At 45.6% G+C, this 55,180-nt stretch carries 69 protein-coding genes; 46 read left to right on the top strand and 23 right to left on the bottom strand.

Annotation, left to right across the window (positions count from 1 at the left end; all coding sequences use genetic code 11):
* Window positions 1–15 precede the first annotated feature (15 nt).
* Window positions 16–630, top strand: a complete 615-nt coding sequence (locus tag ACU1JV_RS13000; protein ID WP_013373502.1) for a TetR/AcrR family transcriptional regulator — start codon at window positions 16–18, stop codon at window positions 628–630.
* A gap of 65 nt (window positions 631–695) precedes the next feature.
* On the opposite strand, the gene ACU1JV_RS12995 is transcribed toward ACU1JV_RS13000, so the two are convergent.
* On the bottom strand, window positions 696–2,114 hold the full coding sequence (locus ACU1JV_RS12995) for an SMI1/KNR4 family protein (RefSeq protein WP_413987127.1): 1,419 nt from the start codon (window positions 2,112–2,114) through the stop codon (window positions 696–698).
* A gap of 17 nt (window positions 2,115–2,131) precedes the next feature.
* On the bottom strand, window positions 2,132–2,908 hold the full coding sequence (locus ACU1JV_RS12990; RefSeq protein WP_413987126.1) for an SMI1/KNR4 family protein: 777 nt from the start codon (window positions 2,906–2,908) through the stop codon (window positions 2,132–2,134).
* A gap of 158 nt (window positions 2,909–3,066) precedes the next feature.
* Between ACU1JV_RS12990 and ACU1JV_RS12985 the strand changes: the two genes are divergently transcribed.
* Window positions 3,067–4,701 carry a DUF6138 family protein gene (locus tag ACU1JV_RS12985; protein WP_413987125.1) on the top strand — a complete coding sequence of 545 codons (1,635 nt, stop codon included), beginning with the start codon at window positions 3,067–3,069 and terminating at the stop codon, window positions 4,699–4,701.
* A 165-nt stretch (window positions 4,702–4,866) separates the two neighbouring features.
* On the opposite strand, the gene ACU1JV_RS12980 is transcribed toward ACU1JV_RS12985, so the two are convergent.
* Window positions 4,867–5,526 carry a hypothetical protein gene (locus ACU1JV_RS12980; RefSeq protein ID WP_413987124.1) on the bottom strand — a complete coding sequence of 220 codons (660 nt, stop codon included), beginning with the start codon at window positions 5,524–5,526 and terminating at the stop codon, window positions 4,867–4,869.
* A 368-nt stretch (window positions 5,527–5,894) separates the two neighbouring features.
* Between ACU1JV_RS12980 and ACU1JV_RS12975 the strand changes: the two genes are divergently transcribed.
* Window positions 5,895–6,434: a hypothetical protein gene (locus tag ACU1JV_RS12975; RefSeq protein ID WP_165079776.1), complete on the top strand. Its 540-nt coding sequence runs from the start codon at window positions 5,895–5,897 to the stop codon at window positions 6,432–6,434.
* Between the two features lie 68 nt (window positions 6,435–6,502).
* Here ACU1JV_RS12975 and ACU1JV_RS12970 read toward each other — a convergent pair whose 3' ends face one another.
* The 7 genes from ACU1JV_RS12970 to ACU1JV_RS12940 all read right to left on the bottom strand — a co-directional run bounded on the left by ACU1JV_RS12970 (window position 6,503) and on the right by ACU1JV_RS12940 (window position 10,445).
* On the bottom strand, window positions 6,503–6,937 hold the full coding sequence (locus ACU1JV_RS12970; protein ID WP_013373496.1) for an immunity 26/phosphotriesterase HocA family protein: 435 nt from the start codon (window positions 6,935–6,937) through the stop codon (window positions 6,503–6,505).
* 2 nt (window positions 6,938–6,939) lie between these two features.
* Window positions 6,940–7,500: a hypothetical protein gene (locus ACU1JV_RS12965; protein WP_013373495.1), complete on the bottom strand. Its 561-nt coding sequence runs from the start codon at window positions 7,498–7,500 to the stop codon at window positions 6,940–6,942.
* Window positions 7,501–7,529: 29 nt separating this feature from the next.
* On the bottom strand, window positions 7,530–8,159 hold the full coding sequence (locus ACU1JV_RS12960) for a hypothetical protein (RefSeq protein ID WP_064961643.1): 630 nt from the start codon (window positions 8,157–8,159) through the stop codon (window positions 7,530–7,532).
* A 29-nt stretch (window positions 8,160–8,188) separates the two neighbouring features.
* On the bottom strand, window positions 8,189–8,584 hold the full coding sequence (locus ACU1JV_RS12955) for a HEAT repeat domain-containing protein (RefSeq protein ID WP_238790999.1): 396 nt from the start codon (window positions 8,582–8,584) through the stop codon (window positions 8,189–8,191).
* A 159-nt stretch (window positions 8,585–8,743) separates the two neighbouring features.
* Window positions 8,744–9,151, bottom strand: a complete 408-nt coding sequence (locus ACU1JV_RS12950) for a hypothetical protein (RefSeq protein WP_013373492.1) — start codon at window positions 9,149–9,151, stop codon at window positions 8,744–8,746.
* Window positions 9,144–9,788 (bottom strand): immunity 50 family protein, encoded by a 645-nt coding sequence (locus ACU1JV_RS12945; protein ID WP_064961644.1) that lies wholly within the window; start codon window positions 9,786–9,788, stop codon window positions 9,144–9,146. Before ACU1JV_RS12945 ends, ACU1JV_RS12950 begins: the two co-directional genes overlap by 8 nt.
* A 39-nt stretch (window positions 9,789–9,827) precedes the next feature.
* A complete protein-coding gene (locus ACU1JV_RS12940) occupies window positions 9,828–10,445 on the bottom strand; it encodes a hypothetical protein (protein ID WP_090737918.1) in 618 nt (205 codons plus the stop codon).
* A gap of 323 nt (window positions 10,446–10,768) precedes the next feature.
* On the opposite strand from ACU1JV_RS12940, the gene ACU1JV_RS12935 reads away from it, so the two are divergent.
* The 12 genes from ACU1JV_RS12935 to ACU1JV_RS12880 all read left to right on the top strand — a co-directional run bounded on the left by ACU1JV_RS12935 (window position 10,769) and on the right by ACU1JV_RS12880 (window position 26,159).
* Complete coding sequence (locus ACU1JV_RS12935) at window positions 10,769–12,346, top strand: DEAD/DEAH box helicase (RefSeq protein WP_165079774.1); 1,578 nt, start codon at window positions 10,769–10,771, stop codon at window positions 12,344–12,346.
* A gap of 203 nt (window positions 12,347–12,549) precedes the next feature.
* Window positions 12,550–13,494, top strand: a complete 945-nt coding sequence (locus ACU1JV_RS12930) for a cation diffusion facilitator family transporter (protein ID WP_025677554.1) — start codon at window positions 12,550–12,552, stop codon at window positions 13,492–13,494.
* A gap of 113 nt (window positions 13,495–13,607) precedes the next feature.
* Window positions 13,608–14,621, top strand: a complete 1,014-nt coding sequence (locus ACU1JV_RS12925) for an LCP family protein (protein ID WP_013373487.1) — start codon at window positions 13,608–13,610, stop codon at window positions 14,619–14,621.
* Window positions 14,622–14,771: 150 nt separating this feature from the next.
* Window positions 14,772–15,917: an AI-2E family transporter gene (locus ACU1JV_RS12920; protein ID WP_013373486.1), complete on the top strand. Its 1,146-nt coding sequence runs from the start codon at window positions 14,772–14,774 to the stop codon at window positions 15,915–15,917.
* A gap of 138 nt (window positions 15,918–16,055) precedes the next feature.
* Window positions 16,056–17,075 carry an LLM class flavin-dependent oxidoreductase gene (locus ACU1JV_RS12915; RefSeq protein WP_165079773.1) on the top strand — a complete coding sequence of 340 codons (1,020 nt, stop codon included), beginning with the start codon at window positions 16,056–16,058 and terminating at the stop codon, window positions 17,073–17,075.
* A 228-nt stretch (window positions 17,076–17,303) separates the two neighbouring features.
* On the top strand, window positions 17,304–18,197 hold the full coding sequence (locus ACU1JV_RS12910) for an ABC transporter ATP-binding protein (protein WP_165079772.1): 894 nt from the start codon (window positions 17,304–17,306) through the stop codon (window positions 18,195–18,197).
* A gap of 115 nt (window positions 18,198–18,312) precedes the next feature.
* On the top strand, window positions 18,313–18,789 hold the full coding sequence (locus ACU1JV_RS12905) for a glutathione peroxidase (protein WP_129550131.1): 477 nt from the start codon (window positions 18,313–18,315) through the stop codon (window positions 18,787–18,789).
* A gap of 391 nt (window positions 18,790–19,180) precedes the next feature.
* Window positions 19,181–20,542, top strand: a complete 1,362-nt coding sequence (locus tag ACU1JV_RS12900; RefSeq protein ID WP_016822845.1) for an FAD-dependent oxidoreductase — start codon at window positions 19,181–19,183, stop codon at window positions 20,540–20,542.
* 386 nt (window positions 20,543–20,928) lie between these two features.
* Window positions 20,929–21,774, top strand: a complete 846-nt coding sequence (locus ACU1JV_RS12895; RefSeq protein WP_013373481.1) for a formate/nitrite transporter family protein — start codon at window positions 20,929–20,931, stop codon at window positions 21,772–21,774.
* Between the two features lie 356 nt (window positions 21,775–22,130).
* Window positions 22,131–24,263 (top strand): molybdopterin-containing oxidoreductase family protein, encoded by a 2,133-nt coding sequence (locus ACU1JV_RS12890; RefSeq protein WP_413987122.1) that lies wholly within the window; start codon window positions 22,131–22,133, stop codon window positions 24,261–24,263.
* A 46-nt stretch (window positions 24,264–24,309) separates the two neighbouring features.
* Window positions 24,310–25,539, top strand: coding sequence for an MFS transporter (locus tag ACU1JV_RS12885; protein WP_413987121.1), 1,230 nt, complete (start codon window positions 24,310–24,312; stop codon window positions 25,537–25,539).
* A gap of 125 nt (window positions 25,540–25,664) precedes the next feature.
* Window positions 25,665–26,159: a GNAT family N-acetyltransferase gene (locus tag ACU1JV_RS12880; RefSeq protein WP_025677558.1), complete on the top strand. Its 495-nt coding sequence runs from the start codon at window positions 25,665–25,667 to the stop codon at window positions 26,157–26,159.
* Window positions 26,160–26,264: 105 nt separating this feature from the next.
* On the opposite strand, the gene ACU1JV_RS12875 is transcribed toward ACU1JV_RS12880, so the two are convergent.
* Both ACU1JV_RS12875 and ACU1JV_RS12870 read right to left on the bottom strand, forming a co-directional pair.
* Window positions 26,265–26,813 (bottom strand): GNAT family N-acetyltransferase, encoded by a 549-nt coding sequence (locus ACU1JV_RS12875; protein WP_013373475.1) that lies wholly within the window; start codon window positions 26,811–26,813, stop codon window positions 26,265–26,267.
* 84 nt (window positions 26,814–26,897) lie between these two features.
* Window positions 26,898–27,623, bottom strand: coding sequence for a hypothetical protein (locus ACU1JV_RS12870; protein WP_064961654.1), 726 nt, complete (start codon window positions 27,621–27,623; stop codon window positions 26,898–26,900).
* A 206-nt stretch (window positions 27,624–27,829) separates the two neighbouring features.
* Between ACU1JV_RS12870 and ACU1JV_RS12865 the strand changes: the two genes are divergently transcribed.
* The gene (locus ACU1JV_RS12865; RefSeq protein ID WP_013373473.1) at window positions 27,830–29,509 is read left to right on the top strand and encodes a glutamine--tRNA ligase/YqeY domain fusion protein; all 1,680 of its coding nucleotides are present in this window, start codon (window positions 27,830–27,832) and stop codon (window positions 29,507–29,509) included.
* Window positions 29,510–29,635: 126 nt separating this feature from the next.
* On the opposite strand, the gene ACU1JV_RS12860 is transcribed toward ACU1JV_RS12865, so the two are convergent.
* On the bottom strand, window positions 29,636–30,868 hold the full coding sequence (locus ACU1JV_RS12860; RefSeq protein WP_137079407.1) for an MFS transporter: 1,233 nt from the start codon (window positions 30,866–30,868) through the stop codon (window positions 29,636–29,638).
* A 194-nt stretch (window positions 30,869–31,062) separates the two neighbouring features.
* Here ACU1JV_RS12860 and mobA point away from each other — a divergent pair, with 194 nt between their 5' ends.
* Window positions 31,063–31,692 carry a molybdenum cofactor guanylyltransferase gene (gene mobA / locus ACU1JV_RS12855; RefSeq protein WP_013373471.1) on the top strand — a complete coding sequence of 210 codons (630 nt, stop codon included), beginning with the start codon at window positions 31,063–31,065 and terminating at the stop codon, window positions 31,690–31,692.
* Window positions 31,693–31,738: 46 nt separating this feature from the next.
* Window positions 31,739–32,353, top strand: a complete 615-nt coding sequence (locus ACU1JV_RS12850; protein WP_013373470.1) for a LysE/ArgO family amino acid transporter — start codon at window positions 31,739–31,741, stop codon at window positions 32,351–32,353.
* Between the two features lie 11 nt (window positions 32,354–32,364).
* On the opposite strand, the gene ACU1JV_RS12845 is transcribed toward ACU1JV_RS12850, so the two are convergent.
* Window positions 32,365–32,829 carry a DUF3592 domain-containing protein gene (locus tag ACU1JV_RS12845; protein ID WP_013373469.1) on the bottom strand — a complete coding sequence of 155 codons (465 nt, stop codon included), beginning with the start codon at window positions 32,827–32,829 and terminating at the stop codon, window positions 32,365–32,367.
* A 168-nt stretch (window positions 32,830–32,997) separates the two neighbouring features.
* Entirely contained in the window at window positions 32,998–33,459 is a 462-nt protein-coding gene (locus tag ACU1JV_RS12840) for a VOC family protein (protein ID WP_413987120.1), read from the bottom strand.
* A gap of 157 nt (window positions 33,460–33,616) precedes the next feature.
* Here ACU1JV_RS12840 and ACU1JV_RS12835 point away from each other — a divergent pair, with 157 nt between their 5' ends.
* Window positions 33,617–34,051 (top strand): Lrp/AsnC family transcriptional regulator, encoded by a 435-nt coding sequence (locus tag ACU1JV_RS12835; protein WP_013373467.1) that lies wholly within the window; start codon window positions 33,617–33,619, stop codon window positions 34,049–34,051.
* A gap of 99 nt (window positions 34,052–34,150) precedes the next feature.
* Here the strand turns inward: ACU1JV_RS12835 and ACU1JV_RS12830 are convergent, their stop codons facing one another.
* Genes ACU1JV_RS12830 through ACU1JV_RS12815 form a run of 4 tightly spaced genes read right to left on the bottom strand, consistent with a single transcriptional unit; the run spans window position 34,151 to window position 36,392 of the window.
* A complete protein-coding gene (locus ACU1JV_RS12830) occupies window positions 34,151–35,083 on the bottom strand; it encodes a 1-phosphofructokinase family hexose kinase (protein ID WP_064961660.1) in 933 nt (310 codons plus the stop codon).
* A 13-nt stretch (window positions 35,084–35,096) separates the two neighbouring features.
* Window positions 35,097–35,411, bottom strand: coding sequence for a DMT family transporter (locus tag ACU1JV_RS12825; protein WP_013373465.1), 315 nt, complete (start codon window positions 35,409–35,411; stop codon window positions 35,097–35,099).
* The gene (locus ACU1JV_RS12820; RefSeq protein WP_013373464.1) at window positions 35,411–35,752 is read right to left on the bottom strand and encodes a DMT family transporter; all 342 of its coding nucleotides are present in this window, start codon (window positions 35,750–35,752) and stop codon (window positions 35,411–35,413) included. The genes ACU1JV_RS12825 and ACU1JV_RS12820 overlap by 1 nt, the downstream gene beginning before the upstream one ends.
* 46 nt (window positions 35,753–35,798) lie before the next feature.
* The gene (locus ACU1JV_RS12815) at window positions 35,799–36,392 is read right to left on the bottom strand and encodes a TetR/AcrR family transcriptional regulator (protein WP_058830232.1); all 594 of its coding nucleotides are present in this window, start codon (window positions 36,390–36,392) and stop codon (window positions 35,799–35,801) included.
* A 195-nt stretch (window positions 36,393–36,587) separates the two neighbouring features.
* Here ACU1JV_RS12815 and cls point away from each other — a divergent pair, with 195 nt between their 5' ends.
* On the top strand, window positions 36,588–38,099 hold the full coding sequence (gene cls, locus ACU1JV_RS12810; protein ID WP_013373462.1) for a cardiolipin synthase: 1,512 nt from the start codon (window positions 36,588–36,590) through the stop codon (window positions 38,097–38,099).
* Between the two features lie 42 nt (window positions 38,100–38,141).
* Here cls and ACU1JV_RS12805 read toward each other — a convergent pair whose 3' ends face one another.
* A complete protein-coding gene (locus ACU1JV_RS12805; protein WP_413987119.1) occupies window positions 38,142–39,638 on the bottom strand; it encodes a phospholipase D family protein in 1,497 nt (498 codons plus the stop codon).
* A gap of 237 nt (window positions 39,639–39,875) precedes the next feature.
* On the opposite strand from ACU1JV_RS12805, the gene ACU1JV_RS12800 reads away from it, so the two are divergent.
* The 5 genes from ACU1JV_RS12800 (at window position 39,876) to ACU1JV_RS12780 (ending at window position 43,507) form a co-directional block, all read left to right on the top strand.
* On the top strand, window positions 39,876–40,301 hold the full coding sequence (locus ACU1JV_RS12800; RefSeq protein WP_013373460.1) for a DMT family transporter: 426 nt from the start codon (window positions 39,876–39,878) through the stop codon (window positions 40,299–40,301).
* A gap of 56 nt (window positions 40,302–40,357) precedes the next feature.
* Window positions 40,358–41,068 (top strand): Crp/Fnr family transcriptional regulator, encoded by a 711-nt coding sequence (locus tag ACU1JV_RS12795; protein ID WP_129550125.1) that lies wholly within the window; start codon window positions 40,358–40,360, stop codon window positions 41,066–41,068.
* 51 nt (window positions 41,069–41,119) lie between these two features.
* On the top strand, window positions 41,120–41,611 hold the full coding sequence (locus ACU1JV_RS12790; protein ID WP_103042606.1) for a DMT family transporter: 492 nt from the start codon (window positions 41,120–41,122) through the stop codon (window positions 41,609–41,611).
* Window positions 41,612–41,918: 307 nt separating this feature from the next.
* Window positions 41,919–43,019 carry a type 2 isopentenyl-diphosphate Delta-isomerase gene (gene fni / locus ACU1JV_RS12785; protein WP_413987118.1) on the top strand — a complete coding sequence of 367 codons (1,101 nt, stop codon included), beginning with the start codon at window positions 41,919–41,921 and terminating at the stop codon, window positions 43,017–43,019.
* Window positions 43,016–43,507, top strand: coding sequence for a GNAT family N-acetyltransferase (locus ACU1JV_RS12780; protein WP_025675607.1), 492 nt, complete (start codon window positions 43,016–43,018; stop codon window positions 43,505–43,507). Before fni ends, ACU1JV_RS12780 begins: the two co-directional genes overlap by 4 nt.
* Before the next feature lie 199 nt (window positions 43,508–43,706).
* Here ACU1JV_RS12780 and ACU1JV_RS12775 read toward each other — a convergent pair whose 3' ends face one another.
* Together ACU1JV_RS12775 and ACU1JV_RS12770 are read right to left on the bottom strand one after the other, a co-directional pair.
* A complete protein-coding gene (locus tag ACU1JV_RS12775) occupies window positions 43,707–45,173 on the bottom strand; it encodes a recombinase family protein (protein ID WP_446724571.1) in 1,467 nt (488 codons plus the stop codon).
* Window positions 45,167–45,835: a LexA family protein gene (locus ACU1JV_RS12770; RefSeq protein ID WP_446724570.1), complete on the bottom strand. Its 669-nt coding sequence runs from the start codon at window positions 45,833–45,835 to the stop codon at window positions 45,167–45,169. Before ACU1JV_RS12770 ends, ACU1JV_RS12775 begins: the two co-directional genes overlap by 7 nt.
* Window positions 45,836–45,999: 164 nt before the next feature.
* Here ACU1JV_RS12770 and ACU1JV_RS12765 point away from each other — a divergent pair, with 164 nt between their 5' ends.
* The 5 genes from ACU1JV_RS12765 to ACU1JV_RS12745 are packed head-to-tail and all read left to right on the top strand — an operon-like array spanning window position 46,000 to window position 47,548.
* Window positions 46,000–46,248, top strand: a complete 249-nt coding sequence (locus ACU1JV_RS12765; protein ID WP_446724569.1) for a helix-turn-helix domain-containing protein — start codon at window positions 46,000–46,002, stop codon at window positions 46,246–46,248.
* A gap of 16 nt (window positions 46,249–46,264) precedes the next feature.
* Window positions 46,265–46,423: a hypothetical protein gene (locus ACU1JV_RS12760; RefSeq protein WP_446724568.1), complete on the top strand. Its 159-nt coding sequence runs from the start codon at window positions 46,265–46,267 to the stop codon at window positions 46,421–46,423.
* Entirely contained in the window at window positions 46,420–47,097 is a 678-nt protein-coding gene (locus tag ACU1JV_RS12755) for a Rha family transcriptional regulator (RefSeq protein WP_446724567.1), read from the top strand. Before ACU1JV_RS12760 ends, ACU1JV_RS12755 begins: the two co-directional genes overlap by 4 nt.
* Before the next feature lie 2 nt (window positions 47,098–47,099).
* Window positions 47,100–47,366, top strand: a complete 267-nt coding sequence (locus ACU1JV_RS12750; protein ID WP_446724566.1) for a hypothetical protein — start codon at window positions 47,100–47,102, stop codon at window positions 47,364–47,366.
* A 2-nt stretch (window positions 47,367–47,368) separates the two neighbouring features.
* On the top strand, window positions 47,369–47,548 hold the full coding sequence (locus ACU1JV_RS12745) for a hypothetical protein (RefSeq protein ID WP_446724565.1): 180 nt from the start codon (window positions 47,369–47,371) through the stop codon (window positions 47,546–47,548).
* On the opposite strand, the gene ACU1JV_RS12740 is transcribed toward ACU1JV_RS12745, so the two are convergent.
* Window positions 47,522–47,776: a hypothetical protein gene (locus ACU1JV_RS12740; protein ID WP_446724564.1), complete on the bottom strand. Its 255-nt coding sequence runs from the start codon at window positions 47,774–47,776 to the stop codon at window positions 47,522–47,524. The genes ACU1JV_RS12745 and ACU1JV_RS12740 overlap by 27 nt on opposite strands.
* An 86-nt stretch (window positions 47,777–47,862) precedes the next feature.
* On the opposite strand from ACU1JV_RS12740, the gene ACU1JV_RS12735 reads away from it, so the two are divergent.
* From ACU1JV_RS12735 to ACU1JV_RS12660, 16 genes are all read left to right on the top strand, one after another.
* Window positions 47,863–48,027, top strand: a complete 165-nt coding sequence (locus tag ACU1JV_RS12735) for a hypothetical protein (RefSeq protein ID WP_446724563.1) — start codon at window positions 47,863–47,865, stop codon at window positions 48,025–48,027.
* Between the two features lie 133 nt (window positions 48,028–48,160).
* On the top strand, window positions 48,161–48,352 hold the full coding sequence (locus tag ACU1JV_RS12730) for a hypothetical protein (protein WP_446724562.1): 192 nt from the start codon (window positions 48,161–48,163) through the stop codon (window positions 48,350–48,352).
* A gap of 1 nt (window position 48,353) precedes the next feature.
* Entirely contained in the window at window positions 48,354–48,515 is a 162-nt protein-coding gene (locus ACU1JV_RS12725) for a hypothetical protein (RefSeq protein WP_446724561.1), read from the top strand.
* Between the two features lie 140 nt (window positions 48,516–48,655).
* Window positions 48,656–48,892 (top strand): hypothetical protein, encoded by a 237-nt coding sequence (locus ACU1JV_RS12720; RefSeq protein WP_446724560.1) that lies wholly within the window; start codon window positions 48,656–48,658, stop codon window positions 48,890–48,892.
* Between the two features lie 45 nt (window positions 48,893–48,937).
* Entirely contained in the window at window positions 48,938–49,549 is a 612-nt protein-coding gene (locus ACU1JV_RS12715) for an ERF family protein (RefSeq protein WP_446724559.1), read from the top strand.
* Window position 49,550: 1 nt separating this feature from the next.
* A complete protein-coding gene (ssb, locus tag ACU1JV_RS12710; RefSeq protein WP_446724558.1) occupies window positions 49,551–49,982 on the top strand; it encodes a single-stranded DNA-binding protein in 432 nt (143 codons plus the stop codon).
* Between the two features lie 9 nt (window positions 49,983–49,991).
* On the top strand, window positions 49,992–50,324 hold the full coding sequence (locus ACU1JV_RS12705; RefSeq protein ID WP_277511441.1) for a hypothetical protein: 333 nt from the start codon (window positions 49,992–49,994) through the stop codon (window positions 50,322–50,324).
* A 3-nt stretch (window positions 50,325–50,327) separates the two neighbouring features.
* Entirely contained in the window at window positions 50,328–50,648 is a 321-nt protein-coding gene (locus ACU1JV_RS12700) for a hypothetical protein (RefSeq protein ID WP_446724557.1), read from the top strand.
* An 11-nt stretch (window positions 50,649–50,659) separates the two neighbouring features.
* Window positions 50,660–51,583 (top strand): DUF4373 domain-containing protein, encoded by a 924-nt coding sequence (locus tag ACU1JV_RS12695; protein WP_446724556.1) that lies wholly within the window; start codon window positions 50,660–50,662, stop codon window positions 51,581–51,583.
* A 190-nt stretch (window positions 51,584–51,773) separates the two neighbouring features.
* Window positions 51,774–52,364 (top strand): ATP-binding protein, encoded by a 591-nt coding sequence (locus tag ACU1JV_RS12690; RefSeq protein ID WP_446724555.1) that lies wholly within the window; start codon window positions 51,774–51,776, stop codon window positions 52,362–52,364.
* Window positions 52,365–52,622: 258 nt separating this feature from the next.
* Complete coding sequence (locus ACU1JV_RS12685) at window positions 52,623–52,859, top strand: hypothetical protein (protein WP_446724554.1); 237 nt, start codon at window positions 52,623–52,625, stop codon at window positions 52,857–52,859.
* Window positions 52,852–53,145 (top strand): hypothetical protein, encoded by a 294-nt coding sequence (locus ACU1JV_RS12680; RefSeq protein WP_446724553.1) that lies wholly within the window; start codon window positions 52,852–52,854, stop codon window positions 53,143–53,145. Before ACU1JV_RS12685 ends, ACU1JV_RS12680 begins: the two co-directional genes overlap by 8 nt.
* Before the next feature lie 103 nt (window positions 53,146–53,248).
* Entirely contained in the window at window positions 53,249–53,959 is a 711-nt protein-coding gene (locus ACU1JV_RS12675) for a sigma factor (RefSeq protein WP_446724552.1), read from the top strand.
* Window positions 53,956–54,291: a hypothetical protein gene (locus ACU1JV_RS12670; RefSeq protein ID WP_446724551.1), complete on the top strand. Its 336-nt coding sequence runs from the start codon at window positions 53,956–53,958 to the stop codon at window positions 54,289–54,291. Before ACU1JV_RS12675 ends, ACU1JV_RS12670 begins: the two co-directional genes overlap by 4 nt.
* A gap of 263 nt (window positions 54,292–54,554) precedes the next feature.
* Window positions 54,555–54,758, top strand: coding sequence for a hypothetical protein (locus ACU1JV_RS12665; protein WP_446724550.1), 204 nt, complete (start codon window positions 54,555–54,557; stop codon window positions 54,756–54,758).
* A gap of 2 nt (window positions 54,759–54,760) precedes the next feature.
* Window positions 54,761–55,045: a hypothetical protein gene (locus ACU1JV_RS12660; RefSeq protein WP_446724549.1), complete on the top strand. Its 285-nt coding sequence runs from the start codon at window positions 54,761–54,763 to the stop codon at window positions 55,043–55,045.
* Window positions 55,046–55,180 lie beyond the last annotated feature (135 nt).

The raw sequence follows: 55,180 nt of genomic DNA, 5'->3' as shown, positions 1-55,180 counted from the left end.
CACGTATATCTATTCATGAAACATATCAAACGCCGAGAACGTGAAAGCAGTGAGATTCGCCGCAAAATCATTGAGGCCGCCCGATCGCTCTTCTTGAACCAAGGGTATGCCGAGGTCTCTATGCGTAAAATTGCGGATCAGATCGAATATTCACCAACGACTATTTATCATTATTTCTCCAATAAGGAAGCGGTTGTTCGTGAACTGCTGTTAGAAGGGAATGCTTTGTTCCTGAAGGCTCTTCAGCAGCGCGTGGATGAAGCACAGGCAGCCGGACTGAACGCTCTGGACACACTGAAAACAGTGTCCGATGCTTATGTCCGTTTTGGCATGGCTAATCCCGAATACTACAACATCCTGTTTATCAGCAACCTTGAATCTGTAAGCTCGGTTAGCCTTATAGACAGTGGGAGTTTTAAAGGGTTTGAGTTGCTTGAGGGCGGACTCAAAGTCGCTATGGAGGAAGGGGGCATCATTCAAGGGGATGAGCACCTGATGGCTAGATCCGTATGGAGTATGTTACACGGACTAACTTCTCTTCTCCTGAATTTTGAGCTTCCTATGGCCAAAGCAAATAATGAATTGATTTCATTTACTATAGATACTTTTTTTCGAGGATTAAGCCGCTGATGCAGCGGCTCATTTTTTTGTGCTCCCACCCCGTACAGGCAAGTCTGCATACGCCGGCTCCTGTGTTAACGAAGTTTCAAATCTGAAAGCTGCTCCAGCACGGCTTCAATGCGACGTTTATCTTTTTTGAGCATCACGAGTTGTAAAGAAGCATGAAGCAGGTTTGAGATGCTAGCCCAAACGTCTGCTTCTAGACCGGGCAGAAGATCGCGCTGAATCATGATATCCAGCGCCTCGGTTGCAATTTTCTGATGAAGCTCGTTACTGGATAGCCATTCAATCACCTGCTCAGCTGTAGGACGAGAGTAGGCGAAAAGTACTGCCCAGCCATCGACCGGATGATTGACCTTATCCCGCATCCAGTCAATGACCTGCGGTGAATGAAAATGCTGTAACTGCCCGCTAACGGTGTATCCTTCTAATTTGCCATCCTTTGCCGTATGCTGTATTAGATCATTGTAAACACTTGTCAATCCTTCTTGTTCGGGCAGGCAGCGGGCAGATAGATAAGCACGTGTCGAGACAAATGCTCTCTCAGCATGTATGTTATTTGAAGCGGATGAATTCCATGCTTGCGTGATATCCGTGTCCGGCTCCCATAAGGAGCGAACCCAGTCAGCAGCCCGAATACCTGCGGTCTCCCCAATAAAAAATGCCCATGTAGCGAATTGGGCCGGGTTACGCTGAATGCGCTGCTCCCAGGCAAGAAAAATATCCTTTGGATCATAGGCCTGAAAAGCCTGCAGTACAGCAGGATGATCTGCGCCATGCATGGTGGTGTAATGGATCAGTGTTTCCAGCGACCGGGCGGCATCCTCCAGCTTCATCGTACAGAACGTGTTCAACCAGCGCTGCCACAACTGCAGCGGTGGGCTGTCTAGTTGAATACCAAGCTCATCTGACACGTTAGACCAATCCCACAGCCATAACCCGTGTAAGGCAAGCATGGTTTCTATATAGGTAGGTAGACTTTCTGCGAGCAGCATGAACCGGTCCAACTCATGCTCATAACAGAACACTGCTGGCTCTGTTGCGGATGTCGCTCTATCAAGCAGGATCGGATCACCGGCACCGTTATAGTTTAAAATTAGATATCGTTGTTCGTCCGCTGCTGAGTCGGTGTTTTCTCCATAGGATGTAAAATAGCTTATATACTCATGATTCCAGCCAAATTCTCCTGTAATATCGTCAAGGATATTCGGTTTTTGTTTAAGGCCATTACTGCTTTCATATGAACAAGCCGGTTCATCGGCTACAATACAGTGTTGAGGGAGGCACCATAGCAAATGTAAGCTGCCACACCGCTTTATCAATTCAGACAGGGAGGCAGGCAAAGGGATTTGCAGCCGTTCCTCCAACTCAGTCAGTTCCTCTTCGGAAATCCCCTTCGTCCATTGGTATACCACGTCAGGCATCCCACCTTGTCTCAGGCGCTCAGCGATCCCTCCGAGCTTTTCTAAGATATGTGCAAAATGTACTGTCATTTGTATTCGTCCTCCTCTTACTCTACAACCTGGCAATGTTCTTTTTGCAGGAATGATAGAACTTCATCATGAAGTGCTATCGCTTTAGATTCATAAATGATCGCCACTTCGCGTCCATATGCATAATTGAAACGTACGTATCCGCCAAGAGACTGAAGAAAAGCCAAGCAGATATGCTCGTTTTCAATCCATAGATTTGAGTCAAAATGCTGTTTAAAACGCTGAGCCAATACCTGTATAGATGCTGGAGCTACTTGCAAGGCTTGATCGTTCGGATTGGCTGAACCGTAAGCTTCCGCCGTCTCCGGTGGATTAAATTGTAGAAATGTTGCAACTCTATCCAGACTGACAGGCTCGAAATAACGGGGGAATGGCTCTATTCTTCCGAATTCATCCCGTAGTATATGCTCTAGTGTATCTATAAATGGGGCTTGAACATCTAATGGCTTCATAGTAATGACCTCCGAATGTCGCGGTAGCCAAAGCAAGCCTTCGACCTGAGGATGCACCGCTAGAAAATCACCATCTATGGAGCTGCCGATGACCACGCACTCGCCCAGCTGTTGCGCGGTGATCGGACAGTTATCATCATGCGTCCACAGTTCGTAATCCGCATAGGATTGCAAAAGTTGAGGATCAGGTCGTTCAATCACCAGCAGGCCGCAATAGGTACCTGGCCCGTATTGGGTGAGAAATGAAGCATAGGGAATTGGTAAAGTTATGCCATAGGTATGTTGGAAATTTGTCAGTTCATCGGCAGCTACTGGCGTGTGTTGTGTGGAAACCCAATACATGTAGAATACACCTGCTTTCTGGCACTCTATCTATAGGGATGGAGTCCAAATGTAAATGAGAGATATGCTATAATCAGGAAATAAAATAGTTAAATATTAGTCTATCTCAATTATGTAAGAACTACAATTTGTGAGGGTATGAAAGGGGAGCACATCGTATGACATCGGGGGTACAGGCCTACATAGATTCAATTTTTGAGGAGATTGACCAGAGATACGCTTCTGAGCAAAAGCGCAACGCGGAATTCAAGACCAAAAGCGTCCTTCACGAAGGGATTCATGAATACTTAAAAGTTACCTGTAAGAGCGACGGGTTATGGGTGGATACCTACGAACCGTTTGATTGGGATCATCGTAGACCAGATATGGATATTTCTGGTTTTACGGAAGGGGTGACGCTCCAGCAGGTGCAGGATGAATGGATGCCTGTGTTCAAAGAACGGATAGCGGCCCTGTATAATTCAGAAGAATTTAGTCCTATGTTTTTTCGTTATCGGCTGGAATTTCATCTAGAGGTGGTCTTGGAGAATAAGGCCAGTCATTTTACATTCTCGCTGTTGAACGAAGATAAGCGGCAGCATCTGTTAGCCACTATCGAACAGTTTGTGGAGCAAAAGCTTGACCCTGCCAGTAAAGCTATCCCGAAGGAAGAGGACGATTTTTTCTTAGTAAGGCACTTGCTTGATCCTCATTTGTACCCTATAGACGCCCAGCGGGTGAATGAGCTGTTGAATCGAATGGATGCAAAAGTGCAGGTTAGCCGTAAGCGAGAAGAAGCATGGAGGCATCAGCTGAGCAGAGGCTTAATGCATTGGGCTGAAGATGAATTTTTGGCCAAATACGCAGATCGGGAAAAAAACTACGGGCTGGAGTATACGGTGAGGCCCGATATTCTTCCTTCAGATATTCCTGCCCCCGCCATGGAGATGTTCCTGCTCACCGCGATGCGTGTGGGTTCGACCGATGCCGATGCACGGCAGAGTTATTTGGAGATTGCTGCACAACTGGGTTCAAATCAGGCAGCCGAATGGCTTAAGAGTGGATCAGGCAGCATTCCAGCGTCATATACAAATGAGCGAGTCACCTGCCAAGCGAATGATATTTTGCAAACACTGGAGGTTCAGATTCGTTCTGAGGAAGAAGAGAGCTATAGAGAAGCACTCGTATATCTATGTGATATATTACGAAAAGGCTTTACTAAGGAATATGGGATGAAGTTCAAAAGCAAAGTGAAAAACTATCTACCCGTACCCAAGTTAGCCAAATCTGCATTACATCGTTTCTTTGCCAATGCACTTGAATACCCTTCGCTGTATCCGTTGCTGGCGGAATATGCCGAGACTGTGATGGAAGAATTCAAGTGGTACAACGATGTAGAGCCGGGGGAGAAGTCAGCAATGCCGGGAACCTATGCGGTGATGGGATTAGGACTTAAAGGAACGGAATATTTTCCGTTAGTGAGTCGTTATATGAAGCTAGTGGATAGTGAGCACCAGTCGGTGCAGGACGGTTACGCCGCTGTGTTTGTTGAGGCACATGGACTGACACCGGATACGATTCCCGTATGGGCGAGGATTCTTTTGGCAGGTAATGATTCTGCCAAACCTCTGAAATCGGCTGGCATTGAAAGTGCAGAACAGGCGAAGGCGCTAGTAGATGTACTTGAGAAGTTGGAAGACTACGAACAAGAGATGATCGTTTATCGTATATGGGGTGGTGCAAAGAAACTAAAAAACAGCCTGAAGCAGGCTGTCCCTGATGTAAAAGAGATACTGGAGACGCTTATTCCATAAAAGCATCGTATTCATGATCATATCGCAGTCCCTGCGCAATGCGTTGAACATCCGGCTCGCTTCCACTGCGGCGCAGTACTTCAATAACATCTGTACAGTCGCTATCTCTAGCCGAGATTGCACGTGGTGGTCTGACAGACGGCCTGGACCAGTGCTTCTAGGCTGTCAAAAGTTTGTATACTCATGTTTGGAATGCTCACCCTCAGACGCTTGTTTATGCTGTAGTTTTTGTAATATTTTCGAGATGGCCTGGCGATTTTTCGCATCCTTAATGTACTTTGGAATGGAATGGGAAGCCGTGCGCATCATACCGGATGTGGGTTTTTCCCGCAACTCGGCAGAGATATAGGAGAGCAAATAATTCAGGTGTATCCGGTTAAGAGCCCACACTGGTTTCCCACGATAGTAATCAAGGAAATACAGCTGGAGCTGGAAAATAGGATCTTTCCCATTTTGGATCACGTCCGTATGCCATTCACGTGACTGCATACGATGCACCGGAACTTGATTACGTGTCTCACAGTGCGGACAGTGTATATTCGTATTTTTATGAGTAACCGTTCGGTCATCATGGATTTCAATATTAAAATATCGCTCGCAATGGCTGCATACACCGCGTGCATAGAATTTATACGATTCTGGCTGCTGAAATGTGTAGTAACAATGAGAGCAGCGAACAACGTAATAACAGTCTTCTTTAGATCTGGAAATAAAAGCTTGGCCCTGACAGCGAGGACAGTGAACAGCTACCTGTTCTCCTCTCCGGATCACGGCGGCAAAGTCATATTTATATCCATATTCATCTTTGAAGCGTTTTTGCTCCATGTTCGTTCCTCCTTTGCGGAAAGAGCGTAAAAACGTACTTTTTATATATCATATGTTATAATATTCCTTAACAACAGAATGGCTTAGATGGGCGGTCGGCTAGTCTCCTGTAAAGGAGGTGAGGTCCTGATTCTTTCCTTCCATAAAAAGAAATAGACCGCCCGTGGTAGGAACCGGTCTATTTCGTATACCGTGAACTTGCAACCACCGCCCTTAAAAGCGGCTGTTGCCAAAGAGTGAGGATGTTGACGCATCTTCACTCTTTTTTAGAATATACATCTTATTCCCATTTTAACACTTGAAAATGGCCTTTTCAATGTGCCGAAGGGTGAAAAAGCGAATAGGATGTGCAAAAGGAGAGGGCGAGCATGAGCATTTTTACAGGGCTGCAACGTTCGCAGTTTCAGGCTTATTATGATGAAGAATTTCTTATAGAGCATCGTTTTGAAAATGGTAGGGGCTTTCCGCCTTCCTATATAGATTACGTCAAGACTCTTGGCTACGGGCGGTTATGTGGCGTATGGAACATCCATATTCCTCTCGGGGATCATCCGGATTCATGGCTTCATCGTTACCATGACTGGCGAGCCTGGTTTGATGATTTGCTGGAATCGGAGGAGGTCTTACAAGAAGCGGCGTTGGAGCCAGATGGTTTCCCGCAATTATTGGAGCATGCCGTTCCCTTCGCTTCCAGTGAAGAGGATGACCTGCTGGTCTGGGATATTCAATCGCCTGATAAACGGGGGGAATTCCCGATTTATGCTTTGAATCTGCGCACATGGGGCAACTTTCGGTATGCAGCCCCGGATTTGTATTGCTTCGTCGAAGCGCTGCTGGATAGAGAACGCGTAAAGTCGATTTTGGGAACACATCGTACACCATTCCCTTATACATTTGAACCCTTTTAAATCGTTAAAGAGCCACCCTGGTTTTCGAACTTTAAGGTGGCTCTTTAAGTTGCTATTCTTTTTGTTCTTTATGCTTGGGCTAAATATTGCTGTACCAGTTCATATCCAGCCACGCCCATTACAGGATATTGATTATATTCTTTTAGTTCCAGGTTGCGTACATATTCATCTCCGTAATACAGATGGCCCGCGCAATTAAAATATTTTAGCTGCTGTTGTTCCTCAGATAGAAGGCGATGATCGATAATGGGCCATACTCCCTTCGTCAGATTTTGGGTGGCGGTGAATATAACCTCGAACCTGCCCCGGTAATCTGTGAATGAGAGATATGTAGCTTCACCCTCGTACGCTTGATTCTGACCTATGGATAGAACACCAAAGGAGAACGCTTTTTTGAATCGACCATACAGTGCGCAGATCACCTGACATACCGCAAATCGGCCGTCATGCAGAGGGATAACAAAAATATCGCCTTCCTGATGTTTGATTCTCTTAAATACCATCGTCAGGCCAGCTCTTCCTGAAGGATCTCTGTTTTTAGACCTTTAGCGCTGGTAATTGTAATGCTAATCGCATCAAAACCGTTTCGCTTGGCCTCTTCAAAATCGCACCGTTCGCCGCTGATCAGCTCCAGCTGTCCGTTCTCGTCCACATCATCTGCAAACTCGTCATCCCAATCAACATTATAAAAAGCAGTCACGGTCACCTCAAAGGTATCCTCACCGTCATCGTCCAGATAAGGTAGCAGGGGAGTGCGATTGTTCTGCTGTTCTTCTGTATATACTTCACACAGTAGTGCATCGTAACCATGGCGAGTTCCATCAAAAATGACGATCTGCTCACCTGTGACTGCATCTTCTGCAATAATGAGCTGGGGCGCAAACTCTGTTACAGCGATCAACTCATCCATGAATTCTCCATAGTAAAAAATGTGGAATTTCGTATTTCCGGCCTGTGAACGGAGCTTACCTGTCCATTCTTGTTCAACCCATGCCTCCGGGTTTTCGGGTACAACCCAATCCTCCAAATAAGCAGGCCCTAATTTAGTATGCTGTGTTTCTGTCATTTATAGCGTCTTCCTTTCTTTTCGTTTTATTATGACATGGACAGGGTAACGATTTTGTTGTCCTCATCCACATCTACCTTCACATTTACTCCGAGCTTGTCCTTAAACAGCTTACTGATATTAATATAATCATCCTTCACCGGCCTACTTGAATTACCAGTGGTGCGAGTCATTCCAGCGGTGATGATAGAGCGCACGTAGGTTTTGTCGAGGCTGGCATCAGGATTGTAAGTATAAATAACCTGTTCCTGTTGGTTGTAATAATGGGTTAACTCCGTATAGTCGTTGGCGTTCTCATACTGTTTTTCCTCACGTACATACTCAGGATGGTCCATGGTATAGTGGATTCCCCCATCCAGAAAAGGATTTTCTTTGGAGGGCTTGAGTTCATACTGTCCATAGGCTAGCTGAAACAGATACTCTATGCCTGAGCCCTCTGCCTGATAGTAGAGCTGACGATGGTCCCCATTTTTATCTATTGCGGTATAGCTGCTGATTAAAGGCCAGGCATCATATTTTTTACCCTTTACCTCAAGGGCAAGCTTGTAATGTACAAGCACCTTCTCATTTTGGAATAATCCAAAGCTGCTCATAATGAAATAGGCAGGCACACAAATAATTCCGATAATTAATATGAAAATAAATATTCTTACACGCATAAGTAGAGTGATTCTCCTTTGGTTGTCGATTATGTGGACAGCTCACGCTGGGCAGATGCACCGAATTCCTCATGGTGCAATAATTGCTTCAGCGCCTGTTGTGCGAAAGGATGGGCTTTATGTGCACGGAGCAGTGCAAAAGCGGCCCCCTGGACTAAGATATATGTATCACTGCGGATTAAGTCCAAAGCTATACGTAGCTCTGCTTCTGAACAAGGCATCCACGCCAAAGCTTGTAAAGCTGCGTTCCGTACATCATCATCTTCATCAGGCTTGGACAGCAGCTCGCGAATTCCTCGCATGATCATCGGCTGCTGGCTTTGATCCGCATATAGCCCGATGACCTTCAGCGCTTCTATACGAAGCAGATCATCCTCAGATGATTGCTGCACAAGCTGCAAAAGGAATGCGATGGTGTCCCCCATGGGCTGGGGTATAGCTGTTAATTCGCGTAATGAGACCAATTATCTTCATACGATAGTGTAGGGAAAATAGATAAGAACGTCTTTCCGTCATCATCGGTTTGTATGGACATATACCCCCCTCATTTCTTAGCCAGATTACTTTTTGACATTGTGTATTACCTACTCTCGTTGTCTGTAGTTCGATAAAGCTTCTTCCGTTCCGCCACCCTCTAGCAGCACCATAACCGCATAGGAAATTGTATCAATCCAATCGTCAAGCGTACTAATCTGCTCTACGGTCAGCAGGTGATTTCGCTGCAGCATACCATCAGGATGCAACGCCCATGCCCGTGTATATTGGCAAATCCCCCACAGAGCGGATATAAGCTCCCGTTCTACGGACGGTTTCTCCAACTCATCTGCCAGAACTTCAATGATAGTCATGAGCTCATGAAAATTATCCTCGATCAGTTCTCCCTGGAAGGGACGAAGCATCCCTAGAAATCCGCTTCGCATTTTGGGATGCTCCAGATCATCATGAATAAAAGAATGACAGCGCAACAGCTCACGGGCTTCATGTTTATTCATGAAGTTCCGTAATTTCTGCACGGATGCCTCTGCACAGAAAGCTGCCTGACAGCCCTGACAAAGCATCGATGTCAACGACCATGTCTGCTTCTTCATAGCGGAAATCGAGCTGCAAGATGATATTTTCTGTTTCTACAGGGGTTAATACATGCTCTTTGGTTTCCAGAAATGTAAAAGTCACTGCATAGCGTGGAATATCTTTGACTGGAGCCTCAGGGATCACTGGTGCCTCAGCCGAAGGTTCCAGATCCGGTGATTTAGGAACTAGCACGCTAGCGGGGGATAGCTCAATTGTCAGTGTAATCTGGTCTTTCGTCATATTGGCAGCCGTGATTCGGTCATAGTGAAAAGGTGGAAAATAGCCGAGCTTTTCTACAATGCTGTCTGCACCTTGAATAGAAACGGTTGGAGAGAAAGCCAGTTCCAGTCCGATGGACCCTGTCAGTTGGTCTTCATATTCTGGATTGATACGGATAAGGACCTGTTTCGACTCTACCTTCAAAATCGTACCTATAAAATACTGTTTGCCATGGATCAGAACAACATCATGCGGAACGAACGGCAGAGCTCCTCCCGCTTGATAATGAATGAGATATTCGTTTTCTTTTTTTTCAGCCTTTTGAACTTGAATTTGCATAAATTGCAGCCTCCTAGGGTTAATGGGATGACGGATTGTTTAAGTGTGTGGTAAAGGATACGGAGTCCACGATTGAAAAACATACTTCATATCCGGAGTATCCTTTTCGAGCATAAATGGAAGAATATCCATAATGGCACGTGCTTTACTGCCAGCATAAAAGTTGCGCGAGCTGTGTAACAGTTTGGTTGCCTTTATCCACTGGCTCAGCTGCATCATAACGTCTTCGACGATTGTTTGGTCGATACGTTCATAAATGTCCTGACGGATCGAAACAAGCATCCCGCAATTGTTGGGAGATTGACCCATAGGGTCATTGGACAAAAGAATGTAGACTTCCGGCGTTGTCCCTTTGTTATAGGACGATTTGATACTGGGAGCCTCGATAACCAGCATCAATGGAGTCAATTCATTATCGGTTACAATGCGGAGCAACTCCTGCTTGTCCCAGCGGATCTTACCGTGTTTGGCTTTCTTGGATTGATAGACAGACACACGGGCATTGCGGATTCCTGATATGTTCAGGAGTGTTTCAAAACAATCGAACAGGTTAGTAAAGCACTCTTCGGCAAACAAAGTGTGCTTCTCCGATAAGGAACCTGTCATTATGAAATTATAATGTAGATTGTTAACCACAAGCATCCATCCTTTATTCATGAATTACCAATTCTCCTACCATAATATATGACATGGTGATTGAATTCACCTTTTGCGTTATTCGTTAAAATCGTTTGGAAACCAGTTCAACTTCGCGTATACTAGGAAAGTCATATATGGAACGGCCTGAGCCGCCTTGCGGCCGTATGTTGAGTTACATGAACAGATTCAACGATAACGGATATGCTCCCTTCCTGAAAAGGGGAGAATGAGAACCGATACAAAAATGGGAATTCTGAACTATGGAACGATAGATGTCATATGGCACATGAACCTATTTTACGTGACACATATTGAATACAGATAAGGGAAGTGAATACAACTTGAAGAATTTTACAGCATTAGGCGTGGAGCAACATTGGGTAGAAGCCTTGAAAGAGCAGGGCATCTCAGCGCCAACACCTGTACAGCAGGAGTCCATTCCACTGTTGATGGAAGGTCAGGATGTGATTGCCGAGGCACATACGGGGACAGGGAAGACGCTTGCGTTTTTACTACCGATTTTACAAAAGCTGAATTTGGACAAGCGGCACCCGCAGGCGCTTGTGATTGCACCTACGCGTGAATTGGCACTCCAGATTACAGAGGAAGCTAAATGCTTGGCTGCTGCGGAGCCAAGTTTATCTCTACTAGCTGTTTACGGAGGACAGGACGTGGAGCGTCAGCTTCGTAAACTAAAAGGCGGCGCACAACTGATTATTGGTACACCTGGGCGACTGCTGGATCACCTGAGACGTGGCACGCTCGATCTAGGCGGCATTAAAATGCTGGTCCTGGATGAGGCTGACCAAATGTTGCACATGGGCTTCTTGAACGACGTGGAGACGATTCTGCAGGAGGTTCCTTACCGGAGACAAACAATGCTGTTTTCCGCTACGATGCCAGCAGGTATTCGCAAGCTGGCTCGTGTCTATATGAACGAACCCGTTGATGTCAAAGTGAAATCGGCTTCTTCCGTTCCAGTGAGCCAAATCCGTCAGGTCGTTGTACAAACAACAGACCGTGGTAAGCAACAGGCATTGGTAGATATGCTGAATACGGATCGTCCGTATTTGGCTGTTATTTTCTGCCGTACTAAGCGTCGGGCTTCCAAACTGAATGAGGAGCTCCAGGAGATGGGGTTCGAGAGCGGTGAGCTGCATGGGGACTTGTCCCAGAACAAGCGGGAGCAAGTGATGAAGGCGTTCCGTGAAGCGAAACTTCAATTGCTCGTAGCGACAGATGTAGCCGCACGCGGCTTGGATGTAGAAGGCGTCACGCATGTCTTCAACTATGACATGCCGCAGGATGCCGAAAGCTACATCCATCGCATCGGGCGTACCGGCCGTGCCGGAGGCAAAGGCGTTGCGGTGACGCTCGCCACGCCGAGGGATGTTCCGGAGCTTCGGAACATCCAAAGAGTTGCTGGTGTCACATTCACCAGCAGTGAGGGCGGCGGGCAGCGTAGACCTGCTCCCGATACGGCTGAGCGGCAGGGTAGAAACGACCGCTCAGGCAGAAACGACCGCCGTTCCTTTGGTGGCAACGATGCTGGCGGTGGACGCCGTAGCGGCCGCGAACAGTCCGGTCGTCGTGACGGCGCAAGCGGCGAGCGTCGCTCCAACCGTAGCAGTAGTGAACGCGGCGGATATGATCGCGATCGCAGCAACGGCGGTTCCACACGCGGAGGTCAAGGCCGCTCGGCGGGGCAAAGCAGCGGACGCGGCGGATATGATCGCGGCAGTAGTGGTTCTGAACGCGGAGGTCAAGGCCGCTCGGCAGGACAAAGCAGCGGACGCGGCGGATATGACCGCAGCAGCAGCGGTTCCGCACGTGGAGGCCAAGGTGGACGCGGTGGACAAGCCAAAAGCGGTCCGCGTGGGGGTCAAGGTCAAGGAGGCCGACGCGGACGGTCCAGGTAGATAAAATAGGGGTATTCTCATAGAATGCTCCACTATGGTTATCATAATAGCCCCGGGGAGGCTCATCTTCCGGGGCTATTGTAATCTTCATCTATGCCGCTGCAAGAATAGCATCATAAGATAAAGAGCAACGAAAGATGCCTTGAGATAACCGAATAGCGGGTAGGGCATTTTTAAAAGATAATTTGGAGGGGTTATACATCATGCAGGAACAGGATATGGGCAAGCGTGCCATGGTCTCAGCATGGATCAGCCTGATTAGCAACATCCTCTTAACCGGCATCAAAATCATCGCAGGGCTCATGTTCAACAGTAAGGTGCTGGTGGCCGATGGTGTGCATAACGCCGGGGACGTGATTGCTTCTGCAACCGCACTGGGAGCGATGAGAATATCCAGCCAGCCTCCGGATGAGGATCATCCTTATGGTCATGGCAAGGCAGAAGTCATTGGTGCTAGTGTGGTGGCGGTCATATTGTTCGGGGCAGGTATATTTATCGGCTATCATTCCATTGCTGCGCTGTTTGAACCGATGCCACAGGAGCATATACTGGCCTTAGTGGCAGCCATTATTTCCTTGCTCTGGAAACAGTGGCTGTATATCTACACAATTCGTATTGGCAGAGCGGCCAATAGTCAGGGCCTCATTGCGACGGCAAAAGATCACCTCGCTGATGTGTATGCCTCTGGAGCCGCTGTACTGGGCATCGGATTAGGACTGATCGGGGAACACTGGGATATTCCGATTTTATCTTACGGCGACCCCATTGCGGGGTTTGTAGTGGCGTTGCTGGTTCTGAAATTGGCGTGGGAAATGGGCCGCGAATCCATAGATGTGCTCATGGAGAAGGCTATTGCAACCGAGGAAATCGAAAGCTACGCAGCAGCCGCACTGAGTGTAGCCGAGGTTCAGCGTATTGACCGTATCCGTGCCCGTGAGCACGGTCATTATATTATTGTAGATATCCGAGCTTCAGTGGATGCCTCTTTGACGATTCAGCAGGGACACGATATTATCCGGCTGATCAAGAGGGCCGTCATGAAGCGGGAGCCACGGGTTTATGAGGTGCTTGTCCATTTGAATCCGTGGTATGCAGACGACCTCCATGCTGTAAAATCAACAGAAAAAGAGCCTGAAGATAAGGTGTAACCGATACGAATAACGCCCCTAGAACAAACGCCTCGAATTGACAGATAACTTGCCGGAAGGGTATGCTTTTAAAAGCCGAACGATGATGAATAAAAGCGAGGTTACCCGAAAATATGCGAAAATTTTTAAAATGGCTAGGTATTTCTGTGACTGCTACAGTCCTTTTAGTGGGCGGATATTATGCTTATTCTATATATCATTTTACGAATCAAATTTCGGTTGCTTCCGGCCAGGACTCGAAATTTAAACCGCAAACCCAAACATCAACCAATGTACAACCTGTAGAGGTATCACTCCCACCGGAATGGGATGGAACAGAGAGAGTGAATATTCTGCTGCTTGGCGGCGATTCTCGTGGAGAAGATTCAGGGCGCTCTGACTCGGTTATGGTTGCTTCTGTTGATCCGGTTACGAAAAAGGCTACCCTGATGTCGATTCTTCGTGATACGTACGTCAAGATCCCGGGTCATGGGCAAAGTCGATTGAATGCAGCCTTTTCCTACGGTGGGCCTGATTTGACCAGACAGACTGTGAGCGACCTCCTGGGGATACCAATTCAATATTATGTATATACTGATTTTAATGGTTTCATTGCGTTGGTTGATTCTGTAGGTGGTATTGACCTGGATGTCGAAAAAGATATGCATTATACGTCCAAGGCAGACAAACACCAGTTTGATATTGACTTGAAAAAGGGAATGCAGCACATGGACGGCAAAACAGCCTTGCAATATGTACGTTTCCGTCATGATGCGACTTCCGATTTTACACGTACGGAGCGACAGCGCAAATTCATTACCGAACTGGGCAGTAAAATACAATCGACCTCGTCGCTCATTAAACTGCCAAGTATTTTAAATAGCATATCTCCTTATATTGAAACGAATCTGAGTACAACGGAAATGCTGCAGTTGGCTTCATTGGGTTTTAATATCGATGCTAAAACAGTAGCGAAGCAGCAAATCCCGCCAAACGAACTGGTGCGCGGGGAAACCATCAAAGGTGCGCAGGTGTTGGGTGTGGACGAGCGGAAGCTCAAGCGATTCATACAGAATCTTTTTGAACAAGAAAACAAACCGGTGACTACGACGGTGGAGGCTGCCACCACGACAAATGATACTCCATAACCCTTCAAAGCAAGCGAAGTTCGTACAATAACGTACAACTTTGTTTGCTTTTGTGTTTATTTGGGTATAACCTTGTATATTTTGTTGCAAAAATATATCGTAATTATGAAGAACGTATACTCATCTGTCTAAAGAGAAGGGGAATGTCATGTGGAAATAACTCCGGCATGGAAAGACCGGTTTAAGAAGTTTTTCCTGAACAACAAGTTTGTGTTATTCCTGTTGGTATTGCTGCTGATCGGTTTGAATATCTTAGTGCTTACCAAAATTTCATACATATTTACGCCTGTCATCGTGTTGCTGAAAACGATCATTCTCCCGGTCATTTTGTCCGGTGTATTGTACTATCTGCTCAATCCGTTGGTAGATGTACTGGAGCGAAATAAGGTAAAGCGGGTATACTCCATTGTTGTCCTGTTTTTGCTCATTATAGGGATTATCGCTATTGTGATTACATCGGTGGTACCTGTGATCCGTGATCAGATACAGGGCCTTATCCAAAATGTTCCTGCCTATACCGAGCAAGTCAAACAACAGTTTGAGCGACTGATTGGCAGTAACTTTGTCAACCAGTTCCAGAACACCATTCAAATAGATCCATCTGAACTGGCCTCCAAAGCTTCTGAAAAGTTATCTGGCTTTATCAATAATGCATGGACGGGTGTGGGAAGCTTTTTGGGTGTGATTACGGAAACTGTGCTTGCGATCGCTACGGTTCCGTTCATTCTGTTCTATTTGCTGAAAGATGGACACAAGCTGCCGCAGTGGATTCTAAAAATGCTTCCACCTATGTTTCGTAAAGAGACAGATCGTATCATGACCGAAATGAATCATCAGGTCAGCTCGTATATTCGTGGACAGATTATTGTCAGCTTCTGTATTGGAGTGCTGCTGTATATTGGTTATCTGATTATTGGATTAGACTACTCTTTGACACTTGCGGTCATTGCGTCCTTTACGAGCGTGGTTCCCTACTTAGGTCCTGTAATTGCCATTACACCCGCGTTAATCGTAGCTATAGTTACCTCACCGATCATGCTGCTCAAAATGGTTATCGTATGGACAGTCGTACAGCTTATTGAGGGTAAATTTATTTCACCACAAATTATGGGTAAATCTCTTCGAGTACATCCGATCACGATCATCTTTGTTATTTTGACAGCTGGCAATTTGTTTGGTGTGGTAGGAATTGTACTGGCGGTTCCAGGTTATGCCGTCTTGAAAGTAATCGTGACCCATCTGTTTAGTTTTTTTCAAAAGCGTTCACATCTTTATGAAGCAGATAAAGTAAAGTAAAAAGCAAGTCTCTATAAAAAGTAAACATGGCTAAATATGTGCGGTAAATCTGCTATTTTGCCCCTCTTGGTTAACTGTGGCTTTACGTGCTATAATTAATGCCTATTCGTATTCCAAAATAGAAAGGTCAGACTTTTTATGATAAAACTCAGCATTCTTGACCAATCTCCGGTATCGAAAGGCATGACGCATGCACAGGCATTACAAAAGACTGCTGAGCTTGCTATAGAGGCGGAACGTCTGGGTTATCATCGCTTCTGGGTATCCGAGCATCATGCAGCCTCTAACCTTGCAGGCTCCAGCCCGGAGGTATTGATTTCACACCTGGCTGCCCGTACCTCTACCATTCGAGTGGGGTCGGGTGGTGTGATGCTGCCTCATTACAGCGCTTATAAAGTAGCGGAAAACTTCCGGGTACTGGAGGGATTGTATCCAGGACGCATTGATCTGGGTCTGGGGCGAGCACCTGGAGGAATGCCGATTGCTACCAGAGCTTTGCAGGAGGGGAAAATGCGGGGCGGTGTTGATCTGTACCCCGAGCAGCTGGATGATCTGCTAGCCTATTTGCACGATAGCACAGGCAACCAGCATCGCTTCGGTTCGCTACAGGCGATGCCGCTCGTAGAGACCGTGCCGGAAATGTGGCTGCTTGGCTCCAGCGGCGATAGCGCAGGTCTGGCCGCCGAGCGTGGCGTAGGCTTTGCGTTCGCGCAGTTTATTAATGGTGAAGGCGGCACAGGTGCTATGAAGGGATATCAGGAAAGCTTCCAGCCTTCCCAGCATAGTGAGCAACCGCGTTCGCTTGTTGCCGTATTTGCGATCTGCGCGGATACCGAAGAGGAGGCCAATCGTTTGGCATCCAGCATGGACTTGTCCCTGGTGCTTTTAGAACAGGGCACGCGTTCCGCAGGGACACCTTCTGTCGAAAAGGCGCTTGCGTATCCGTATACGCCATATGATCGGATGCGCATTCGTGAGAATCGCAAGCGTATGGTGGTCGGTTCACCCGAACAGGTGAAGCGTCAGCTTGAGCAATTATGCAAGGACTATAATGCACAGGAGATCATGGTTGCGAGCATCATTCACGACTTTGATGCCAAAATGAAATCAATACGCCTCATGGCTGAAGCATTTGGACTGTCCTCTGTACAGGCTTAATGCGAATGGCCAGAATTAAAAGATCACAGCTTCAGGGCTGTGATCTTTTTTTGATTTTTTGATGAAATATTGAACGTTTCGCATTGTAAATTAGAAGGAATATGCCAGTTAACACTTGATAATGATTATCAATATCTTTATTATATAAAGATAGAATGAAGTTTTGATGAATGTCGTGCGTTAAGCCCGTGACTATATATATTGGATTAGGGAAAGGGATGATTCCAAATGTTTCGTCTGAAAACGGCAAATCTGGATATTGCTTATGAAGATCGATTGATAGTAGAGGATCTGAACGTAGAAATACCGCAAGGGAAAATCACAGCATTGGTGGGTGCAAATGGCTCCGGTAAGTCGACCATTCTGAAAACGATGGCTCGCATCATGAATCCTAAAGGCGGTAGCGTTCTGTTGGATGGTAAATCCATTCATAAGCAATCCACCCGGGAGGTAGCGAAGCAGTTGGCTATTTTGCCGCAGAATCCGACTGCGCCGGAAGGGTTGACCGTGACGGAACTGGTATCTTACGGACGTTTCCCCTATCAAAAAGGTTTTGGTTCCATGAAAGCGGAAGATCGCAGAATGGTAGAGTGGGCAATACAAGTAACGGGAATGAGCGAATTTCACGATCGTCCGATTGATCAGCTTTCTGGTGGTCAGCGTCAGCGTGCCTGGATTGCTATGGCGCTTGCGCAAGATACGGATATATTGTTTTTGGATGAGCCGACTACATTTTTAGATATGGCGCATCAACTGGAAGTGCTGCATCTGTTAGAGTATCTGAATACTTCGGCAGAACGCACCATTGTTATGGTCGTGCATGACTTGAACCATGCAGCCCGGTATGCTCAGCATATGATTGCGATCAAAAAAGGGAAAGCGAAGGCGGTAGGAGCCCCGACTGAGGTTATGACCCCCGATGTGCTGCGTGAGGTGTTCGGGATCGAGGCGGATATTGTTACTGATCCTCGTACAGGGGTACCACTCTGTCTTCCGTATGCTTTGGCTGGTCAGCCTGCGGTAAACCAAGTAGTAAAGGGAATGAATGTAGAAGAGAAGCAAACGGTGGGTTCTGTTGCCGAGCGGCGTGATGCTAGACCACAAGTAGCAGCAAGAGGTTAGAGCGTCATCAAGTGGCAGCATCAGCGGTAAAGGGTCTGTGGATATTGGCATGTCCGTCACGTTTTGGGTAAAATAGGTTAAGAACCTAACCAAGCGACATGAAGGAGGATGCTGTATGTCTGTCTATTCATATAATGCCGTAACACCAGCCAATCAGGAGGTTTCTCTGGAAACTTACACAGGTAAAGTGCTGGTTATTGCGAATACCGCCAGTAAGTGCGGACTTACCCCGCAATATGGGGATTTGCAGAAGCTTTATGACGAATATAAGGATCGAGGACTCGTTGTTTTAGGCTTCCCTTGCAACCAATTTGGCGGTCAGGAGCCGGGCAGCAGCGAGGAAGCGGCTGAATTTTGCCAATTGAATTACGGGGTTAATTTCCCGGTATTCGCCAAAGTGGATGTGAACGGACCGGATACAGCAGCTCTGTTTGAATATTTGAAGAAGCAGCAGCCTGGAGAACAGGAAGATGGTACAATTCAGTGGAATTTTACGAAATTCATTGTGAATCGTGAAGGTGTGCCTGTGGGGCGCTTTGAGCCTAAGGAGTCACCAGAAGCGATGAAAGCTGCCATTGAACAGTTGTTATAATAGCTTCGTGTAATTCCAAAGTATATGTATAAACAAGGTCTGATTTCCGCCTGTCTCAGGGGAAACAGACCTTTTTTTATTCCCTAAATAAGCATTTGCCTAAGAATTGACGCATCGTGTGAAAGTCTGTTCCAAGGGAATAATCAGGGGGCAGACAGGGAAAACTGAATGGAGCAAAAAAAGATTTCAGCAAACGGCTGATCTCAGACATCCTTACCTTTTTAAATGTGGACAAACTGTGAATATCATAAAAAGCTATTGTAATGTGAAAAATATCACACTATAATAAGCGCATGAAGTGAAATAAATCACAAGAAGTAACGAGTTACCTAAGTGAAAGTATTCACAATTATTATACATTTTATGCCCACACACCAAGGAGGAATTCAACATGAAAGTAGCAGTTATCGGATGTACACACGCAGGTACAGCAGCCATAGTCAACACAGCTAAATGTTATCCAGATGCCGAAATTACGGTTTATGAGCGTAATGACAATATTTCATTTTTATCTTGTGGTATTGCACTGTACGTAGGTGGTGTCGTCAAAGATCCACACGGATTGTTTTATTCGTCCCCAGATCAACTGGCTGATATGGGTGTAGTGACCAAGATGCTTCATGAGGTAACGAGTGTGGATACAGCCGGCAAAACGCTGCATGCACGTAATCTCCAAACAGGTGAGGAATTTACGGACACATTTGATAAATTGATTGTGACTACTGGATCGTGGCCAATTATTCCGAAGCTGGAAGGCATTGAACTTGATCATATTTTGCTCTGCAAGAACTATAATCATTCGAATGAAATCATTGAGAAAGCCCAGCACGTACAGAACATTACAGTCGTCGGAGCCGGATACATTGGTGTTGAACTGGTAGAAGCTTTTCAAATGAACGGTAAGAACGTAACGCTGATCGACAGTGCTGATCGTATATTGAATAAGTATTTAGACCATGAGTATACAGACCGGATTGAGAATTCCCTGAGAGAACATGGCATTAAGCTGGTACTTGGCGAGACAGTAAGTCGTTTTGAGGGGACTAACGGTAAAGTAAGTAAGGTCGTGACCTCCAAAGGAGAGTATGAAACAGAGCTTGTTATACTCTGTATTGGTTTCCGACCTCAAACGGATCTGCTCAAAGGTCAGGTAGATATGTTGCCTAACGGTGCGATCATTGTGGACAATTATATGCAAAGTAGCTGCCCGGATGTGTTTGCAGCAGGCGACAGTTGTGCAATTCGTTATAATCCGACTGGCAAAACAGCTTATATCCCATTGGCGACGAATGCGGTTCGAATGGGGACGCTGGTGGCACGCAATCTGGTACAGCCGACCATTGCCTACATGGGAACACAAGGAACCTCGGGTATCAAAATTTACGAAGATAATATTGCGGGAACAGGAATGACAGAAGCCGCAGCAACCGACGAGGGGATGACTGTAGAAGCTGTAACCATTGAGGACAGCTATCGTCCTGAGTTTATGCCAACCTCTGAAAAGGTATTGCTGAAGGTTGTATATGAGCAGGAGACACGGAGAATTGTTGGGGCGCAAATTATGTCGAAGGTCGATTTGACGCAATCCATTAACACGTTGTCTGTAGCCATTCAAAATCATATGACCATTGACCAGTTGGCTTTTGTCGATTTCTTCTTCCAGCCGCACTATAACAAGCCTTGGAATTTCCTGAACGCGGCAGGTTTGCAAGCATTGCCTACAATATCCGAACGGAACCCAGTTACTGTATAATTCGATTTGTCTGTGACATTGTTCATAAGTTTGTCAACAATCTGAAGCGTACGGATGAATCCTTATAGTACAATATAGAGAGCATAAGGATTAGGGGGAGACTTTATAATGGATTTGTTTTATATCCTTTTTCTTGTAGTTGTTGCAGCCGTCGGTCTGGGCGGAGTTCTTTGGTTCTTGAGAGCTGTTGAAAAGGAAGAATACAATTAAATGTAAAGCGCGTAGTAGCGCAGTAGATGTAATAAAATAGAAAAACAGTCCTTTATCCAAGGGCTGTTTTTTTTATACTTTAGAAAGTGATTTTTTTCACAAACAAAATCACTGATTTTAAATAAAATATAAAAGAAGAATATTTTGTTTAAAAGATATTAAAGGAGCGGGGGCAGATGGCAAGCTATAAACCGGGGCAAATTGCCGAAAAGACGGTGGAAACAGGAGTGGCCAAGGCGAACAACCCGTGGACTGTGGCGGTAGTATTGGGATTTTTAGCAGGTGCATTTATTGCACTCGGGTTTTTGCTGGATATACGCGTTATTGCAAGTGCACCTAAAGAATGGGGAAGCATTGCTACCTTTATTGGAGCTGCGGTGTTCCCTGTAGGTCTGGTGTTAGTTTTGATCGCTGGTGGGGAATTGCTGACCGGCAATATGATGGCAGTGCCTTTGGCGAGATGGGCAGGACGAATTAAGACAGGAGCCATGCTTCGTAATTTGGCGATTATTACGCTCAGTAATTTTGCAGGTGCATTATTTGTTGCATTTTTCTTCGGGCATGTTCTGGGCTTGACCGAAACGGGTCCTTACCTGGATAAAGTGGTGGATATGGCAGGGCATAAGCTGCATGAAAGCTTTTTGCAGTCTTTTATATCAGGTATAGGATGTAACTGGCTCGTAGCACTGGCTGTATGGATGGCTTATAGCACAGACTCCATCGGCGGCAAAATTATGGGAATTTGGTTCCCGACCATGGCCTTTGTTGCTATTGGATTTCAGCACGTTGTAGCCAATATGTTTCTCATTCCGGCGGCTATTTTTGCAGGTCATTTTTCGTGGGCAGAGTATGTTATGAATTTCATTCCGGTCTGGTTGGGGAATTTGGTAGGAGGCAGTCTGTTTGTGGCTGGAGCCTACTGGCTGGCCTATCTGAAAAAAACTCAAACCAACACACATTCCGTGAATGAATCTCAAATTACTCCTTCCGTTGCATCTAATCCGTTGAGTGATCATGCATAATCACGTTACTTTATGAAGCAATGAACAAAGCAAATCCGCCATGACAGGCCCGGGGGAACGAAACCTGTCATGGCGGATTTTTTTGGGAGTGGTCCATGATTTGGCATGGAGGATGAGTGTGCTCTCGTCCATAATGCCTTGATCTCTTTTACCCTGGGTATGTAATGATGAAACAGGATGATAAAAAAATAATTATGATTTTTAAAATCCGTTTTGCTCTAAACAGCAGGCGGATTTTTATATATTTTGGAGAGATGCTGTGTGGTAAAATCCTTCTCTTGCCATAGGCCAAAGCTGTAGATATGATAAGAACAGTGTAATTTTTGGAAACGGCAACGGAAAGGAGCATTAACACCATGGATCATCGCAATAGCGCGCCTCTTGAGGCCACACTTCAACACAACTTACACAGAGGACAGCGGATGACGGAGCAGCAGAACGGTATTTTTCCGGCCGTATGCCCGTTGGATTGCCCGGATACGTGTGGGCTCCTGCTTCACAAGGAAAATGGAAAGATAGTCAAGGTGACTGGTAATCCGGATCATCCCATTACCAAAGGGGCTATATGCAACAAAGTCCGGAATATGACCGAGCGAGTATATGATCCGGATCGGGTGCTTTATCCGTTGAAGCGTGTAGGCGCCAAAGGGGAAGGGAAGTTTGAACGAATTAGCTGGGAGGAGGCGGTCGATACCATTACAGGTCGGTTCAAGGAGTTGATACGTACGGATGGACCAGAATCCATTCTCCCCTACAGCTTCTATGGCAATATGGGTGTATTGAGTGTGGATGGAATGGATCGTCGCTTTTTCAATGCGCTGGGTTCAAGCCAACTGGATCAGACGATTTGCAGTGTGGCTGGGAATGAAGGCTGGGCATCGGTTATGGGATTTAAGGGCGGCACAAGCCCGGAGGACACAGAGGATGCAGAGCTCATTATTGTATGGGGCGGAAACGTCATCAGCACCAACATGCATCAGGTCGTATTGGCTGAGAAAGCACGTAAAAAAGGTGCTAAGGTGGTCGTTATTGATGTTCATTGCAACCGGACGGCGCAATGGGCGGATTGGTTCATTCCCTTATATCCGGGAACGGATACGGCGCTTGCGCTGGGGGTTATGCATGTGCTGTTTGATCAGGGGCTGACAGACGACGAATTTTTACGTCGCTATACCGTAGGTCACGAGGAACTGCGCGAGCATGTTAAGACCTATACACCAGAGCGGGTTTCGCAGATTACCGGCGTGCCGAAAGAGGATATTATCCGTTTGGCGGAAATGTACGGGAAGGCGCGAGCGGCCTATATCAATATCGGAAATGGGCTTCAGCATCATGATAATGGCGGTATGAACGTACGTGCAGTTACATGCTTGCCTGCACTCACTGGACAATGGTTGAAACACGGCGGGGGAGCGTCGCGCTCCAATGGTGCTTATGCCAAGATTAACAGCGCCCATCTGGAGCGTCCTGATCTGCGACAGAACCCGGATGCCCGGGTGATCAACATGAACCGGATTGGAGAGGCGCTGCTACAGAAGGAACAACCGATTAAGGCGTTATTTGTATATTGTAGTAACCCGGTAGTTGTAGCACCCGATTCGGAACGGGTGACGGAGGGATTTGAACGAGAGGATCTGTTTACGGTTGTTCATGACCTGTTCCTTACCGATACGGCCTGCTATGCAGATATTGTGCTGCCTGCTGCGTCTTCTTTTGAAGGAACAGACTTATACAAATCGTACTGGCACCACTATATCCAGATGCAGAAGCCTGTCATTGATCCGCTTGGGGAAAGCAAAAGCAATTATGAGCTATTTAGCCTGCTCGGACAGGCAATGGGCTTTGATGAAGCTGCCTTTACAGAAAGTGAAGAAGATATGATCGCAGGCGCGCTTGATAATCCAACGAACCCTTATCTCAAGGGTGTAACCTTGGATGCCTTAAAAAAGTCGCCTTTTGTAAAGCTTGATATGACGCCAAAGGCTACTTATTTGGAGCGTCTAACTACGCCTTCAGGCAAGATTGAGTTGTATTCGGAAAAAATGAAACAAGCAGGTCTGCCCGCATTGCCCTCCTATGTACCGCTGATTGAAGGGTATGACGGAGAGCATCGGCCGCAAGCGGATGACCGTTTTCCATTGATGTTTGTTTCACCGCCAAACCATAATTTTTTGAATTCTACATTTGCTAATTTGCCCAAGCATCAGCGATTGGAGCGGGAGCCTTTGTTGCAAATTCACCCGGAGGATGCTCAGGCAAGAGACATCGCAGATGGTGATCCGGTTACCGTCTGGAATGACAGGGGAATGTATGAATTGAAAGCCAAGGTTACCGATCTGATGCTGCCCGGCACGGTGATTAGCCAAGGATTATGGTGGAAAGGCAAAGGACGCAGACAGCGTGCCAATGCGTTAACCTCTGACCGGCTGTCGGATATGGGGCAGGGGGCTACTTTTTTCTCAACGGTGGTGAATGTGAAGCGCCAATGAGAATATGCCTTTAATGGCGTCAGGTGCAAAAGGAGAAGCAAAATATATGAAATGGTTGGAGTCTTATCCGAAAGAAGTAAAAGTATTTCTCATTGCCAGCCTGATTAATTCCGCAGGAAGTTCCCTCATGTGGCCGCTCGTTAGCATGTATGTATTCGACGAACTAAACCGTAGTATGGGAGATGCGGGGATTGCGATTTTAGTGCAGTCTTTAGGCGGAATATTTGGTCAAGTGCTGGGCGGAGCCCTTTATCATCGTATTGGAGCCAAGAAACTGATTGTCGGCTCACTGGCCATGAATGCGTTGGGACTTCTCTCGCTTCCATTTACCAGTGGTCATTGGGTAGCTTTTGTCATCATGATGGGCTTTATCGGCTTTTTTAATGTGGTATCTGTGCCTGCGATTCAGGCCTTTGTAGGTTTTCGTTTTGCTGACCGACGTGGAGAGCTGTTTAATATCATTTATGTCGCGAACAATATTGGGGTGGCACTCGGAACGGGACTGAGCGGCGTTCTGGCCGACCTTTCCTATCAGCTCAGCTTTGTGATGAACGGGGTGACTTCTGCGGTATTTGCCGGATTCTTCTGGTCGTATCTAAGCAGGGTAGATCGGGAAGAGGGGGAAGTTCAGCTCAGCAAGTCTGTGATGAAAAGAGAAGAAATACCAGCTCGATTGCTGTTTCGTGATACCAGGCTGTATCTCTTTGTGGGGTTAGGTTCACTTTTTTTGTGGTTCGGTAATTCGATCTGGAATACGGGAGTCTCTCCCTATATTATTGAGCAGGGCTTGCCTAAAACGATGTATGGGCTACTATGGACGTTGAATGGTATTCTTATTTTTGCCGCACAACCTATTATTTTCTGGATCAAACGGCTGTACGCTCATCACGCTTCGGCACAAATGACATGGGCTGGAGGATTTTATTTGGCAGCTTATATTGTCATACTGGGCACACAGAACTATACTGGGATGATATTCGCTATGGTACTGGCGACTCTGGGAGAAATGCTGATCGCACCTGCGGTTCCAGCATTCCTGTCTGATCATGGAGGTCGGGGTGCACCTTTTTACATTGGACTTGTAGGGGGCATTGGCGCAGCCGGACGGGTGATGGGACCTTATATTATGGGGAAGTTATATGATGGCGGTGGGTTACCGCCCACACTTTGGCTGGCATTAGGCGTAGCCATATTATCCATTCTGTTTTTCATTTTGCATAGCTGGTTGAACCGTTTTCGGCATGATTTGGATAATTTGGATACTACTCCTTCTTAGGTGGATGTTCCCAGTCCTTAAGTCCCAATAAAAGTTCAGTAATGAGCTTTTATTATGGTACAATAGGTGACAGCTGGTTGCAGTTATTGCTTCAGGAAAGCCTTCACAGGAAGGATTGAAAGGAATTGTTTACAAGTCAACCCTTGACGATACGTCATTCGGAGATGAAGGATGCTCCTGATCTGATTGCGCTGGATGAATTGGTATGGAATGAACGCACGGCTCCTGCCTCGCTGTCATGGAAGTCGCGTGGAGAGTTTCTGCGCAATACGCCTCCAGGCTCTCAACTGGTCGCCATCGAACAGGAAGTGCTCTGCGGGTATATTGGATTTCGTCCTCCAACGCTGTTGGCTAGTAATTGTCATGTACTCGAAATAAATATAGCTGTACGTCCAGACTATCATCGCAAAGGTATTGGGACGGCGCTCATGAACTCCATGAAGGAGATTGCAGCTGCGGAGGGCATACGCAAGTTAAGTTTGCGTGTACTCTCCTGTAACACGGAAGCCCTTATGTTTTATGAAAAGTGCGGTTTTGCAATTGAAGGGCGCCTGCATGACGAGTTTTATATCGCAGGCCAATTCGTGGATGATGTTCTAATGGCCTATTTCTTAAAATAGACCGGAGGCTACAGAGAGGCAGCAACATTCGGTTGTGATGTCCAGCTCATAACCAACAACGCCGCAGACCTGATCAGGCCTGCGGCGTTGTTGTGCAGTACTATGTTATCGAAGTTGCTTCCATTCATTCTGGAGCATACCATACACTGCGTGGTTCATATAGCCATCTGGCAGCAACTCTGCTTCGCGTACAATGCCTTCGAGCACAAAGCCCAGGCGTTCTGGAATACCGCGGCTGCGGCGGTTCGTCGTTGCACAACGGATTTCGACCCGATGCAAGTCCAACTCCATCAACGCATATTCGACGAATACGCGGCAGGCACTGGTCATGAGACCCTGTCCTTCGTAACCGTGCCCAAGCCAGTATCCGATGCTAACCGACCGGTGGGCCCAATTGATCTCATGGTAGCTGATGATGCCAGCGAGCTCGTTGTCTATCCAAATTCCAGCGGTCAGGCTACCGTTCTCTGCGGCTTGTTTCAAGGCGCCTTGCACGAACTGCTCTGTATGGCTGATTTCCGTGGTGGAGTCTACCCATGGAAGCCATTGACGCAGGCGGTCACGGGACATTTCGATCAGCTCAAACAGAGGCTGCACATGCTCCTTGGTGAGCGGCCGAAGGACTGTGCGTTCGTCCAACGCATATGTAAACATGATTAATCCCCTCTTTCACTCGGAAAATCGCTAAACCAGCCAGTCTAGCATTTAATCCCATGCTACCTTATTCTGCGAGAGTCGTCAAAAGGGAGAGGAAGCTTCAAATTTTATAGGTCCCACCCGGAACCGCCCCTGCTCATATACATATTTCAGATCCAAATCCCCTACAAATTCGCTTGGCGATACGCTACCAGATACAGTGGCATGCAGTGGGAACTGTTCGGCGTCATACATTACAACAGAGCTAAAATCGAGATGCTTTGTAAATTGGGCTGGATCATCATAAAATACGGACGCTTTGGGGTCCATCGTGTGTGTAGTACCGTCAATCATAACAGCGATATGCACCTGGCGGTTGTGGTCACGTAGCTCCACGGAGCTATGTACTCGCTGAGATACAGCATTTGCTGCTGATTCAACTGCATATTCCTCCATTGTTTGTACGTTAACAATATGCAACTCCTGCAATTCCACACCTGTTCCCGAGGCACGTGTGAGAATTACAACGGCTTCACGGATCCCATCTTCGTTTACATCTCTGTAAAATAACTGTGGTGCGGTGGAAATATCCGCCGAGCCCGACCACTGGAATGTGCGGCGCTGCTGGCCGATTTCCAGTACGGCTGAATGAAAGAGTCCCTGGGACGGGCTCACGGCGTATAGGCGGACAGTTGAGTCTTCTGGTGCGCTAGCCAGCGCATGAGATAATGCAGTTTCGGTCACCATGCTTGAAGAAGGATGATCGGAAGTCATAACGGAAGAGGACAGCAGCATAGACAGCAGGATGACGATCAACAGCTTAAACACGGGTGGGTCTCCTTTTCCGGTAAAATAAAAGATATATACACTATAACGAATTTATTTGCCGAAAATGTTAACTCTTTTTCATAACTTGCATCTTTTTTTGCTGAAGAGAGCATCCCGATTTTCATTTTATTGAGTTATGCGGTGTGAAAGGGTATATTTAAGGGAACAGGTTATACACAGATTATACGGAAGAAAGGTTGATTAGCGTGGAGAAGCCGATTACTCCCCCCAATTTTATTAAAAATGTTATTGAAGAGGATTTACGTACGGGTAAGGTAAAGGAAGTTGTTACACGCTTTCCACCTGAACCAAACGGATATTTGCATATTGGACATGCTAAAGCCATATGGATCAATTTCTCGTTGGGAGATGAATTCGGAGGACGCACGAACCTGCGTTTTGATGACACCAATCCGGCGAAGGAAGACACGGAATACGTGAACTCCATTCAGGAGGACGTGAAGTGGCTTGGTTATGAATGGGAGGAAAAACATTTTGCCTCCAATTACTTTGAAGAGATGTACAAGCGTGCTATCCTGCTGATTCAAAAGGGGAAAGCCTACGTAGATGACCAAAGCGCGGACCAAATTCGTGAAACACGCGGAACACTGACAGAACCGGGACAAAACAGCCCCTATCGGGATCGCAGCGTGGAAGACAATTTGAAGCTGTTTGAAGAGATGCGTGCAGGCAAATACCAGAATGGTGAAAAGGTGCTGCGTGCCAAGATTGATATGGCTTCGCCAAACATCAATTTGCGTGACCCGGTTATTTACCGCATTTCACACACGGCCCATCACAATACAGGCGATACCTGGTGCATCTATCCGATGTATTCCTATGCGCATCCGCTAGAAGATGCGATTGAGGGCGTAACGCATTCGCTTTGTTCGCTGGAGTTCGAAGATCAACGCCCACTGTACGATTGGGTTGTAGCTGAATGCGAGATGGAAAACGTACCTCATCAATATGAATTTGGACGGCTAAATCTAGCACAAACGGTAACCAGTAAACGTAAGCTCAAGCTTCTGGTTGATGAAAAGCACGTAGACGGCTGGGACGATCCGCGGATGCCGACCATTTCTGGTTTGCGTCGTCGCGGCTATACGCCAGAGGCCATTCGCAGTTTTGTATATGAAACAGGCATTTCCAAAGCCTACGGAGTCATTGATTTACAGGTGCTGGAGCATTTTGCACGTGAGGATCTGAAGCTTAAGGCACCCCGTACGATGGCAGTTATAGATCCGCTGAAGGTGGTCATTACGAACTATCCTGAAGGACAAGTGGAAATGCTGGAGGCGGAGAACAATACAGAAAATCCGGAGCTTGGAACACGCCAAATTCCGTTTTCTCGTGAGATTTATATCGAGCGTGAGGACTTCATGGAGAATCCGCCGAGCAAATACTTCCGTTTATTCCCTGGTAATGAAGTGCGTCTCAAGCATGCTTACTTCATTAAATGCAACGATGTCATTAAGGATGCGGAAGGTAATGTAACGGAGATTCACTGTACCTACGATATAGAAACCAAGAGCGGATCAGGCTTTACGGGACGTAAAGTGAAAGGGACAATCCATTGGGTAGAGGCTACTCAGGCTGTTCCGGCCGAATTCCGTTTGTATGAGCCATTGATTAACGCAGAGGAACCAGAGGTGCTGGAAGAGGATGGATCGGAGAAAACATTCCTTGATCAATTAAATCCGAACTCTTTGGAAATTGCTCATGGCTATGTGGAGCGGAATATGAAAGAAGCACAATCGCAGGACAAATTCCAATTTTTCCGTCATGGTTATTTCAGTGTAGACCCGAAGCTTTCCAAACCGGGTGAGCCTGTATTTAACCGTGTGGTATCATTGAAAAGCTCTTTCCAATTGCCTAAGCAATAAGATGTTGGAAAAGTGGGATGGATGGTTGCTTCGTGCGGCCAAGTGAAAAAGGAGTCTGCCAACGGCAGACTCCTTTATTTTACGCATACCCGTTCTTCAGAACATGACCATTGACGTGAAGACACTCTATTGTCGTTGTGGTGCTTCATCTATTGGTTTATGCTCGCCGCCATGTTCTGGCTGGTAACCGTTCTTGTACAGCATATACCACATGATAGCAAATCCCGCGGAGCCAAGCAGGGCGAAGAAGACACCTGCATGGTACATCATTTCACCACCGAAGTTCTGGAATAGCCAACCTCCCGCAAAACCTGCTACGATACCGGATATACCACTCCAGGTCAAGGTATATACGGCCTGTCCGGATGATCGATATGCTGCAGGCGTGAACAGGACGGTCAACTGGGTGCCTACATAGAAATATCCACCGAAGGTGACGCAATGAAGTGCTTGAATGAACACGATCTGAATCGGGTCTGTAGCTAGCGCCATGAGTTCCCAACGTAAGGCAAACAGCAAACTGACGAGTGCCAAACAGCCGACCATCACGGTCATTTTTTTCTTCAAGAAGCGATCAAACATTAAAAAGACAATAATTTCAAATACCGATGACATAAAAACGGCAAAACCAAGCATCAGCTTGGACCCGCCCAGTTCGGTGATGTACAAGGACATAAAGGCGCCGTTGATTGAATTAGGAATTGATACAAGGATGCCTAACAAAATGAAGGATATAAAGTATCCGTTTAATAAAATACTGCCAAAGCCACGTAAATGAATGGTTGCCGTCTCCACGGTGCTTTTCAGTGGTGGAATTGCCAAAGTGCAGATCAATGCAGCCAGAAGAAGTATCGTAAAGATGGTGGATATACTGGATACTCCTGTGTGGTCAACAACGATGCCGGCAACTGCCGCAGTCACAGCCCAACCGAAGGAACCCCATATGCGAAATGAACCAAATTTCCGGTCTGTGCCCTCAATATAACTGAGAATCAGGGTATTGCTTTGGGCAAATAACGGACTTTGAAAAAAGTAAAAGCCAATCATCGACACATAAATCATGACATACGTGTGAACATGAAATAAAGCTTGTAGCAGTAACAGTGTACCTATAATCATAAATAGTAGAATACGTCGGAGATTTCGGCTCCGGTCGCTTGTATATCCCCAAAAAGGGTTCGCGAATACAGATACAAAAGGTCCGATGGCCATCAGACTCCCGATTTCCAGCTTGTCCATACCGATATCTTGCAAATACAACGGGAAGAAGCTGGAAAAGATGACCATAGCTCCATATAGAAAAAAGTTATATAGCTTTAGGGAATATAGGGGAGTCTCTTGAATTTCTCTCTTTTGCAAGACAAGCCATTCCTTTCTTAGCCCGATAGAGAACTACGCACCGATGTCGATCTGTGGGAATGTTCTTTATTCCAATGTATCATGTGTTGAAAGGGTTAACAAACCAATAAAATTACAATTATGTAAATTTCAATTTTGTCCAAAATTCCATATGCATATTTGTGATTGTTTTTTGAAAAAAGGAGGAGTTTTTAGTGGAAGTGACTGGTATTATCATCGCAGGAGGACGTTCCAGCCGAATGGGACAGGATAAGGCTCTGCTAGAGATTGAAGGAGCTACTATGCTTGAACGGACATATATTACATTGCAGCAGGCGACCCAACGGGTGATAGTAGTCACCCGTGACGATCAAGGATATGAACAGGACAGTATGGAAGCTGTATCTGATATCTATCCGGGTATGGGGCCCTTGAGTGGTATTCATGCAGGATTATCTGCATCTACTACGGAATGGGGAATAGTCGTGGCCTGTGATATGCCTTTTGTACAGCTGGAAGTGCTGCAAGCCTTGCTTGTTTTAACTGAGAAGTGGGCGGCATCCAAAGGAGCAGCGGAATCACCACTGCAAGCGGTAATTGCTTCTGTGGCCGGACGTATGCATCCTTTGCTGGGAGTGTATCATCGGAGCGTATTGCCATCTGCTGAGGAACGTTTGCGGAATAAACGGCTTCGTCTCACCGAATGGTTGGAAACGTTGAATGTTCGGTATGCAACCATAGCGGATATGCCGGGAGTGACTGAGAATATATGGCACAATGCCGTGTTCAACATGAATAATCCTCAGGATTACAAGTTTGTGTTAGAGCAGTTCCGGAAGGATTAGAAGCATTTAGAGAATATTAAGCAATGAATTTGGGGGAGTACATAACATGCTGGAAGCTATTATACATGCCGTTTTATTGGCATTGGGATTGATTTTGCCTTTAGGGGTACAAAATGTATTTGTGTTTAATCAGGGGGCGTCCCAGTCGCGGTTTCGCAATGCACTGCCTGCTGTCATTACAGCGGGTGTCTGTGACACCATTCTGATCACGCTTGCTGTTGGGGGTGTATCCCTTGTTTTGCAGCAATTTCTATGGCTCACGAATGTGCTTTATGCGGCGGGCTGTTTGTTCTTGCTGTATATGGCTTGGACTCTTTGGAGATCGAAGGCTGCTTCCTCGGGAGAAAGTCAGCCGATGCTGCCAAAACGCCAGATGATTTTTGCCGCCTCGGTATCGCTACTGAATCCACATGCTATACTTGACACGGTTGGTGTAATTGGAACCAGCTCCCTGCAATATAACGGCGTGGAACGTTGGGCCTTCGGTCTGGCCGCTGTGTCAGTATCGTGGATATGGTTTGTGGGTCTGGCAACGGCGGGACGCCTTGTAGGACGTATGGATTCAGAAGGAAAGTTTGGTACTGTGCTCAACAAAATATCGGCACTGATTATTTTGGGTCTGGCCATTTATATGGCGATAAATTTTATGACCAGTATGTGACCTGATCCTTGTTAGAAGAAAAACTTCAATAAAGCGAATACCCCGCTCAAAGCAAAGGGGACACCAATCAAAAACAACATAAAGGCCAGGCAGCCTGCACCATTTACGCCGCCTGCAATTCGGGCGTCCCGAGGGTTAGCCGGATTGTATAATACCTTAGTCTTGCTGCCAACCCGGTTAAGGCTGAGATTGGTACTATAAGGATTCCAGAATTCCACGACTTCACCTGAAGCTGTATAGAAGCGTACCTTTAATCGGCGGGTGTAGCTGGTATCTACCGGATCATCACGGTCAAAGGGAACGACATCGATATCTACTTCGATATGCGCGTCAACGATTTGCCCTTTGGTACGGACCCAGTGGCGTTTACGATAACGATGGCGACGGATCGTTTTGAATCCAAAATAGATGAACAACAGACCGATCAAGCTAAACAACGGCATGAGCAGATCGGAGCTAAAATGAAACCAGTACACATTGAAATCAATTGAAATGATAATCTACTCCTTTAACCAAGCGATAAACAATATATCGGATATACTTACAAATAGTTTAATTTTTCCATAGGGAATAAGGCGCAGAGGAATGGAATACAAAAAAGATCCACTTTCCCTGGGAAGTGGATCTTTTCAATAGCTCTTGGACTACTTTTTGCTCGATAGAGACATATCAAAATCAATATCCTCGATAAATTCGATAACCTCACCATTAGGGCTATGAACTAATGCATTGGTTACAACTAGAGGTGGTTCGCCAAGTGTAAGCTGATTGGGTTCCACAAAGGTTTTTGCTCCGTGGGTAAGAGCTTTTTGATATATTTCATCCACATTGTCCACGTAAAACGCAAAGTGTAATAAAGCCCCGTGAGCAACATCATGCTCAGATGCAGCTTTTTTTCCTTGGGCAGGGATGACGGCATCGTTATCAAAGATTTCGAGACAGGTTCTTTGGTCAGGGGAGATCAGCATGGAAGCTTCTTGAATCCGAAAGGACGGAAGACTCCAGTGATGTCCTCTTTTAAATCCCAATACTTCGGTATAAAATGCTATGGTTGCTTGATAATCACGGGCTTGGATAGCCACATGAGCTAATCCCTTCACACTCATTTCAGATCCTCCTTATATGTAAGTAAACCTTATTATATGAATTATTATGTGCTACATATATATTTAAAATAAGATTTTTATACGATATTAGTTATTAAATAAAAGCTAATTTGGATGAAAAGCATTACTTTTTAAATTCGATCAGGAGGTGCTTGATATGCAGCATCAGATGGACGATATAGACCACAAAATCATGAAATTGCTACAGCATGATGCCCGAATAACGATTTCCCAAATCAGTAAAGAAATTTCAATGTCACAGCCGTCCGTTAAAGAAAGAATGACCAAGCTTGAAGAACGAGGGATTATTTCTGGATATAATGCTGTATTTAATTTACGGGAACTGAATCGGGGGACAACAACGTTTATTCTGGTAAAGACAGAACATTGCCAAGAGCTGATTGATTTTTGTAAGGCGGCGAAGGAAGTTACCGATTTATTCCGCATCAGTGGGGAATTTAATTATCTCATTAAGGTACAAAGTTCGTCTGTAGAGGAAATTGCAGAGTTTCAGGATTCTCTAGTTAAGCTGGGCCCCTCGAAATCGCATATTTGTATGAAAAATATACTGGAAAACAGGGTTTTGTTGTAGGTCAGCAGAGAAACGCATATTTGGAACAAAACATTCAGTAAAGCTGTTATTCGTGACATTAAATTAGGTGAATGGTTGGATGAAAAAAGTGACGCTGAATTACACCAGCGTCACCGTAATTCCCTGCTCCAGACGCTCCACGTCCTGGAGCTCGATCTTGCCGGCCATGGCGTGCAGAGCCGCCGCTGTGCCGCAGGCCGCTCCCTGCCGCAGCATGGCAGGGAGATCCAGTCCCGCCGCCGCGCCGGTAACCAATCCCGCGACCATGGCGTCACCGCTGCCGAGTGCGCTGACAATGTCCGCGTCCGGCAGGCTCACACGGTAGCGCGCATCGCGTGTTACCGCCAGCGCCCCGCGCGCGCCGAGCGAGATGACGGCCAGCTGCGCTCCTGCTTCCAGCAGCTGCGATGCTGCCGCTTCAGCGGCATCTGGGCGCGCTGCGTCGATTCCCGCGAAGCGGGCGGCCTCGTCCTCGTTAGGCTTCACGAGGTCGGGCTTTCCGCGCAGCCCCAAGCGCAGCGCCTCGCCGCTCGCGTCCAGCGCCACCCGCGCGCCGCGCGCCTTCGCCAGCGTGCACAGCTCGGCATACAGATCGGGCGGGCAGCCGGGTGGCAGGCTGCCGGAGAGAACGACCCAAGCCGAATCCTCGGCAAGGGTCGCGATTTTGCGCCGCAGCGCGGCTAGTTCAAGCGGCCCCACGGTCGGGCCGCTCTCAATCAGCTCGGTCTGCGTGCGGGCAGCTGGGTCGAGCACGGTTATGGCTAGACGGGTTTCCCCGTGTGCCGTTTCGATGAAATCGGCGTTTACGCCTTCCGCACTCAACCCGTCAATGAGCAGCCGTCCGGTGTGTCCGGCCACAAACCCGGTCGCCCGTACAGGCTGACCTAGTGTGCGAATGACACGAGCGGCATTCACGCCCTTGCCGCCTGGTACTGTCAGACCGTTTTCTATGCGGTGGACGGCATTCAATCCAAAGCCTGCAACCGTGTAGATTTTATCTACTGCCGCGTTAAGTGTTACGGTGGTAATCACAAGGCATCACTCCTTAAGAAATCAGCTTTAAGCCCAATGCTGCGGCAAGAATCATGGCGATGAACAAAACACGCAGTACGCTTTTTTGCTCGCCATACAAGAACATGCCTGTAATCGTACTGCCCACGGTACCAATGCCTGTCCAAACGGCATAGGAAGTTCCCATAGGCAAACTATTCATGGCGTAGCTGAGCAGAGAGAAGCTAAGAATAAAGGATAAGATCATAAGTGCTAAAGCCTTCCACCCTTTGCCGACCGTAACTCCCTTCATGCCGATGACTCCAAGCACTTCCGAGCATCCCGCGATAACCAATGCAATCCAAGCCATTATGCACTACTCCCTTCCTGAGCATCACGATCGGTAACTAACTTCAAGCCGATCACACCCGCTAGCAAAAGGGCGATTAACAGTGTTTTGGACCATTGAAACGGCTCCCCGAATAGCAGCATTTCACCTACGACGGTTCCCCCTGTGCCCAATCCGGTAAATACAGCATACACCGTGCCTACAGGCAGACGCTTTGCAGCCTTCATGATTAAATAAAAGCTGGCCACCACAGCCAGCACAGTTACAGCCCAGGTGAGTACAGAATCTGCATGCTTCAAGCCTGATACCCATACGACCTCAATCAGGCCTCCAACAAAAACGTAAATCCAACTGCGATTCATGATGAATTTCTCCTCAATTCAGTATAATTTTACAATTACGACTGCTTCACCCTTCATGAGATGAAGTTAGCGTAATCCCACGCCAAAAAATAGGCCATGCAGCGTTCAGCCTTCGGTGGTAGTTGGTGCTTCCACTGTACAGTAGCTCTACCATGATTCCATCCACCAGCGTCATGTAGGCTAAAGCCACATCCGCTGGCTTCATATGTCCAAAGGGTTCCCGATCCCGTACATTTCGGAGGCGACGAGTTAATTTTCGCTCCATTTGTTCCAGAAAAGGATTCACAATATTCAGTACCTCGTTATATAAAGATACAGGTGGAAAAAAGGAAAAACGAAGCATAAACTTGGCTGAGTTGTTGCCCTCATATTCCTGTTCCATCCAGAACAAGAAATTATGCAGTGTATGCTCCAGTGACTGTTCTTTGCGTTCCGTAAAGTATTCAAAAATACGTAAATTCTGCTCTTGAAACGCGTAACTTGCCACCTGCAAAAACAAATCCTCCTTACCCTGAAAATGCGCGTATATAGATGGTTTTCGGATTCCAACCTCGGCAGCAATACTGCTCAAGGATGCTCCCTCATACCCATTGGTGGCAAATTGGAAAAGAGCGGCCTTTCGAATCTCTTCCATTCCCATTATCATCACCTACCTAACGTTCGTTAGTTTATTTTCACATGAAAAAAGGTAAGTGTCAACCCATCGACATTTCGTTATGTACTCTGATTTTTTTATTCAACATTTAAATAAAAAAGTGGGAAGAAATAAGGGGCTCATGTACAATATAATGAGGAATATCTGTTCAAATGCAGTCCATTGGAAGTGAGGTTAGTTATGAGGCGAAGCTTACTGGCCGTATTGATCGCGGCTATGGTGTTTATTATTTATTATTTTGGCTTGTTTAATTACATCGGTAAAAATGAAGGAACTGTCATAAGTATTTTCTCTACCTTGACGGTTATTTCCATAAGTCTGATTATTTTCACGGAGAATCGTAATCCTTCCACCACCATGTCATGGATTTTGCTGCTGGCGTTGTTGCCAGTCGTTGGACTTCCTCTTTATTTTTTATTTGGGCAAAATGTATTCAAGCGCCGTAAGTATGACAAAAAGGCATTGCGTGACCAACAGGCGTATGAGCGTATCGAAAAGGATGCTTTGCGGGTCAAACGAGATCTGACCTGCTTTACAGATGAGCAGCAGCAGTTAATGCGCCTGGCCCGGAGATTGGCCCGCTCCCCGATTTATTTTGCGACAGAAACCCAGATTCTGAATAATGGAGATGAAACCTTCTCCACGCTGCTCGAAGAACTGCGCAAGGCGCAGCATCATATCCATATGGAATATTACATTTTCCGCTCGGATGATATCGGTACCAGCATTCAGAAAATTTTGATTGAAAAGGCTAAAGCGGGTGTTAAGGTTCGGTTTATGTACGATGCAGTCGGTAGTATTCAGTTATCGAAGGCATTTTTGAAGGAAATGAAAGATGCAGGAGTAGAGGTTGTTGCATACGGAGGCGCTCGGATTTTGTTCTTCTCCAGTCGGGTAAACTACCGTAATCACCGTAAAATTGTAGTTATCGACGGTAATATTGGATTAATCGGTGGCCTAAATGTGGGAGATGAGTATCTCAGCCGCAACAAAGCCTACGGCTTTTGGCGTGACACGCATATGATTGTGAAGGGCGAAGCTGTGCGGACATTGCAACTTATATTTTTACAGGATTGGCTTCATATGACGGGTGAATCGGTACTGGATAGCGAATATCTGTCTCCCGATATTGAACCGATCACGGATGGCGGCGTACAGATTATTGCCAGCGGACCAGACAATGAGCGGAGAGTGCTTAAAAATCTATTCTTCTCCATGATCACATCCGCTCGAAAATCCGTCTGGATTGCCACTCCTTATTTTATCCCGGATGAAGATATCCTGACTGCTTTGCGGATGGCTGCTCTATCCGGGTTGGATGTGCGTATTCTATTTCCCGCGAAACCGGATAAATGGCTGCCTTTTCTCGCATCCCACTCGTATTTCCAATCGTTGCTGGAGGTGGGAGTCAAGGTATATGAATATGAAAAAGGATTTCTTCACTCCAAGCTTCTCATTATTGACGGGGAAGTTGCGACTATTGGGACAGCCAATATGGATATGCGCAGCTTCCATCTGAATTTTGAAGTGAACGCTCTGTTGATTCAAACACACAGTGTGCAGCAGATGGTGACCGACTATGAGCGAGATTTGCAGAATGCCAGTTTGATCGTACGCGAGGAATTCATGAAGAAACGTCTGTTCAAACGTTTGATGGAATCGCTGGCTCGGCTGCTTTCACCGCTGCTGTAATGCACAAATGAAGAGCTGTGGATGAGGTAGCAGATCCTATAGTCAAAATGTAGTAAAGCCCAAAATATCCTGGAGACGGTATACAATATCTTTCCAAAATGTTGAATGATCCTCGTAAGCCGCCAGATCCAGACTGTATTCAGCTCCCCGGTTATTCCACAGCTTATCAAAATAGGCCGCCACCTGTCGGGTCAGCTTGCTGTCCGCCGGAGCGGCCACCCACAGTTCATTCTCCAGATTTAAATCATCCAAATTACGGGGAGTCAAATTGGTAGAGCCACCCCAAATCAAATGTTCTCCTTGTGCCTTGGTAATATAAATCAGCTTCGTATGGAATTGCTCATGGGTAGTATGATACCAACGAATTTGAATGTTTCCATCCGATTTATCGGACAACTCTTGGGCAACCGGACGATTAGGGATGCCTATTTTTTCCTGCCCGAACGCGTTTTCATTGGGGTCCAGCAGCAATTGGATGTTTACGCCGCGTGCCGAGGCATCCAGCAGGCTATTCAATATTTTGCGATCAGCCAAATAAAACATGCCCATATGAATGCTGTCACCTTGCTTCGTCTGCTTAATGCCATTCAGAACGGAGGCATACACTTTGCCCTCCGTGAGATATTTGATCCGGTAGCTGTCCTTACCTGATGGGACTAGGGGCTCTGCTTGAGGTGTGTAGACAGGAAGTTGCCCTCCGCCCGAGAAGTCCAATACCGCCTGCTCTGTTTGTAAAATATCTCCGATGATCGGTCCCTTCACTTCTAGGGCAACATTGGAATGATAGGCACTTGCATCGTGAACATTACCTGTAGAAATGAGAGCAGTTTGCTCGTTGGCAACCAATTTTCGGTGATTGGCCTTGACGTTTAACAGCTTAAAATAGGAGCGAGCCGTAACGTCAGGTCCGTCACTGGCCATCAGATTGGGAATCCAGCCTGTGCCCTGCTGCCCGAACCACTGGAAAAAGGTACGCCACACCGCTGAATAGATGGGCGTGGAGTCTCGCAACGGGTCCACATCGGTCTGCACGACCTGAATTCCTACTTGCTTCATATTCTCCAACAAAGGATTGGGAGCAGAATTATAGTTGGTATTGACTTCATCTGTAATGAAAAAGATAGGCATCTCAGGATAAGCTTTCTTTTTGGCGATAAGATGATTAGTCATTTGTGCGCTAACTTCGGGGAAGTGCTGGCCTTTATGCTTATAATCGTTGAACAGAAACAGGTCAATGACGATAAATTGCTGGGCTTCATCAATGATGCCAAGCATACGATTCAAAATTTGCCCTTCATGTTGTACAGTGCTTCCAACCCCAGTAGGGTAGGTCAAATCCGTCCAAAAGTTTACCTCGTTTGTTGAATACTCCTGACTTTCATAAGAGACGAACGGAGGCAAGGGTTTATGAGTCTGATACAGCATGACGCCAATCAGCCAGAGGATAAGCAGTAGAATAGCGATTTTAAGAGCACGGCCCTTGTGCACGGTTTTTCTTTGATATTCCGGCACAGAATGCAGCGGATTTTGTTTAGTCATACGACGATCAGCTCCTTAATTAAATGCTGCATTCCATCTTATCGTGTCCGAACATGCAGATTATGAAATAGATACTGTCTAATTATTACCGCAAGTCCACAGGATTGAAGCGGAATGCTGAACAGAATGAAATGGAGAACGTTTTATTAATTAATTGAGGACATATGTCCTTTATAGGCAGGCTGACCTATACTTAAATAGATACAAAAGTCATTTACATGGGGAGAATAACGATTTATGAGAGGAATCTTGTTTGCTTTTCTGGGAGGCGCTTGTATCACGCTACAGGGGGTAGCGAATACACGGATTAGTCAGGATATCGGGACATGGCAGGCGGCTGCCGTTACTCAGCTAATAGGTTTTATCTTGGCAGCATTAGTTTGGATGTTTACAAAGGATGGCCGTGTGTCTGAAATGAAACAGGTAAAGCCGATGTATCTTTGGGGTGGTGCTTTTGCGGCTATCATTATATTTAGTGAAGTCACCGCCATTCAACATATTGGGGTTACGTTCACGATCTCGGCGCTGTTGATTGCTCAGTTATGCTTAACATTTCTGGTAGACATCAAGGGATGGTTTGGCATTGTGAAGCAAAAGATGAAGCTGCCACAATTTATAGGTATTGGTATGATGATCGCGGGTGTCATTATTCTAAAGCTCTAAAATAAAACATTATTATAGAAAAAGCTTAGAACGTAGAATTGAAGGTGAGCTGAGGAATGAGGGAAATACAGGATCAAGAGCAGCTAAAGTATTTTTTGCATCTGCATCAGTTGGAATCCATACTCTACGAGCCACTACATCCCTATTTGTCGCTGTATCGTTTGGAGCAAGGGGAAAAACTCTGTTCGCAGGGAGACGCCATTGAACATCTGTATATTCTGGTGCAGGGCAAGGTCAAAATTTTTACCAGCTCTACAGAAGGGAAGACTCTGATCCTTTGCTTCAAAACCCCGATCGAGGTCATAGGAGATGTTGAATATATTCGTAATAGTCACGTCATCAATACAGTAGAGGCAGTGTCGCCGATCTATGTGATTGGTGTCCATCACCAATGGATGAATAAGTACGGCAGAGATTATGCTCCTTTGCTGCAATTTCTATTGGATATTGTCACGCGAAAGTTTTGTCTGGACTCTGATTTCTCCAGTTTCAACCTTATGTATCCGGTGGAAGTCAGGCTGGCGAGCTACCTGCTATCGGTTTCTTTTGACGAATCCAATTCTGCCTTTCATGAGGAACTACGGGCATCCAGTCTGGTGGATGTGGCGAATTTGATCGGAACCAGTTACAGACACCTTAACCGTGTCATTCGCAAAATGATTGAAGAGGGATTGGTTGAACGGGCAAAAGGCTATATTGTCATTAAGGACAGAAAAGGTTTGAGTGAACTGGCGGGCCATAATATTTATGAATCGTTGCAATCATAGTGCTTTGAAGTAGAGCAGCACAATAAAGGGACTATCAAGGGAGAGGTAAACATGTTATTAGGGCTCATATTGGCAGTTATCGCAGGTGCTTTGGTCAGTCTGCAAACGATATTCAATAATAAGGTGAATGAGCGGACAGGTTCATGGGCCACAACGACATTGGTACTGGGAACGGGCTTCTTGGCTTCCTTGTTTGGGAGTCTTATTTTTGAAGGGAAAAATACATTTGCTTTACATCATATGCAGCTATGGTATTGGTTCAGTGGCATGATTGGTGTTGGCGTTGTGTTCTGTCTGGTGCAAGGAATGAAGCGACTGGGCCCAACCTATGCGATTTCCATCGTATTGACGGCACAATTAGGTACCGCTCTGTTGTGGGATTCGTTAGGATGGCTGGGATTAGAAAAGATTCCGTTTACCTTCAATAAGTTGATCGGTGTAATCGTCATTATTGGCGGTATTCTCGTTTTCAAATTTGGACATGGGCGGACGAAGGAACCACAAGAAAATATTACACCTATACCTGATTCGATGAAGAGCTAAAGGAGGTTGTGATGACCTTTATCCTGCTGTGATTGGGATCCCGCTTTCGCAGGGGCATTTTGTAGAAAAGCTGCATCTTAAGCAGGTGCTGCTTTTCATCCCATAGGCAAGAAAAAATGTTCACAGTCATGTATATATTTTTCCATCCATGATACAATGAAAATATCTTAAAATAGTGCTTTAAGGGCTTAGATATTTGATATATGAGACGATAAATAGATCGGTTACCGTGTTCGGGAACGGTCTTATTTGTGCTTCACGAACCTGATGGAATAAACAGAGTGACTTTGGATGAGGTGGAACATAGATGAGTAATACAGAAAATAAAAAGGGATTATCTGACGGCTCAGACAGATCCGGTTCTTTGTTACCTGCCGCACGGACAGGTGAACGGAAGATTGAGCATGTCCGCCTTTGTCTGCAAGAAGATGTGGCCGGACATGGGGTCACCACCGGACTGGAGCGCTATGCTTTTAAGCACTGCGCTTTGCCTGAGCTGCATTTTGACGAGGTGCGTCTGGATACAACTTTTATGGGACGCGCTGTACGGACACCGTTGCTCATCAGTTCTATGACTGGCGGCAGCGCGGAGACAGGAGCGATTAATGAGCGATTGGCAGAGACCGCAGAAAGACGCGGCTGGGCGTTGGGCGTCGGCTCGGTACGAGCTGCGGTGGAAAAAGAGGAATTGGCTTCAACCTTTGCGGTCCGACGTCTAGCGCCCAGCATCCCGATCCTTGCCAATCTGGGAGCAGTGCAGCTGAACTACGGATTTGGTGTGGACGATTGCCAACGTGCAGTGGAAATTGCCGGAGCGGATATGTTGGTGCTGCACTTGAACGGATTGCAGGAGATATTCCAACCGGAAGGGAATTTGGATTTTAGCGGACTGCTTGATCGCATCAAAGAGTTGTGTCGTCGTCTTTCGGTGCCTGTAGGCGTGAAGGAAGTAGGCTGGGGCATAGATGGCGAGACGGCATCGAGATTGTACGATGCAGGCGCCGCTTTTATTGATCTGGCTGGTGCGGGCGGGACAAGCTGGAGCCAGGTGGAGAAATTTCGTAATCCTGATCCTGTACGCCGTGCAGCGGCAGAGGCATTTGCGGATTGGGGCAATTCGACCGCTGATTGTATCGTGGAGGTTAGAGCAGCTCAGCCTAATGGCACTCTGATCGGTAGCGGTGGACTGAAAAACGGTGTCGATGCTGCGAAGGCACTTGCTTTGGGCGCCGACATGGCAGGCTTCGGTCGCTCTTTGCTTGGCTCGGCGGTCACCTCCAGCGAGGCGTTGGAAGCGCGATTGGAGCAAGTAGAGCTGGAATTGCGCACAGTCATGTTTGGCATTGGAGTTGCTGGGATCGGAGGTCTTAAAGACACGACCAGACTAAGAAAGAAGGCGAACGGATGAGTGGATTCATTAAGTTGGTTCCGATGAACGCAGAGCAGTATGAACGCTTTGAGCAACGCTCACTCGCGGATTATGCGGAGGAGAAAATCCAGGCAGGCACGTGGACGGTGGAAGAGGCACCGGAACGGGCAAAGGAGAGCTTTGCAACATATTTGCCGCAAAGGCTAGACACACCCCATGCTCACCTGTACATGCTTGAGTATTCAGCTAGTGCGGGTCAGGGCCGAGAGGAAGTGGGATATATCTGGTTCAATATTACAGAAGGTACGCAGGGCAAAGAGGCCTTTTTGCTGGATATTCTCGTTTACGATTCATATCAGGGGCAAGGCCTGGGTACGTTGACGATGCAGGCGTTGGAACAAGAAGCTCGGAAGCTGGGTGCGGTTCGCATCGGTCTGCATGTATTTGGGCATAATGAGCGGGCTTTACATGTATATCGCAAGTCTGGTTATCGGGTTACGGATATCCAGATGAGCAAGGAAATCTAAATAAAGAAATCTAAATAGGGATGCAGCAAAACCCTAAATTCACAGTCATATGCTTGCCGCATGTATAGGTTCTCCTATATAATGTGGGTTGGTAAACTAACAGATGGTATAACGCATATTTTATATAAACGGGAGTTGTTCTGATTATGGCTTTAAAAGCGGGGATCGTGGGTCTGCCGAACACCCCGTTAGAGATATATTAGGCGCGCCAAACAATACTCACGTCTTCACCATTGGTAACTACTATCTCAGATATTATTCCTCTGATTGCTTGTTTTGCTTTCAGGCGGTCAGGGGATGAAATATCAGGAAACATTTTTTTTGCCTTTTTAACAATTTGGGCATTTGTTTTTGATGGGTTATTTTCATCGATATCGGAGAGCATTTTCATAAGTGATTCCCGTTCTTTTTTCGCCCTTTCAGACGCTAGTTTTAGATCATGAGCAGTTATAAGGTCGTCGTTATAAGCGTCAATCTGTTTTTGCATGTTCTTTTCTAGTTTTTCCAGTCGACTTGTGATTTTCTTTTTCTCTTCATCAGCTTCACCGGATTCATTTTTAGAGGATACTACCAATTGAAGAGTGCCAGGAGCTGCGGTAGAAAGTTCCTCTATCCTTTTAAGAATAAGCGCTTCGAGATCATCTCTTTTGGCAAAATGATGGTAACATTTCGATTTTTTTAAATATCCATCACAAAGGTACTGATAATGCAGATTTTCTTTGTTTAGTTTTTTTGAAAAACTACGATTCATTTTTCCATTCATCTTGGACTTACAATGACCACAATAAACAAGCCCCGATAATAAGTAAGTGTCATTGCTAATGTGTTTGCCGATAGTTTTTCTACCCTCAAATAAGGCTTGTAACTTTTCAAACGTATCTTCGTCCAGAATCGGCTCATGATGATCTTCAATTATTATCCATTCCGAAGGATCTCTTGTTATAACCTGCCCATCTTTCCTGTATGTTTTGTTATATATAATTTTACCTATAAGAGTTTCGCGTTGGTACAATTCTCTAAAGACCTTACTATGCCACTCATTTCCTTCTTTAGTTTTTAATTTTCTTGCATTCCATGAGCCTATTATTGTTCTAGATGGTTTTCCGGCCAATAAAGCCTCAGCACCGCGTCTTACAATAAGCGCTTCTTCGATATTAATGACCATTTGACCGTCTATAACATCATAACCAAAGCAAGGGCGAGTGAGGACGCGTTTAGAATTTTTTGCGATAGATTTCATATTATCCCTAACCCGTTCAGATATACGTTCTCTTTCAAATTCTGCGACCATACCAAGCATCTGTAGTACCAATCTACCAGCGGGTGTAGAAGTATCAAAACCTTCACTCTGAGACACATACTTAAAATTATACTTGTCAAAGTATTTAACTAAACTAAGAATATCGAATAAACTTCGTGAAAGCCTATCCAATTTTGTGGTTATTATGATTCCGCCTTCATCTGATGCTTTTATGTCTTCCAGAAGTTTGGTTAACTTCGGACGATTGGTTGATTTAGCACTGTAACCTTCCTCGATGTAAAATATAGGATCATCCCACCCCATGGCTGTACAGTAAGCTTTAATCCTTTCCTGCTGTTCAATTAATGAGTTCCCTCTGTCTACCTGCTCATCTGTACTCACACGTGGATATGCATATACTAACATGGTTGTTCCTCCTTAAATGGTTTAAAATGTCCCATGTAAACTCCACAAACTATAATTTCACTTGGACGCACCTGCTTTTCTTCGTAGTTTGCATTCTCAGGTTTTAGTGTCATTAAAGGTGTCCCTTCAGTCCACTTTAGTCTTTTCAACATCCCCTCATTACAATCGTTCAAGACTACTGCAACAATTTGGCCGTTGTAATCGGCCCAATCACTTTTCTTGAAATACACAATGTCTCCGTTTTCGATGCCTGCATCTTTCATGCTATCTCCTTTAACCTCTAGAGCGAAATCAGGTTGTCTTTTGGAAGGGAACGGGTAGCAGACGTAGTCTTCAATATTAGAGTTAGCAAGAATTCCGTCCCCAGCACAAATTTTACCGACCAACGGGACTAATGAAGGGTTTCTTCTTTCAGATAATTTTGCGTATGTAGGGTCAATGTCGCTTTTCTCGACGCCAAGTACTTCGGCGATTTTTTCAATTACTCCAGGCGAGGCCAGGGTCTTCGCGTTTAAGTAATCGGACACAACGCTTGTTGATAAATCCGCTGCTTCTGCTAAGTCCTTTTGAAACCATTTTTTACTTTTTAGTATTTTCTTGAGGTTCTGTGCTATTTCAGTCATTAATTTTTCTTCGACCTCAGTATACTTACGTCTTGCCATCGTATTTTTCCCTCTCCTTTTAAAATGTTAGTCCGTATGGTCATATATCCGTTATAAACTAATTTTTTATAGTTTGCAACTAAAAAAATTCTGTTTAAACGTATTGACGATTCGATTAAATCGAATTATTATTGGTGTGTAGCCAAGAAAAAGAGGTGAAAGAAATGTATAAAGTGACTTTACGCGCGGCACGAATTAATCGTGGTTTCACTACAAGGGATGTGGGGGCGATCACTGGTAAATCTCACGCAACAATTGAGAAATACGAGAAAGATTCAACGAATATTCCACGCGACTTATCTGTTGTTCTTCTACAACTTTACAAGGTTCCAGAAGAACATATTTTTTTCGGAAAAGAATCCGTTTTTATCGGATTTACAGAAAAAAGAAAAAAGAAGAAATGTGTTTCGTGACACGGAGGGAGTGACTATGAGAATCGTCAGCGAAAAAATAATGGATCACGAAGGAAATTTTATCGGGGATGATGCTAGCAAAGTTCCGAGCATAACCAATAAATGTTTAAAACTCATTACAACCTTAAAAACAGGTCATGATTATAAAATTGTAGAGAGAGGGGAAACGGCATGACTCAATTAGTATTTATCCAGAACGGAAACACGGTAACGGACAGCTTGACGGTAGCAGAGGTATTTGGAAAAGAGCATCGGCGTGTTATGCAGGATATCCGAACATTGGAATGTAGCGAGGAGTTTAATCTGCACAATTTCGTGCAGGTTGATTATACCGACTCACGGGGCAGGACTTATCCGAAATTCATCATCACCCAAGATGGATTCTCTTTCTTAGCCATGAGCTACACGGGAAAAGAGGCTGCGCGCTTCAAAGAAATGTACATCACAGAGTTTAATCGTATGAAAGATGAAATCGCCAAGCCGCCTGTACTCACGGAACGTCAAGCAATCATACAATCTCTCAAACTCACGGCTGAGGTAGCAGAGGAAGTTGAAGTGGTGAAAGCCACTACAGCAGAACACGGCACTAAGCTGGTGGAAATTGAACAGAAGTTGGACAAGCAGATCACTTTAAACAGCGGTCAACAACGAACGCTGCAAAGAGCAATTTCCAAAAAGGTGTACGCCATTGAGCCAGATAAGGACGCACGAGGCGAGTTATTCCAACAACTTCACCGAGAAATCAAAGATCGCTGGCAAGTGACATCTTATAAGGATGTGCTTCGGAAAGAACTGGAGAACGTCCTTAACTACATTACCTACTGGCGTCCTATTAAGAAAGGAGAATGAACATGGAACTAACCAAACAGGAAAGTGAACTTATCGAATTCATCCGCACATTAGATTTTGACGACATGCTAAACGTCTTGGATGGCATTAAAGCCGTAGCAGAAGACTTGTCTACTAAATCTTATGACCAAATAGGCAAGGGTAATATTATGGCTTCAATGGGTTTCGAAAGCCAAGCAGAAAAGATGACAAAGCTTGAGGAACTGCTTGGTGAAGCAAATGAAGAATACCGCAAGAAAATCTATTCTGGATTAGAAGAAGGAGAATGAATATGAGCAAACACGATGATGCATACAGTGAAATTTTAAAATTCAAACGTAACAAAGCACATGAAATTCATAATATTCTAGCCGGGCTAAGAGTAGCAGATGCAATGGAAGTCCTGGATAGAGCCAGAACCTCCATTATGAATGAGACAAGGATATCAGTTTTTCATGAACGGAGCGAGTGAATCTCTTTCTTCTTGTAGTGCGCGCTCATAACCACTGAGAATTTTATAAAAGTTATTCATGTAATCTTCATAACAAAAGGCGTAATGACAAAGGAGTCTTTCATGAAGTTCTAAATCAGAAAGTGCACCTCTTGTCTCCTGCTCAGCTACTTTCTTTGCATACTCTAGTGCTAACTCATGACAAAGTTTCTGTCTTTCTTCATCGGTAATGTTATTTAAAAATCGCATCGATATCACCTCCTTCCTAGTTTGATAGGTGAGTCTGGACAACTACCATCATACACAGAAAGGAAAAATCTTGAAAGGATGATTATATGAAACACAAACTCGCACTCATAGAAGCTTTTGACGATTGCCTAAGACGTAATGTAAGCAAGGAACAAATACTAGGGTTTGTAGATCGGGCACGGCGGTACTGGAACGGTAACGCGGAAATGCTGGCTGTTGTAGAAGGACTGGTTGAAGGGGTGAGAGTATGAGTCCATTCTTTACTGGTTTCGTTGCTGGCAAGCGAGTAAATGGCACACTGTTGATCAAGCGTGACGGTACCTGGTTCCAGCTTAAGACTATGGCTAAATGGCAAGCAGAATCTATCAAAGGGAGTTGATAGGTATGTGGCGATGGTGGCGTAAGAAGCCTGTTATGGCTAAGAATTTAACTGGTTTGAGTGTGTTAACGGACGAGCATTTAGATTGCTTGGCTGAGTCCTACTTACAGCAAGAATTTGGCGACATTAAGCTTAAAGATCAAATACCATTTTCTGTGTACGTCGAGGTTGAGAGAAAGATTAAGTGGGAGGTTTGACATGGTGATCAGATGCGGATGCGGCAGGGAAGCCAAGTATTTGGTCTATGAACATGAAGAAACACACTGCAAAGAATGCATGCTTGAGGCAGTAGAGTGTAAAAATCAGGTCCTTGTGAGGGTGATAGACGATGCATATGGGAATAAGGATCAAGGCCAGTGATGAATTTGAAGATAGGTTTGCCTTAACTTTAGTCGGTGGTTGGGTAGTAGATGGACCACGTCCTAAATTTGCGTTCAGAAATGAGACGCAGCGCCGGGAGTATGACCGGATCAGAAAACAGATTAGGGAGGGTGATAGGAATGCAGAATCTACAAACAGCCCAGCAACACGTCCAGTCAGTTATCCGCAGATTAGAAGCAATCGAGGAAAACACGGGTACCCGTTGTAACTCACCTGAGTCTATTTTAGAAGCTCTGATGGAAATGTTCCGGTATAAGGATATCCCTAAAATGGTGGACGAGCTTAAGCAAGTAGATTTATATCTGGAAAGCAAAATGACTCCGGTTGCAGCCGAAGTCAAATCAACAACTTATTAATAACAATTTACGGAAACAATATCACATTTCTAGGAGGATGTAAATATGCGGACGAGCGAAAGTATCTCAAATATTGCAGCAGCCTTGGCTAAATTTCAAGGCGAAGTGAAGCAGCCTAAAAAAGATACAAACAATCCATTTTTCAATAAAAAGTATGTTCCTTTAGAAGGCGTGGTTTCGGTAATAACTGAGCCTCTATCTAAAAACGGGCTGTCTTATTTCCAGTCTACTGCTACGGTCGATGAAAATGTGATCGTAAAGACAATGGTTATGCATGAGAGCGGAGAGTTCATTGAATCAGATGAACTGAAATTACCTGGCTATCAAATTCAAAAAGGTGGAGGGAAGGATTTTAATCCGCAGGGCATTGGTGCAGCAATTACGTATGGGCGTAGATATAGCCTCACAGCAGCATTAGGGATAGCTTCTGAGGACGATGATGACGGGAATACGGGTTCACAGGGGCAATCAGATAAAAAACAATCTGGGAGAGAGTCGAAAACAGAAGCTGGCGCGATAACTCCATCGATTAAAGCAAAATATCAGCTCATCCATGGTGACTTGAAAGGTATTGAAGCCTTTGTAGCGCAACATCCCAAAGATGCCGATAGTGTGCTGACCAAAATTATTCAGGACAAGAACAAGGGAGGAAATTAAGTTGCTGAACCGTGTGATTTTGATAGGCCGCTTAACCAAAGATCCTGAACTCAGATATACCCCGAACGGAATTGCTACAACTAATTTCACACTGGCTGTAGATCGTCCATTTACCAGTCAAGGCGGAGAACGTGAGACGGACTTCCTGCCTATTGTGACTTGGCGGCAGCTCGCGGAAACGTGCGCCAACTATCTTAAAAAGGGTCGTCTGACCGCTGTAGAGGGTCGTGTACAGGTACGTAACTACGAGAACAGTGAAGGCAAGCGTATCTATGTAACTGAGATTGTAGCGGATAATGTGCGGTTTCTGGAGGGTAACCGGGATAGTCAACGAGACCCGAACGAGCCGGACCATCGCCGTCCTTATGACAAAGACCCGTTCCATGATGATGGAAAGCCGATTGATCCAGCGGATTTAGAGCTACCATTTTAAGGGGGATTTATGGAACTTATAGACGTAAGCAAGGAATTATATGCCGCATCCAATCGCCTTGGCAACTCGGCAGATGCCTTATTCGCTCTTGGGCGGAACAAAGCTGAAACGGAACGGGATTACCGTTCTTTGCTGGCCCAAGAAATGCTCAAGCTTAAACATGAGGGAATGTCTGTCACACTCATTCCTGATATCGCCAAAGGAAATGTGTCGGAAAAGCTGTTCGAACGGGATTTTGCCGAGGCTAAGTTTCAGGCAGGCATCAAAGCAGCGGACGCCATTAAAGTACAGGTTTCGGCGCTCCAAACTATCTTAAAATACCACTCGGATATAGGAGGTTAATACGTGATACAGTACGGATTTCATCCAACTCCTAAACCAGCAAAATCCAAACGTGTGAAACTCACACAGAAGCAGAAAGGTGATATAAGCCAGCAGGTAGATAAGCAGCTTAAAGCGCGGTCACACGGCTTGTGTGAGCTTTGTGACAACGCACTGGCTACTGAACGAGCTCACTTAATCGGACGTAAGCACATTAACCATAAAACGAGAGTAACGGACTTATTACATTTATGTACGGCATGCCACGACTGGCTTGATGAAACCCCGGAAGGGATACGGGCTAGAAGGGCGATGGCAACGCTGGTTAAATCAGCAAAAGAATAGCGGGTGGTGAAATGAAAGAGGCATATTACTTCTCTCATGATAGTAACGCCCGTCACGATCCTAAGATTACCGCCATGCGCGGTGTCTATGGATCGGAAGGGTACGGGTGGTACTGGATTCTAGTAGAAATGATGAGGGAATCTAACGGATACAAATTAGATATGCGATCGAAATACGCTTACTATGCGTTCGCATCACAAATGCAATGCGATTCTGATACGGCGCATAAATTCATACAAGATTGCATTACTGAATTTGACCTTTTTGCAGCAGATGCAACGCACTTTTGGAGTGCTTCATTGCTTCGAAGAATGCAGGAACGGGAACGAAAATCGGAAAAAGCCAGAAAATCAGCAGAAGCACGATGGGGCAAAAAAACCGCGCCAGATAAGGGTTTTTCCGAATCAACTGAAAATGATGAATGCGATTTGGATGCGAACGCATATGCGGACGAATCAAAAAACGATGCTTTAAAGGAAAGTAAAGGAAAGGAAAGTAAAAGAAATAAAAATAAATTAAAAGATAGCCCACCCAAGATTAAATTTGCAGAGTTTGTTTCTCTTACTCAAGTTGAATATGACAAACTCATTTCCACTCATAGTGAAGAACGGACAAAGCGGATGATAGAAATCTTGGACAACTACAAAGGGGCAAACAATAAAAAATACGCTAGCGATTATCGAGCTATTTTAAACTGGGTTGTCGAAAGAGTAGAAGAGGAGGAGCAGAAGGGTGGATATAGACAAGCTAAACCTTTCAGCGGAGGACAAGCAGCTTCTTCAAAACATGATGCAAACAGTCAAGCACAAGCCGGCCAGGACAGTTGGTCGTTCACCGATAGCGGAAGCAATCAACAAGATCGGATCGGAGCGGAAGGAGATTCCCAAGGACCCGCGGGCGCCGGTTCGAAGTACGACATGTTTGTTCGCAGATAGCGAGTTTGAGGGTGTGTACTGCTGCTTGAAGTGCCGTCAGCAGATAAAACGGACGTATTTCCCACCTAAGAAACAATGGGGCCTTAATAGGGCATGTAAATGCGTACAGGAAGAAAGTGAAAAGGCCCAGCTTGAAAGTGATCGAAGACATCGTAGAGGTCTAATGGAACGTGTATTTGCGAGAAGCATCATGAACGAGGAACTTAAACGGGCGTCCTTTGAAAGTTTCCAGCCACGTACAGGCACAGAACAGGTGCATAGAGCGGCGTTAGACTTTATAGATACCTACGAGACCAGAGAGACGGGATTGTTGTTCTATGGGGACCCTGGGAACGGAAAAAGCCATTTGATGGCGGCTATACACCACGAGCTGAATCGGCAAGGTTATGTTTGCTTGTTTTTGGACGTACCTCAGCTCATGAAACTAGCAAAAACAGCTACTAGATTCGATTCAAAAATAAACTTAACTGACGTAATCAATGGTGCTGTATCGTGCGATTTGTTGACGTTGGATGAATTAGGAGCTGGGGATTTGCTGGCGGATGAATATAAGGACGTACTGTTTCCTATTCTTAACGGCAGACAAGGGAAAAAGACTAATATTACATCCAATCTTGACTTAGACGAATTGGAGCAATGGCTCTTTAAAGATAAGTGGGGGAACGTCATTGATAAAAAAGGCCGACTATTTGACCGCATCTTGAAAAGTTTGGATATCTATCACAATAGCGGAACATCAAAACGGCGTGAAGACGCTATGAAACGTATACAGCAAGGCTGATTTAGCCGTATTAACCCAAGGAGAGGGGATAGAGGAATGAAAGTATGGCACTCGTCTTCAAGCGAAAGCAAACCATGTCTTGTGTGTGGCAAAAAGACCGCTCATTACAAAATCTATGAGCAATCAAATATTTGTGTACGGGTACCGCTTTGTGACAGTATGGATCGTCCTAATTGTTATTCGGAGTTTGATATCAAAAAGATGACGGCAAGGTTTCTGACGGAAGTAAAGAAATCAGTTATCAAGGGGGCCTAAACCATGTATAAGATCAAAGTCCACTTGAAAAACGGAAAAGAAATTGAATTCATCGCCAGAGACTTCAATTTTAAATGGTCCAGTGAAGCCGGTCGTTTTGTAGGGTTTCAACGCGAAGGAGTAGTATCGCACAGCGATATTGGAATTGTTTTATCAGAAATTGTTGCATATGAGGCATGGGAAATGGCTGGGGATGATGTTGCGAACGCACAAGAGGAAGGGGCGAAGAAGGTTGGATAAGAAGATACAAGAGATACGAGAAGCAAACGCAGTCCGAAAAATCACAATACCAGCTCACCCAGAATATCGAGTGGATGCTATACGAGCGCATGCCGATATATCCTACCTCTTACAACAGATAGAGATTAAGGATAAGGCACTGAAATGGTATGCCGCAATTGAAAATTACGAGATCGGCAATTTTACGGTTGATCAAAACGGAGAGCTAGATGAATGGGAATCAAGAGTCCAACAGGATGCAGGTGAAAAGGCACGTACAGCACTAAAAGGAGAGGATACCCCATGAATCCAATAGACGACTATGACCTCATGGATTGCGATTACAGCTAGTTTATACGCAGGGGTAGGTAAATGTATGGGATACAAGATAAGGAGGCTGAGAGTGAAACGTGAGCACTCTGGTGGTGGATAAAAGCAATTGGACAGGAGACAGACGCAAGCCATTCCCGTTTTATAACCCGAGTCTTGGCAATATCGACACATTTGTTAGCGAAAATATGAACTTGGTCCGCAAAGTTGCATACAGTTGCATGAGTAAAACCAATTTGGTAGTGGATGTAGAGGATTTAATTCAAGAGGGTGTAATCGGCTTGATGCGTGCCTATCAATTATACGACCCGGCAAAAGGAGCAATGTCGACAATCGCAACCTTTCACATCCGAGCGAAAATCCTAGCTTATATCAGGGACGATTTGCCACTTATTCGCAAACCAGCTTGGGTGTACGAAGTGATGGGGAGCATTTTAACACGCGGATTGCAGGATAAACCACCAAAAGAGATAGCAAAAGCTTTGAATCGCCCTGTTGAAACTATAGAAATGATCTTAGAAACCTACGCATGGAAAATGATATATAGCGATGGACTTTCGGAGTTTGACAGAGGGATTGATTTTGACGATATGTCGATCGTATTTCAAGACTTCGCGGCGGCGTTAACCCCCTTGGAAAAAGAAGTGTTACTGCTCAAAATAGCCGGTATGACACATCGGAAAATGGCTAAAAAAACAGGGTATTCGCCAGCTTATATGGGACAAATATCAAAAAAAATAGAAGAAAAGGCACTGCTTTATTGTAGTGAAGAGGGAGCGAGTGAAATATGACCAGATACGTAGGAATTGACCCGAGCACCAAAACAGGAATAGTCGTACTAGATGAAAACGGAAATGTAGAAGAGCAGTTAGAGATTGTCTTGGAAAATGGGATACTTTCAAGTGCAGAACAATTACAAGAATACGGTAGAGAAATAGCGAATTACGCCAATACGCCTGATGTGGTTTGCATAGAAGGCTTCTCGTTCGGTTCAAAAGGTAAGGCGGTCAGTACCCAATATGGAATCGGATTTGCTATTCGCTTTGCTTTAAGAGACATGGGAATTAAGTTTATAGTACCAACGCCTGGTCAAGTAAAAAAAGTTTGCCACAGGGAGCGGTAGTTCATCTAAAGACAATATGGTTTTACCTATTTTTAAAAAGTGGGGCTTTGAACATGATTCAGATAACGTCCGAGACGCGTTTGTTTTGGCTCAGATAGCCCGTTCTATTCGATTAGGTGGCGGAGATACCAAATACCAACAAGAGGTCATACAAACGATTCTAGCGCCTCCTGTTAAGAAAAAGAAAAAAGCATAATAGGTGCTTTGATACAGCGCGGACTCTTTTATTTAATTCTCATAACAACGAATAGAGGAGATTAAATATGAAACAAATACCATGTACCCCTGCTTATTGGATGGATGAAGACGGGACGGTATACGGAGTAGGTAAAGGCGTAAAAGGGGAGAAAATCCCGCTGAAGCAACGGAACGGTACAGTGAATCTCAATATCGGCGGTAAAACAAAGGCTTACAAAGTGCGGGAGCTATACTTTAGGACTTTCAAAACATTCATGCCGGAGGGATAAGCATGATTTCTATAACTCCAGAACAATTTGATACAGCCAAGAAAAACGGGGTCAGTAAAGCACTTGTGCGCTCCAGAATCCAAAAATGCAGATGGAGCATTGAAAAGGCAATTAATACGCCACCCAAAAACGAAAGTGTCTATGATCAACACAAAAAATGGATACGAATCGCTGAACGAAACGGCATTAAGAAAGAGTATTTTGTCCAGCGGGTAGAGCAATACGGATGGAGCAAAAAAGACGCATCCACGTTGCCAATAGGGACGGTAAGGAAGAAAAAAGCATAGCCCCCAAGGGCAGAGAGGACAAACACATGGATAAAGCAATTTTAAACCAAGCGCAGGCGGAGGCAATTGATTCAATTCAAGCTGCATACCATTGGACAGCAGAGGCGTTTGTCAGCAGCCATGCAGAAAACCCGC

Source organism: Paenibacillus sp. T2-29 (assembly GCF_052921365.1).
This window is presented reverse-complemented; position numbering and strand designations above follow the sequence as displayed.

Coding starts and splice junctions, on each gene's coding strand:
- fni (WP_413987118.1), top strand. CDS start 41,919: ATGAGTAATACAGAAAATAAAAAGGGATTATCTGACGGCTCAGACAGA.
- ACU1JV_RS12795 (WP_129550125.1), top strand. CDS start 40,358: ATGAGGGAAATACAGGATCAAGAGCAGCTAAAGTATTTTTTGCATCTG.
- ACU1JV_RS12665 (WP_446724550.1), top strand. CDS start 54,555: ATGAAACAAATACCATGTACCCCTGCTTATTGGATGGATGAAGACGGG.
- ACU1JV_RS12720 (WP_446724560.1), top strand. CDS start 48,656: ATGCAGAATCTACAAACAGCCCAGCAACACGTCCAGTCAGTTATCCGC.
- ACU1JV_RS12975 (WP_165079776.1), top strand. CDS start 5,895: ATGAGCATTTTTACAGGGCTGCAACGTTCGCAGTTTCAGGCTTATTAT.
- ACU1JV_RS12980 (WP_413987124.1), bottom strand. CDS start 5,526: ATGGAGCAAAAACGCTTCAAAGATGAATATGGATATAAATATGACTTT.
- ACU1JV_RS12735 (WP_446724563.1), top strand. CDS start 47,863: ATGAAACACAAACTCGCACTCATAGAAGCTTTTGACGATTGCCTAAGA.
- ACU1JV_RS12900 (WP_016822845.1), top strand. CDS start 19,181: ATGAAAGTAGCAGTTATCGGATGTACACACGCAGGTACAGCAGCCATA.
- ACU1JV_RS12945 (WP_064961644.1), bottom strand. CDS start 9,788: ATGCAAATTCAAGTTCAAAAGGCTGAAAAAAAAGAAAACGAATATCTC.
- ACU1JV_RS12970 (WP_013373496.1), bottom strand. CDS start 6,937: ATGGTATTTAAGAGAATCAAACATCAGGAAGGCGATATTTTTGTTATC.
- ACU1JV_RS12875 (WP_013373475.1), bottom strand. CDS start 26,813: ATGTTTACATATGCGTTGGACGAACGCACAGTCCTTCGGCCGCTCACC.
- ACU1JV_RS12770 (WP_446724570.1), bottom strand. CDS start 45,835: ATGGCAAGACGTAAGTATACTGAGGTCGAAGAAAAATTAATGACTGAA.
- ACU1JV_RS12790 (WP_103042606.1), top strand. CDS start 41,120: ATGTTATTAGGGCTCATATTGGCAGTTATCGCAGGTGCTTTGGTCAGT.
- ACU1JV_RS12985 (WP_413987125.1), top strand. CDS start 3,067: ATGACATCGGGGGTACAGGCCTACATAGATTCAATTTTTGAGGAGATT.
- ACU1JV_RS12745 (WP_446724565.1), top strand. CDS start 47,369: ATGAGCAAACACGATGATGCATACAGTGAAATTTTAAAATTCAAACGT.
- cls (WP_013373462.1), top strand. CDS start 36,588: ATGAGGCGAAGCTTACTGGCCGTATTGATCGCGGCTATGGTGTTTATT.
- ACU1JV_RS12775 (WP_446724571.1), bottom strand. CDS start 45,173: ATGTTAGTATATGCATATCCACGTGTGAGTACAGATGAGCAGGTAGAC.
- ACU1JV_RS12750 (WP_446724566.1), top strand. CDS start 47,100: ATGGAACTAACCAAACAGGAAAGTGAACTTATCGAATTCATCCGCACA.
- ACU1JV_RS12950 (WP_013373492.1), bottom strand. CDS start 9,151: ATGAATAAACATGAAGCCCGTGAGCTGTTGCGCTGTCATTCTTTTATT.
- ACU1JV_RS12965 (WP_013373495.1), bottom strand. CDS start 7,500: ATGACAGAAACACAGCATACTAAATTAGGGCCTGCTTATTTGGAGGAT.
- ACU1JV_RS12990 (WP_413987126.1), bottom strand. CDS start 2,908: ATGTATTGGGTTTCCACACAACACACGCCAGTAGCTGCCGATGAACTG.
- ACU1JV_RS12850 (WP_013373470.1), top strand. CDS start 31,739: ATGCTGGAAGCTATTATACATGCCGTTTTATTGGCATTGGGATTGATT.
- ACU1JV_RS12815 (WP_058830232.1), bottom strand. CDS start 36,392: ATGGGAATGGAAGAGATTCGAAAGGCCGCTCTTTTCCAATTTGCCACC.
- ACU1JV_RS12740 (WP_446724564.1), bottom strand. CDS start 47,776: ATGCGATTTTTAAATAACATTACCGATGAAGAAAGACAGAAACTTTGT.
- ACU1JV_RS12825 (WP_013373465.1), bottom strand. CDS start 35,411: ATGGCTTGGATTGCATTGGTTATCGCGGGATGCTCGGAAGTGCTTGGA.
- ACU1JV_RS12820 (WP_013373464.1), bottom strand. CDS start 35,752: ATGAATCGCAGTTGGATTTACGTTTTTGTTGGAGGCCTGATTGAGGTC.
- ACU1JV_RS12730 (WP_446724562.1), top strand. CDS start 48,161: ATGTGGCGATGGTGGCGTAAGAAGCCTGTTATGGCTAAGAATTTAACT.
- ACU1JV_RS12835 (WP_013373467.1), top strand. CDS start 33,617: ATGCAGCATCAGATGGACGATATAGACCACAAAATCATGAAATTGCTA.
- ACU1JV_RS12840 (WP_413987120.1), bottom strand. CDS start 33,459: ATGAGTGTGAAGGGATTAGCTCATGTGGCTATCCAAGCCCGTGATTAT.
- ACU1JV_RS13000 (WP_013373502.1), top strand. CDS start 16: ATGAAACATATCAAACGCCGAGAACGTGAAAGCAGTGAGATTCGCCGC.
- ACU1JV_RS12780 (WP_025675607.1), top strand. CDS start 43,016: ATGAGTGGATTCATTAAGTTGGTTCCGATGAACGCAGAGCAGTATGAA.
- ACU1JV_RS12885 (WP_413987121.1), top strand. CDS start 24,310: ATGAAATGGTTGGAGTCTTATCCGAAAGAAGTAAAAGTATTTCTCATT.
- ACU1JV_RS12690 (WP_446724555.1), top strand. CDS start 51,774: ATGAACGAGGAACTTAAACGGGCGTCCTTTGAAAGTTTCCAGCCACGT.
- ACU1JV_RS12890 (WP_413987122.1), top strand. CDS start 22,131: ATGGATCATCGCAATAGCGCGCCTCTTGAGGCCACACTTCAACACAAC.
- ACU1JV_RS12910 (WP_165079772.1), top strand. CDS start 17,304: ATGTTTCGTCTGAAAACGGCAAATCTGGATATTGCTTATGAAGATCGA.
- ACU1JV_RS12670 (WP_446724551.1), top strand. CDS start 53,956: ATGACCAGATACGTAGGAATTGACCCGAGCACCAAAACAGGAATAGTC.
- ACU1JV_RS12715 (WP_446724559.1), top strand. CDS start 48,938: ATGCGGACGAGCGAAAGTATCTCAAATATTGCAGCAGCCTTGGCTAAA.
- ACU1JV_RS12660 (WP_446724549.1), top strand. CDS start 54,761: ATGATTTCTATAACTCCAGAACAATTTGATACAGCCAAGAAAAACGGG.
- ACU1JV_RS12925 (WP_013373487.1), top strand. CDS start 13,608: ATGCGAAAATTTTTAAAATGGCTAGGTATTTCTGTGACTGCTACAGTC.
- ACU1JV_RS12930 (WP_025677554.1), top strand. CDS start 12,550: ATGCAGGAACAGGATATGGGCAAGCGTGCCATGGTCTCAGCATGGATC.
- ACU1JV_RS12695 (WP_446724556.1), top strand. CDS start 50,660: ATGAAAGAGGCATATTACTTCTCTCATGATAGTAACGCCCGTCACGAT.
- ACU1JV_RS12955 (WP_238790999.1), bottom strand. CDS start 8,584: ATGGGGGACACCATCGCATTCCTTTTGCAGCTTGTGCAGCAATCATCT.
- ACU1JV_RS12905 (WP_129550131.1), top strand. CDS start 18,313: ATGTCTGTCTATTCATATAATGCCGTAACACCAGCCAATCAGGAGGTT.
- ACU1JV_RS12685 (WP_446724554.1), top strand. CDS start 52,623: ATGTATAAGATCAAAGTCCACTTGAAAAACGGAAAAGAAATTGAATTC.
- ACU1JV_RS12805 (WP_413987119.1), bottom strand. CDS start 39,638: ATGACTAAACAAAATCCGCTGCATTCTGTGCCGGAATATCAAAGAAAA.
- ACU1JV_RS12940 (WP_090737918.1), bottom strand. CDS start 10,445: ATGAATAAAGGATGGATGCTTGTGGTTAACAATCTACATTATAATTTC.
- ACU1JV_RS12725 (WP_446724561.1), top strand. CDS start 48,354: ATGGTGATCAGATGCGGATGCGGCAGGGAAGCCAAGTATTTGGTCTAT.
- ACU1JV_RS12800 (WP_013373460.1), top strand. CDS start 39,876: ATGAGAGGAATCTTGTTTGCTTTTCTGGGAGGCGCTTGTATCACGCTA.
- ACU1JV_RS12915 (WP_165079773.1), top strand. CDS start 16,056: ATGATAAAACTCAGCATTCTTGACCAATCTCCGGTATCGAAAGGCATG.
- ACU1JV_RS12705 (WP_277511441.1), top strand. CDS start 49,992: ATGGAACTTATAGACGTAAGCAAGGAATTATATGCCGCATCCAATCGC.
- ACU1JV_RS12995 (WP_413987127.1), bottom strand. CDS start 2,114: ATGACAGTACATTTTGCACATATCTTAGAAAAGCTCGGAGGGATCGCT.
- ACU1JV_RS12895 (WP_013373481.1), top strand. CDS start 20,929: ATGGCAAGCTATAAACCGGGGCAAATTGCCGAAAAGACGGTGGAAACA.
- ACU1JV_RS12765 (WP_446724569.1), top strand. CDS start 46,000: ATGTATAAAGTGACTTTACGCGCGGCACGAATTAATCGTGGTTTCACT.
- ACU1JV_RS12755 (WP_446724567.1), top strand. CDS start 46,420: ATGACTCAATTAGTATTTATCCAGAACGGAAACACGGTAACGGACAGC.
- ACU1JV_RS12760 (WP_446724568.1), top strand. CDS start 46,265: ATGAGAATCGTCAGCGAAAAAATAATGGATCACGAAGGAAATTTTATC.
- ACU1JV_RS12960 (WP_064961643.1), bottom strand. CDS start 8,159: ATGCGTGTAAGAATATTTATTTTCATATTAATTATCGGAATTATTTGT.